Genomic DNA, 57671 nt, shown 5'->3' with positions numbered 1-57671 from the left:
GAAGGTCGTCGTGCGGGCCGCGGCCGGCGCCCGGGACGTGCCCGACGGTCCGGGCGCGCACGGCGGCACCGAGAAGGGCGACCTCTACGGGCGCGTCGCCATCTCGCTCACCGTGCTCGCCTTCGTCCTGGAGTTCGGCGGCGTGCTCGCGCGGGCCCTGTCGGTGCAGCGGGCGCCGTGGGGCAACATGTACGAGTTCAACATCACCTTCACCACGGTCGGCGTCGGCGTCTACCTGGGCCTGCTCGCCTTCGGCAAGAAGGTCCGCTGGCTCGGCCTCCCGCTGATCACCACGGTCCTGCTCGACCTCGGCCTCGCCGTCACCGTCCTGTACACGGCGAGCGACCAGCTCGTGCCCGCCCTGCACTCGTACTGGCTCTACATCCACGTCTCCACCGCGATCTTCTGCGGCGCGGTCTTCTACGTCGGCGCGGTCTCCACGGTCCTGTACCTCTTCAAGGACTCCTTCGAGAACAAGCTCGCGGGCGGCGGCACCCCCGGCCGCTTCGCCGACTCGGTCCTGGACCGGCTGCCCTCGGCCGCCTCCCTGGACAAGTTCGCCTACCGGGTCAACGCCGCCGTCTTCCCGCTGTGGACCTTCACCATCATCGCGGGCGCGATCTGGGCGGGCGACGCCTGGGGCCGCTACTGGGGCTGGGACCCCAAGGAGACCTGGTCCTTCATCACCTGGGTCGCCTACGCCGGCTACCTGCACGCCCGCGCCACCGCCGGGTGGAAGGGGCGCAGGGCCGCCTACCTGGCCCTGGCCGCCTTCGCCTGCTGGCTCTTCAACTACTACGGCGTCAACATCTTCGTCTCCGGCAAGCACTCCTACGCCGACGTGGGCCTCGGCGCCCTCGCCGCCGTCGGCTTCTGACCCGGCGCCACCGAAGGCCGGTCCCCGCCACGGGTGTGGGGGACCGGCCTTCGCCGTGCCGGGACCGGCCTCAGGCGCCCCGCGCCACCGCCTCCTGCCGGGCGACGCCGGTGACGACGTCCCGCAGCCGCTCCACGTAGAGGCGCAGGTTCTTCTGGGCGATGTCGGTGTCCGGGTAGCGGCTTGCGAACCACAGGCCCTCCGGGAGCCGGTTGACCCAGGCGCACACCTGGTCGCCGTAGGAGACGCGGAGCAGCCCGTACGCGTTCAGCGCGGTCCAGCGGTCGGCACCGGGGACGGCGCGGGCGTCGACGTAGGAGACGATCGAGTACAGGTCGGGCGAGGTGGGGCGGAAGTCGGTGCCGAGCAGCCGCAGCACCCGGTCCAGCGGCATGCGGGCCATCCGCCGGTTGGCGTGCAGCGCCTCCCGTACGGCGGCCAGCGCGCTCGGGAAGTCGCGGGCGCGCTCCACCGGCACCTCCACCGGCGCCCCGCCCACGTACCAGCCCACCGACTGCGACCAGCGCGAGCGGGTGCGGGTGTGGAAGGGCACGACCGTGCGGTACACCGGCTCGCCGCCGATCTCGTGGACCACGAGCGCGGTGGCGGCCAGGACACCGGCCAGGCTGCCGCCGTAGGGCCGGCAGTACGCCTCGAAGGCGGCGGCGTCGGCCGCGTCCACCAGCGGCTCCCGCAGCAGCCGCTGCTCCGGCAGCGGGCCCCCGGGCTCCAGCCCGAGGTCGACCGGGAAGGACGGCAGCCGCCCGTCGCAGCGCTGGATGAACTCCCGCCACCGGCCCACGATCTCGTGCCGGTCGTCGATCCGGTCCGCGTCGGCGCGCTCGGCCTCGCAGAAGTCGACGTAGCTGCCGACCGGCGGGTGCTCGACGGACCGTCCCTCGACCGCCGCCGTGTACAGCTCGTGGATCTCGGCGGGGATGCGGAAGAGGGAGTACGCGTCGACGTTGCTGTGGTCGAAGGCCATGTAGACGCCGGCGCCGTCCTCGCGCAGGACCGCCGTGTAGATGAGGTTCGGCCAGCGCAGCGCGTCCGCCACCGTGTCGAAGCGCTCCTGGAGGTGGCGTACCAGGGCGTCCGCGTCGGTGAACTCGCCGACGTCCTCCCGGTGCAGCGAGACCTCGTCCGCGTCCAGCGTGAAGCGGCGCATCTCCGCGCCGGGGCCGGACCAGCGGAAGCCGCTGCGCAGTGTCTCGTGCCGCAGCGTCCAGGCGCGCAGCGCCTCCTGGAGCGCGTCCGGGTCGATACGGCCCGGCAGGTCGAAGGCGGCGCCGAGCCAGGTCGGCACGAAGAGCCCGCCCTCACGCACCGACCGGGCCGTCCTGATGTGCGACTCCTGGATGTACGCCGGCGGCCTGGCGTCGTCCGGAAGCCCCGCGGCGGTGGCGACGGTCGCCGGGCTGAGCGTCCATTCGACCAGTCGTCCGGGCCTGATGTCGCACCGCTGGATGTCGGTCATTCGCACGGGGCGTCTCCGTTCGCAGTTGGGTCAGACCCGACCAAGGGAATGCCGTCCTGGCGAGCGCATACCTGGCGTGTCGGCCGATTTCAATGAAACGGATGGTGCCTCGAACGGCGATACGAGCCCGGGGCCGGCGGTGCCCGGCGCCGGGTCCGCCACGGTGCCGGGGTCCGTCAGGGCGCCCCGGTGCGCCCGGACGAAGCCCAGGTGTCCCGGGGGCCGCGGGTCCCGGTCAGCCCTCCCCGTCCTTGCGGGGCTCCTGGTCCTTGTCGTCGTCGAGGGACTTCAGGAACTCGGGGTTGTCGTCCGGCGCCACCCAGCGACGGCCGCCGCCACCGCCCGCGCCGCCGCCCCACGGGGCGCCCGCGCCGGCCGGGTGCCGCTTCTTGCCGGCGATGATCCAGGAGATCGAGCCGACCAGCGGGAAGAGCAGCACGAGGATCGCCCACAGCGGCTTCGGCATGTGCCGGATGTCCTCGTCCGGCGTGCTGATGCAGTCGATGAACGCGTAGACGCTCAGCGCCAGTGGCACGAGGAACATCAGCACCCGGAGCATGGGCCTCTCCAGCGAAAGAGGGGGGCGGTGGAGCCCGGGGACGCGGTGGACGCCCCCAGGTACAGGCCCAGGGTAGCCGCTCGGGGATACTGGGCCCCATGGCTTACGACGATCTTCGCTCCCTGCTCAGGGCGCTGGAGCGCGAGGGAGACCTCAAGCGCATCAAGGCCGAGGTGGACCCGTACCTGGAGGTCGGGGAGATCGTCGACCGGGTGAACAAGTCCGGCGGCCCCGCCCTCCTCTTCGAGAACGTCAAGGGCTCGGCGATGCCGCTGGCGATGAACGTCTTCGGCACCGACCGGCGCCTCCTCAAGGCCCTCGGCCTGAAGTCGTACGAGGAGATCTCCGAGAAGATCGGCGGGCTGCTCCGCCCCGAGCTGCCGCAGGGCTTCGTCGGGATGCGCGAGGCGTTCGGCAAGCTCGGCGCGATGACCCACGTACCGCCGAGGAAGGTCAAGTCCGACAGCGCGCCCGTGCAGGAGGTCGTCCTGCACGGCGACGAGGTCGACCTCGACCGGCTGCCGGCCCTGTTCACCTGGCCGGACGACGGCGGCTCCTTCTTCAACCTGGGGCTCACCCACACCAAGGACCCGGAGACGGGCATCCGCAACCTCGGCCTCTACCGGCTCCAGCGCCACGACAAGCGCACCATCGGCATGCACTGGCAGATCCACAAGGACAGCCGCAACCACTACCAGGTCGCCGCCCGGCGCGGCGAACGCCTCCCGGTCGCCATCGCCTTCGGCTGCCCGCCCGCCGTCACCTACGCCTCCACCGCCCCGCTCCCCGGCGACATCGACGAGTACCTCTTCGCCGGCTTCGTGCAGGGCAAGCGGATCGAGATGGTCGACTGCAAGACCGTGCCGCTCCAGGTCCCGGCCCAGGCCGAGGTGGTCCTCGAAGGCTGGCTGGAACCCGGCGAGATGCTCCCCGAGGGCCCCTTCGGCGACCACACCGGCTTCTACACGCCCCAGGAGCCCTTCCCGGCGCTCACCATCGACTGCGTCACCATGCGCCGGCGCCCGCTGCTCCAGTCGATCGTCGTCGGCCGCCCGCCGACGGAGGACGGCCCCCTCGGCCGCGCCACCGAACGGTTCTTCCTGCCGCTCCTCAAGATCATCGTCCCGGACATCGTCGACTACCACCTGCCCGAGGCGGGCGGCTTCCACAACTGCGCGATCATCTCGATCGACAAGAAGTACCCCAAGCACGCGCAGAAGGTCATGCACGCCGTCTGGGGCGCGCACATGATGTCCCTGACCAAGCTCATCGTCGTCGTCGACTCCGACTGCGACGTCCACGACCTGCACGAGGTCGCCTGGCGTGCCCTCGGCAACACCGACTACGCCCGCGACCTGACCGTCGTCGAAGGCCCCGTCGACCACCTCGACCACGCCTCCTACCAGCAGTTCTGGGGTGGCAAGGCGGGCATCGACGCGACCCGCAAACTCCCCGGGGAGGGGTACACGCGCGACGGCGGCTGGCCGGAGATGGTCCTCTCCGACCCCGAGACGGCCGAACGGGTCACCCGCCGCTGGAAGGAATACGGGCTGTGACGGACATGCGAGCCGACGGCGGCGCCGCGGCGGGGCCCGCCCGCCGCGGCGGGCGCGGACCGGCCGGGCACCGCCGGACGGAGGGCGGCCGGTGAGCGCTTCCGCCGCCGCGATCCCCCAGCCGGGACGCGCCCGCGCCTTCCTGCGCCTGGTGATGATCGAGCACTCGGTCTTCGCGCTCCCCTTCGCCTACATCGCCTCCCTGACCGCGATGTACGAGTGGGACCGCGCCATCCACTGGGGCCGGCTCCTCCTGGTCACCGTCGCCATGGTCGGGCTGCGCACCTTCGCCATGGCGGTCAACCGGATCATCGACCGCGAGATCGACGCCCGCAACCCCCGCACCGCCCACCGCGAACTGGTCACCGGCGCCATGTCGGTCCGGCACGCCTGGACCGGCGCCCTGATCGCCCTCGTCGTCTTCCTCGGCGCGGCGGCCCTGCTCAACCCGCTCTGCCTCGCCCTCGCCCCCGTCGCGGTGATCCCGATGGTGGTCTATCCGTACGGGAAGCGGTTCACCAACTTCCCGCAGGCCATCCTCGGGCTCGCGCAGGCGATGGGCCCGGTCGGCGGCTGGCTGGCGATCAGCGGCACCTGGTCCTGGGACGCGGTGATCCTCGGCCTCGCCGTGGGTGTCTGGATCGGCGGCTTCGACCTGATCTACGCCTGCCAGGACGTCGAGACCGACCGCGAGGTCGGCGTGAAGTCGGTGCCGGCCCGCTTCGGCGTCCCGGCCGCGATCTGGGGCGCGCGGGCCTGCCACGCCGTGACCATGGCCCTCTTCGCCTGGTACGCGGTGGCCACCGGCGCGGGCGTCTTCCTCTGGATCGGCCTGCTGATCGTCGCCGGCGCCTTCGTCTACGAGCACACCATCGTCCGCCCGCACGACCTGACCCGGCTCGACCGGGCCTTCTTCTCGACCAACGGGTTCATCGGCATCAGCCTCTTCGTCTGCGCCCTGATCGACCTCCTGGTGCGCGGGCTCACGCTCTGAGCAGGCCCGCGCCCCGATCCGCCCGGCGCACCGGAGCCCACCGACCCGGCCGTGCGGCCCGGATGCCGGGCGGCCGGATAGGCTCGCCTTCATGAAGCCAGGAGAAACGCAGCGCGTACCTTGGATCGTGGGGGTGTCGGGGGCATCCGGAACGCCGTACGCGGCGGCGGTCCTGCGGGCGCTGCTCGCGGCCGGGGAGGCCGTCGACCTGGTGGTCAGCCGGGCCTCGCGGCTCACCCTGCTCGACGAGACCGGCATCTCCTTCCGGGACGCCCACTGGCGCGAGGACCTCGGCGCCTGGCTCGCGCGCGGGGCGGACGGCAAGCCGGGCACCTTCGACGCGGGGCCCGACGCCCTCGCCGACGTGCGGTACTGGAGCGCGGGCGACCTCGCGGCCGGACCCTCCTCCGGGTCGTACCCGGCCAAGGGCATGCTCATCGTCCCCGCCTCGACGGCCTGCGTGGCGGGCGTCGCGCTCGGGCTCTCCAAGGACCTGCTCCAGCGGGCGGCGAGCGTCACCCTGAAGGAGGGCCGCACCCTGGTCGTCGCCGTACGGGAGACCCCGCTGGACGGCCGCACGCTGCGGCACATGGTCGCCCTGGACGACGCGGGCGCGACCGTCCTGCCCGCCTCGCCCGCCTTCTACGCGGGGGCGACGCACATCCAGGACCTGGTGGACTTCGTCGCCGGCCGGGCCCTGGACGCGGCCGGCGTCGGACACGGCCTCTACCGCCGCTGGCGCGGCGAGCTGGGCGGCGGCTCCCGCACCGCCTGAGGCACCGAGCGGCACCGGCGGCGCCGAGCAGGACCGGCGGCATCGAGCAGTACGAGTGGCACCGAGCAGTACCGAGCACCACCCTTTCCCCCACCCTTCGGCACTCCGCCGGATCTTCAGACCTCTTCAGTGGAAGGCTTCGATCGCATGGACGCGGTGGACAGGCAGCTCATCCAGGCCCTCAGGGAGAACGGCCGGGCCTCCTACGCGGAGCTGGGCCGCCTCGTGGGCCTGTCGGGACCCAGCGTCACCGACCGCATCAACCGGCTGGAGGCGGCCGGCGTCATCACCGGCTACCGGGCCACCGTCGACGCCGCCTCGCTCGGACTCGGCGTCACCGCCCTGATCGGCATCTCCCTCTCCGACGCCGCCGACCACGAGGACGTCGCCCAGCGGCTCAAGGCCCAGCGGGAGATCGAGGACTGCTGGTTCATCGCCGGCGAGGACTCCTTCATGCTCAAGATCCGGGCGACCGACGTGGACGGGCTGGAGCGCATCATCCGCCGGCTCTCCGGCACCAAGGGCGTCTCCCGGACGCGTACCACCATCGTCCTGTCCACCAAGTGGGAGAACCGCGTGGGCGAACTCCCGGACGAGGTCTGACCGCCGGGCGCCTTCCGCCGGAAGGCGGGGAGTACGGTTTACGGGGTCTGTCTGAGAAAGAGGTGTCGGCATGGACGTCGGGCTCAAGCGCGAGCTGGAGGAGAAGGTCAGGGAGGGTGTCCGCCTGACCCGCGAGGACGGCATCGCGCTCTACGAGTCGGACGACCTGGCCTGGCTGGGCGGGCTCGCGCACGAGGTGCGCACCCGCAAGAACGGCGACGTCGTGCACTTCAACGTCAACCGTCACCTCAACATGACGAACGTGTGCACCGCGTCCTGCGCCTACTGCTCCTTCCAGCGCAAGCCGGGCGAGAAGGACGCGTACACGATGCGCATCGAGGAGGCCGTCAAGCTGGCCAAGGCGATGGAGGCGGAGAACCTCACCGAACTCCACATCGTCAACGGCCTCCACCCCAACCTGCCCTGGCGCTACTACCCGCGCTCGCTCAGGGAGCTGAAGGCCGCGCTGCCGGGCGTGTCGATGAAGGCGTTCACGGCCACCGAGATCCACCACTTCGAGACGATCTCCGGCCTCACCGCCTCCGAGATCCTCGACGAACTGATCGACGCCGGACTGGAGTCCCTCACCGGCGGCGGCGCGGAGATCTTCGACTGGGAGGTGCGGCAGCACATCGTCGACCACCGCACCCACTGGGAGGACTGGTCGCGCATCCACCGGCTGGCGCACGAGAAGGGCCTCAAGACCCCGTGCACCATGCTCTACGGCCACATCGAGGAGCCCCGCCACCGCGTGGACCACGTGCTGCGGCTGCGTGAACTCCAGGACGAGACCGGCGGGTTCCAGGTCTTCATCCCCCTGCGCTACCAGCACGACTTCGTGGACGTGCGGGACGGCAAGGTCCGCAACCGGCTCCAGGCCCGCACCCAGATGGCCACCGGCGCCGAGGCCCTGAAGACCTTCGCCGTCTCCCGGCTCCTCTTCGACAACGTCCCGCACGTCAAGGTCTTCTGGGTCATGCACGGCGTCCAGACCGCGCAGCTCGCCCTCCAGCACGGCGCGGACGACATGGACGGCTCGGTCGTCGAGTACAAGATCACCCATGACGCCGACAACTACGGCACCCCCAGCAAGCTCACCCGCGAGGACCTGCTCGACCTGATCCGCGACGCCGGTTTCCGCCCGGTGGAGCGCAACACGCGCTACGAGATCATCCGCGAGTACGACGGCCCCGACCCCGCGCGCCGCGAGTCCCCGCAGCCGATGCGGGTGTGACGCCGGGCGGGCGCCCCCGCCCGGGGTAATGGCTAACATAGGCTGGTGCCTCTTACTTTCACCCTGGACCCCCCACTCACCCCCGAGCTGCGCGACGGCGTCCTCGACCTGTGGACCGACGTCTCCAACGCGGGCGGCTCGGTGGGCTTCGTCCCGCCGGTCGTCCGCGAGGAGATCCGCCCCGAACTGGTCAGGCACCTGGTGGCCATGGCCGAGGGGCGCACCCGCCTGCTGGTCGGCCACGACGCGGAAGGGCGGGTGGCCGCCACCGCGTTCCTCGCCCTCAACACCCACCGGCTGATGATCCACTGGCTGTGGCTCTCCACGGTGATGGTCCACCCGCGCCACCAGGGCCTCGGATACGGCCGCGACCTGATGGCCGCCGCCGCGGACGCCGCCCGCACCTGCGAGGGCGTCGAGGCGATCCGCCTGACCTGCCGGGGCGGCCTCGGCCTGGAACGCTTCTACGCCTCCTGCGGGTACAAGGAGGTCGGCCGGGTGCCCGGCGCCATCCGGGTCGCCCCCGGCGACGACCGCGACGACATCGTGATGCTGCTGACGCTGGGCTGAGGCGGCGGGGTGGGGCCTGTCCGGGCCACCGCCCCCCGGCTGCGGAGGCGGGGCCGGGACGTGCTTCACTGGACGGTGCCCCTTTGGGGGTGTTCTGGCCCCTCACCCGACGGAAGAGTGGATTGAGATGCTCCGCTACACGTTGATGCGCCTCGGAGTCTTCGTGGGCTGCCTCGTCGCCGTCTGGGGCCTCGTCTACGCCGGCGTGTTCCCGCGCGGCCTCGGCGACTCCAACGGTGTGTGGATCGTCCTGCTCGCCCTGCTGCTCTCCGCCCCGATCAGCTTCGTGGCCCTGCGCAAGGAGCGGGACCGCGCCTCCGTGCGGGTCGTGGAGAAGATGGACCGCATGAAGGCCGGACTGGACGCCAGCCGCGGCCAGGAGGACGGCGCCGACGACGCCGCGCGCGCCCAGGGCCAGACCTCGTAGCCCCGCCGTGGCCCCGCCCGGCACGTAAGAACCGCGTAAGGTTCCTCACAACCCGCTCACGCCCCGGTCTCCACACCCCTGTGGAAACCGGGGCGTTCTGCGTTTCTCTGGGTCAAATCGCCCTTCGGCCTCTCAAAGTCAGGCTTTGAGGGGCTCAAAGGGCAGGTGTTAAGGTCGTGCCCATGATGCCCGCAGCCGCGACCCCCGCCACCCCGAGCCTCGTGCTCGTGGCGCGTCTGCACGTGGACCTCTGCCGGTGCGCGTCCGCGACCTGTCGCCCCTGACGTCCCCCACCCCCACCGTCCGCCACGTCAGTACCGCGCGTCCTGTCCCCCGCGTCCCGTCCCTTACGGAGATATGTCCGTGTCCGCGAACACGCGTTCCGCCACGCCCTCGCCGGCGTCCGCCCCCCTCCCCAAGCCCCGGTTCCCCAAGGTGCCGTTCTGGGCCCAGATACTCGCCGGTCTCGTGCTCGGCGTCCTCCTCGGCTGGCTCGCCCGCAGCCAGGACCTCGCCTGGCTCGTGACCACCCTGGAGAAGGTCGGCGGCACCTTCGTCGGCCTGCTGAAGCTGGCCGTCGCCCCCCTCGTCTTCTTCGCGATCCTGGTCTCCATCACCAACCTGCGGAAGGTCAACAACGCGGCCCGCCTCGCGTCGCGCACCCTCCTCTGGTTCATGATCACCTCGCTGATCGCGGTCGCCATCGGCATCGTCATCGGTCTGGTCTCCAACCCCGGCGCCGGTACCGGCCTCACGGCCAAGGACGGCGCCAAGCCCGAGAACACCGGCTCCTGGATCGACTTCCTCACCGGCATCGTGCCGACGGACGTGATCACGCCCTTCACCGAGCTGAACGTCCTCCAGATCGTCTTCATGGCCGCCGTGGCCGGCGTCGCCGCCCTCCAGCTCGGCGACCGCGCCAAGCCGGTCCTCGCGGTCAGCGAGTCCGTCCTCGAACTCCTCCAGAAGGCCCTGTGGTGGGTCATCCGGCTCGCCCCGCTCGGCACGGTCGGCCTCATCGGCCGCGCCATCGCCACCTACGGCTGGGACCTGCTCGGCCAGTACGCGACCCTCACCGTCGACATCTACGTCGGCTGCGCGATCGTCCTCTTCGGCGTGTACCCGCTGCTGCTCGCCACCGTCGCCAAGGCCAACCCGCTCCACTTCTTCAAGGGCGCCTGGCCTGCGATCCAGCTCGGCTTCGTCTCCCGCTCCTCGGTCGGCACCATGCCGCTGACCCAGAAGGTGACCGAGCGGCTGGGCGTGCCGAAGGAGTACGCGTCCTTCGCCGTGCCGTTCGGCGCGACCACCAAGATGGACGGCTGCGCCGCGATCTACCCGGCCATCGCCGCGATCTTCGTCGCGCAGATCTTCGGCATCCAGCTCGGCGTCGGCGACTACCTGCTGATCGCCTTCGTCTCGGTGGTCGGCTCCGCCGCCACGGCCGGCCTCACCGGCGCCACCGTGATGCTGACCCTCACCCTGTCCACCCTGGGCCTGCCCATGGAGGGCGTCGGCCTCCTCCTCGCCATCGACCCCATCCTGGACATGATGCGCACGGCGACGAACGTCGCGGGCCAGGTCGTCGCGCCGGTGATCGTGGCGGCGCGGGAGAACATCCTCGACCGGGACAAGTACAACAGCGTGGCGTCCGCGCCCCTCGACGAGCCCGAACCGCGGCAGGCCGTGGCCGTCCCCGCGTAGGCCGTCCCGTAGCCGCGCCCGCGGGCAGCGCTAGCCGCTCCCGCGCAGGAGGCCCCGCCGTCCGCCCCACAGGCGACCGGCGGGGCCTTCGCGTTGCCGGGGGCGGGCGGTGTGTCGGCGGGGTGCGGGGGGCGCGCCAGCGTCGGGTGTGTCGGCGGGGGAGCGGCGTGTTGGTGGGGGTCCGGTGTGTCGGTCGGTGTGCGGTGTGTTGGTCGCGGTCCGGTGTGTCGGTCGGTGTGCGGCGTGTCGGCCGGGGTCCGGCGTGTCAGCAGATGTGCGGCGTGTCGGCGGCAGCCCGGCGTGTCGGCCCAGGGCCGGTGTGCCGGCATGGTGCGGGGCGTCGCCGCGTCCGCCCGGACGTGCCCGGCGGGGTGCACAGACCCGGCTCCGGTCCCTCTCCGAACCGGCACGATCCCGCCACGGCGGCCCCGTACCATCCGGACCACCCGGTTCCTGACCGCCGGCAGCCCCCGCTCCGCGGGGCCCGCGATGAACGCCTCGGCGTGCGAGGTACGTATGTCCTGCAGTGAAGCGTTATCGCCGCTGCACGTCCCAGGAGTCGCCCGTGTCCACCCCGCTCCCTTCCTTCGCCGCCTCGGCCTCGTTCGCCGACGTCCCGCCACCCGCCGTGGTCGAGCCGGAGACCCGGCGGCTGGACGGCACCGTACGGGAGGCGTACGTCCCGCCCCTCGCGCCGCCGGTGCGCCGGGGCTCCCTCGCCGACCTGCCCTTCGACAACGCGGTCGCGGCCCCCGACGCCGTCGTCCTCAGCCGCCGCACCCCGGACGGACAGTGGGAGGACGTGACGGCCGCGCGGTTCGCCGAAGAGGTGCTCGCGCTGGCCAAGGGCATGATCGCCGAGGGGCTGGTGCCGGGCGACCGGCTGGCCATCATGGCCCGGACGACGTACGAGTGGACGCTGCTCGACTTCGCCGCCTGGGCCGCCGGGCTGGTCACCGTGCCCGTCTACCCGACCTCCTCGGTCTTCCAGACCCGCCTGCTCCTCCAGGACTCCGGCGCGGTCGCCCTGGCCACCGAGACCACCGCCCAGGCGGCCATGCTCGGGCCCGAACTGGACCACCTTCCCGACCTGGCGCACCTGTGGGTCGTCGAGAAGGGCCACATCGGGTCGCTGACCGAGCTGGGCACCCGGGTCCCGGACGCGGAGGTCTCCGTCCGCCGGGGCATGCTCGGCCCCGACAGCCTCGCCACCCTCATCTACACCTCCGGCACCACCGGCCGCCCCAAGGGCTGCGCGCTGACCCACGGCAACTTCTTCGCCGAGGTGGACAACGCCATCGAGCTGCTCTACCCGGTCTTCCGCGCGACGACCGGCGTGGAGCCCTCCATCCTGCTCTTCCTGCCGATGTCCCACGTCTTCGGCCGCATGGTCGCCATCGCCTGCGTCCGCGCCCGGGTCCGCCTCGGCCACGCGCCGAGCCTCAAACCCGACGACCTCATACCCGACCTCGCCTCCTTCCGGCCGACCTGTCTGCTCGCCATCCCGTACATGCTGGAGAAGATCTTCCACGCGGCCCGCGCCAAGGCCGAGGCGGGCGGCCGGGCGGCGGCCTTCGACCGCGCGGTCTCCGTCGCCGTCCGCCACGCCGAGGCCGTGGAGGCCCAGCAGGCGGGCACCGGCCGCGGTCCCGGCCGCGGCCTGCGCACCTCCCGCGCCTTCCACGACCCCTTCGTCTACCGGAAGATCCGCAACGCGCTCGGCGGCCGGGTCCGGTACGCCATCTGCGGCGGCTCCCCGCTCGGCCACCACCTGGCGGCCTTCTACGGCGGCGCCGGCATCGACATCTTCGAGGGCTACGGACTCACCGAGACGACGGCCGCCGTGACCGTCACCCCGCCGCAGCGGCCCCGCCTCGGCACCGTGGGCTGGCCGCTGCCGGGCACCCGGATCAGGATCGCCGCCGACGGCGAGATCCTCGTCGCCGGCGGCCAGGTGCTGCACGGCTACTGGGACCGTCAGGCCGGCGGCGTCGTCCCGGCCGCCCCCGACGGCTTCCTGGCCACCGGCGACCTCGGCGCCCTGGACGACGAGGGGTACCTGACGATCACCGGCCGCAAGAAGGAACTCCTGATCACCGCGGGCGGCAAGAGCGTGGCCCCGGCCCCGCTGGAGAACTGGCTGCGCGCCCACCCCCTGGTCTCCCAGTGCATGGTCGTCGGCGACCGCCGCCCGTACGTCACCGCCCTGTTCACCCTCGACATGGAGGGCATCGACCACTGGCGCCGCATGAACGGCCGCCACCCGGTGCCGCCGGAGCAGCTCGTCGGCGACGAGGAGACCCGGGCGGTGCTCCAGCGCGCGGTCGACGAGGCCAACCGGATGGTCTCCCGCCCCGAGTCCATCCGGCGCTTCGCGATCCTGCCCCGGGACTTCACCGAGTGGGAGGGCCACGTGACCCCGTCGATGAAGCTCCGCCGCGAGGTCATCCTGCGGGACTTCGCGGCGGTGGTGGAGCGGCTCTACGCGGGGTAGACACTCAGTCGCGCGTGGCGATCAGACACGCCTGCGCCACCGGCTCGCCGAGGGCCTCGTCCGGCTCCCGCAGGGTCCGTACCCGCACCGTGAGCCCGGCCCCGGCGAGCAGCTCCGCCATCGGCTCGGGCCGGCGCCGCTCGAAGTCGAGGGTGACGGGGTGGCCGAAGGGCCGCTCGTGGCGGCGGGGCTCGTCGCCGCTCTGGAAGGCGAGCAGCAGGTGTCCGCCCGGCGCCAGCACCCGCCGGAACTCGCGGAACAGGTCCGGCAGCCGCTCCCACGGCGTGTGGATCGAGGAGTACCAGGACACCGCCCCGGCGAGCGCGCCGTCCGGGAGGTCCAGCTCCAGCATCGAGCCCTGCTCGAAGCGGAGGCCGGGGTTCTCGCGCCGGGCGATGGCGAGCATGGAGGACGACAGGTCCAGGCCGAAGACCGACAGGCCGAGGGAGGCGAGGTGCGCGGTGACCCGGCCGGGCCCGCACCCCAGGTCCGCGACCTGCCCGCCGGGCCCGACCATCTGCGCGTAGGCCGCCAGCATGGCCCGGTCCACGGGCTGGGCGACGTGCACGTCACGGAAGCGGTCGGCGTAGTCCTCGGCGATGGCGTCGTAGAAGGTGCGGGTGGCGGCGAGGAAGGGCGCTGCGTCGGTGGTCATGCGGGGACCGTAGCGCCGGGCACCGACAGCGGGACCCGGCGCCGCCGGGGGGCGTTCCGGCCCCGGACAGGGCAGGAGCCCCGTCGCCGGACGGCGCGGGGCTCCTTGGGTACTGCTCTCGGTCAGGCAGGGGTGACGTTCTCCGCCTGCGGGCCCTTCGGGCCCTGCGTGACGTCGAAGGACACCTGCTGGTTCTCCTCAAGGGACCGGAAGCCGGTCGCGTTGATCGCGGAGTAGTGAACGAAGACGTCGGGGCCGCCGCCTTCCTGGGCGATGAAACCGAAGCCCTTTTCGGCGTTGAACCACTTCACGGTTCCGGTAGCCATAAGCCCTCCTTGGGCTCAAAGGGTTGCCCTGCTCCAGAACCAGCACGTGTGAAGAGCAATTCCACACAACGCATATGTCCGAGAATGACGAGAGCCCGCGGTCACATGCTCCGCAGGCTCTGTACTGCAAGGGAAACCAAACTGCAACTTGCTGTGAGCCTAGCACGCAGCGACCCGGGCGCAACAGAGGTCAAGATCACTTCACCCGAATGTTTGAAGGCCGCCGCCATCCGGCTGACAGCGGGGGTCGGGACCGGGCGGAGCGGCGGGGAGGGCTAGCCTCGCGGCGTGGACAATTCTCGCACCCGGCCGCGCGTCGGCCACATCCAGTTCCTGAACTGCCTGCCCCTGTACTGGGGGCTCGCGAGAACGGGCACGCTCCTCGACTTCGAGCTGACGAAGGACACCCCGGAGAAGCTCAGCGAGCAGCTCGTGCGCGGGGACCTCGACATCGGGCCGATCACCCTGGTCGAATTCCTCAAGCACACCGACGAGCTGGTGGCCTTTCCCGACATCGCCGTCGGCTGCGACGGTCCGGTGATGTCGTGCGTGATCGTCTCGCAGGTTCCGCTGGACCGGCTCGACGGCGCCCGGGTGGCCCTCGGCTCGACCTCGCGGACCTCGGTCCGGCTCGCGCAGTTGCTGCTCGACGAGCACATCGGAGTCCGGCCGGACTACTACACGTGCCCGCCGGACCTGAGCCTGATGATGCAGGAGGCCGAGGCGGCCGTGCTCATCGGGGACGCGGCGCTGCGCGCGAACATGGTCGACGGGCCCCGCTTCGGCCTCGACGTGCACGACCTGGGCACGCTGTGGAAGGAGTGGACGGGGCTGCCGTTCGTCTTCGCGGTGTGGGCCGCCCGGCGCGACTACCTGGAGCGCGAGCCGGTCATCACCCGCAAGGTGCACGAGGCGTTCCTCGCCTCCCGCAACCTCTCCCTGGAGGAGGTCGGCAAGGTCGCCGAACAGGCCGCCCGCTGGGAGGAGTTCGACGAGGCGACGCTGGAGCAGTACTTCACCACCCTTGACTTCCGCTTCGGCGGCCCGCAGTTGGAGGCGGTCACGGAGTTCGCCCGCCGCGTCGGCCCGACCACCGGCTTCCCGGCAGACGTACGGGTGGACTTGCTCCGGCCGTGACGTCCGGCGGGGCCCGCGCGGTGGGGCCGGGTCGGGGCGGGGGATGACGGTGCGGTTTCGCCGGGACTTCGCCGGGACACGGAGCCCGGCCCCGCGGCGCCGGCTCACCCCGCCCGTCAGCCACCGGCCCGTGCCTCACTCGTTCCGCTGGTCCGCCCCCCTCGGCGGCAACCCGCGACGAGAGCGCTCGTTGATCCCTTCGTACAGGAGGGAGAGCTGATGGTCGGCTCGTCGCACGAAGCGCTGCACCGGGTGTTCCAGAAGGACCCCGCGCTGCTGACGCGGGCGTTTCAGAAGGTGCTCCACGTCGCCTTCCCGGAGCCCCGCGACTTCGCGGTGCTGAACGCGGACCTGACGGAGATCGAGCCCGTCGAGCGGCGTGTGGACACGCTGATGCGGGTGGAGACGGACGAAGGGGCGTACCTCCTCGTCATCGAAGCGCAAGGCAAGAAGGACGAGGACAAGCGCGGCAGTTGGCCGTACTACCTCTCGTACCTGTATGCGAAGTACCGCTGTGAGCCGGTGCTCGTGGTGATCACCCAGAACAGCGCAACCGCGCGCTGGGCCGCCCAGCCCATCCGGCTGGGGCTGCCGGGGTGGCATGCCATGACGGTACGGCCACTGGTGATCGGCCCGGACAACGTGCCGGTCATCGCGGGTGAGCGGGAGGCGGAGCGGGACGTCCCGCTGGCCGTTCTGTCGGCCATGACTCATGGCCGGGGACGAGGGGCCACCGCCATACTGGAGCCGCTGGCCACCGCTCTGCGAACGATCGACGCGGAGAGTGCGGCGGTCTTCGGACAGTTCGTCGACTCGTGTCTGGCCGATGCCGAGGCCAGGGAGATCTGGAGGGATCTGATGGCGGAGATGCACTATTTCTTCCGGCATCCGGTGGCCGAGAAGGTCCGGGAGGAAGGCCGGGAGGAAGGCCGGGAAGAGGGCCGGGAAGAGGGCCGGATCGAGGATCGTGGCGAGATGACGCTGCGCATCCTGGAGTGGCGCCGCATCCCCGTGCCCGAGTCCGTCCGGGAGCGGGTGCTGGCCTGCGACAGTCTGGAGCGGCTGGAGACCTGGGCGCAGCGGGCCGTGCACGCCATGCGGGCCGAGGACCTGTTCCTCGGCGAAGACGAAGAGGAGTGAGGCGCGGGCCCGCCCGGGTGTGGAGGCAGGGTGACGAGGCCGGGGCAGCGGGGTGAGTGCCGACCTCGCCGACGTGCTGGTCCTCGTCGTCGCCGGGCTCTGGGGCGCCGTGGCGGGGGCGTTGCTGCCCCGGGCCGCCTACCGCTTCTCCGTACCGTCGGACGAGCCCTGGCTCCGGCACTGCCCGGCGGGGCACGCGGTGCGGGGGTGGATGGGGCCGGCTCCCTGTGCCCCGTGCGCGCGGAGGCCGGCGCCGGACGGCACGCCGGGCGCGGGGGCCGTCGCAGCGGTGACCGGTACCGGCTCGGTGTCCCGCCCGGACCCCGGAGCGGACCCCGGAGCGGGCCCCCTCCCTCTCGCCGTGCTCACCGCGGGTGTGTGCGTCGTGCTCGCCGGGGCGACCGGGGCGCGGCCGGAGCTGGGGGTGTGGCTGGTGCTCGCGCCGGTGGGCGTGCTGCTGGCCGTGGTCGACCTGCGGGTGCGGCGGCTCCCCGACCCGCTGACCCTGCCCCTGGCCGCCGCCGCGCTCGCGCTGCTCGGCCTCGCCGCCCTCGTGCCCGGCCACGCCGGACGGTGGAGCACCGCCCTGCTGGGCGCCCTCGCGCTGGGCGCCGGTCACTACGCCCTGTACCGCCTCAACCCGGCCGGCATGGGCTTCGGCGACGTGAAGCTCGCCCTCGGCGCGGGCGCGGTCCTCGGCTGGTACGGCTGGCCGGCGGTGATGCTGGGCACCCTCGCCGGGTTCCTGCTCGGCGCGGTGTACGGCGGCGCCCTCGTCCTCGCCGGGCGGGCGAACCGCAAGACGGCGATCGCCTTCGGCCCCTTCCTGATCACCGGCACCTACCTGGGCCTGCTGTCCGCCGCCTGGAGCACGTGAGACCGGCGCCTCTTCACGCCGTGACGCCTGACGGGTGTTCGACGCTGACGGCGACGGCCCAGGCGCGGGGCGGGGGAGGGGCCTGGCGTAGGCTGGGCGGGTCCGACCGCCCGCCGGGCCGGCCGCTGCGGGCCACCCGGCGACCAGCTCCACGAACCCTGCGAAAGGGACACCGGTGACCGAGAAGGCCGACCTTCAGCCCATCCTCGACCGTGCCGCCGCCGGTGGTCGGATCACCCCCGACGAGGCGCTCGTCCTCTACCGCGACGCGCCGCTGCACGCGCTGGGCGCCGCCGCCGACGCCGTGCGCCGCCGCCGGTACGCGGGCACCGAGCACATCGCCACGTACATCATCGAGCGGAACATCAACTACACCAACGTCTGCGTCACGGCCTGCCGTTTCTGCGCCTTCTACGCGGCGCCCAAGGACGCGGCCAAGGGCTGGACCCGCGACCTCGACGACATCCTGCGCCGCTGCGCGGAGACCGTGGAGCTGGGCGGCACGCAGATCATGTTCCAGGGCGGCCACCACCCGGACTACGGCGTGGAGTACTACGAGAGGCACTTCGCGGCGATCAAGAAGGACTTCCCCGAGCTGGTCATCCACAGCCTGGGGGCGAGCGAGGTCGAGCACATGGCCCGCATCTCCAAGGTGTCGGTCGAGGAGGCCATCACCCGCATCCACGCGGCCGGGCTGGACTCCTTCGCGGGCGCCGGGGCGGAGCTGCTGCCGGAGCGTCCCCGCAAGGCGATCGCGCCGCTGAAGGAGTCCGGCGAACGCTGGCTGGAGATCATGGAGATCGCGCACGGCCTCGGCGTCGAGTCCACCTCCACCATGCTGATGGGCACCGGCGAGACCAACGCCGAGCGGATCGAGCACCTGCGGATGATCCGGGACGTGCAGGACCGCACCGGCGGCTTCCGCGCCTTCATCCCGTACACCTACCAGCCCGAGAACAACCACCTGAAGGGCCGTACGCAGGCCACCCTCTTCGAGTACCTGCGGATGATCGCCATCGCCCGGGTCTTCCTCGACAACGTGGCCCACATCCAGGGCTCCTGGCTGACCACGGGCAAGGAGGTCGGCCAGCTCTCCCTGCATTACGGCGCCGACGACCTCGGCTCGATCATGCTGGAGGAGAACGTCGTCTCCTCGGCCGGCGCCAAGCACCGCTCCAACCGGCTGGAGATCATCGACCTGATCCGCAAGGCGGGCCGGGTCCCGGCGCAGCGCTCCACCACGTACGAGCACCTCGTCGTGCACGACGACCCGGCGGACGACCCCGTCGACGAGCGGGTCGTCTCGCACATCTCGTCCACGGCGATCGAGGGCGGCACCGCCCACCCCGAACTGAAGCTGCTCACCTCCAACTGACCCGACCGTGCTGACGATCCACGCCGCGGACCTCCTCCTCACCGGGGACCGGCGCCCCTCGCTGCCCGGCGGCGCCGTGCTCGTCGACGGCCGTACGCTCGCCGCCACCGGCCCCTACGAGGAGCTGGCCGCCGCCCACCCGGCCGCACGCGCCCGGCGCTGGCCCGGCGTGCTCATGCCGGGGCTGCTCCACCCGTACGGGCCCCTGGTGCTGGAGGGCGCCTACCACCCGGACCCGCGCGAGGCGGACGAGCTGGGCACCGAGCCGCTGACGGGGGAGCGGCTCGCCGCGCTGCCGATGACGGAGACCCGCTGGGGCGCCGGTGCCCGGCGCGGGGTGCGGCTGCTGCTGGCGCACGGGGTCGTGGCGGTGGCCGGACGGCCGCGCCGGCCCGCCGTCCTGGACGCGGTGCAGCGCGCCGGGCTGACCGTCGTCGACCGGCCGGGCCGGCCGGACGGACCTGACGGCCCCGGCAGCCCCGGTCGCCCCGATGGTTTCGTCGGCTTCGACGTGCTGGCCGGCCGGGACCCGGCCGAGGTGGTCCACCGGCCGCTCCCGGCGCCCGGTACCGGCGCGGACGCCACGTTCGCGGTGTTCGACGTGCCCGACGAGGCCGCGCTCACCGTCCGCGGCGCCGCCACCTGCGTGGCCACGGTGCTCGCCGGGCGCCTCCTCCACCGCGACCGCTGACGCCCGCCCCGGCGACCCCGCCCCGGTGACCCCGCCCCAGTGACCCCGCCCCGGCAGCCCGCCGCGACACCCCCCCGCCGCCCGCCGCGGTGGCGGACCGGCCTGCCACAATGGGGGCGTGACCCGCGCTTCCCTGAACAAGCAGCCGCACGAAGTCGCCTCGATGTTCGACCACGTCGCGGAACGGTACGACCTGACCAACGACGTGCTCTCGCTCGGCCAGGACCGGGCGTGGCGCAAGGAGGTCGCCAGAGCCGTCGACGCGCGGCCCGCGCAGAAGGTCCTCGACCTCGCCGCCGGCACCGCCACCTCCTCGCTGCCCTTCGCCCGCACCGGCGCGTACGTCGTCCCGTGCGATTTCTCGCTCGGCATGCTCCAGGTCGGCAAGCGACGCCACCCCTGGCTGCCGCTGACGGCCGGCGACGCCACGCGGCTGCCCTTCCGGGACGACGTCTTCGACGCGGTCACCATCTCCTTCGGGCTGCGCAACGTGCAGGACACCGACGCGGCGCTGCGCGAGCTGTACCGGGTGACGCGGCCCGGCGGCCGGGTCGTCATCTGCGAGTTCTCGCACCCGACCTGGGCGCCGCTGCGCACGGTGTACACCGAGTACCTGATGCGCGCCCTGCCGCCGCTGGCCCGCACCGTCTGCTCCAACCCGGAGGCGTACGTCTACCTCGCCGAGTCCATCCGGGAGTGGCCCGACCAGCCGGAGCTGGCCGGGCGGCTGGTGAAGGCCGGCTGGTCCAAGGTGGCCTGGCGGAACCTGAGCGGCGGCATCGTCGCGCTGCACCGGGGTTTCAAGCAGAGCTGAGCCGGGCGGCGGCCGGGCCCCTCACAGCTCCAGCCGGTAGCAGTTCCCCCGGCGGCGGGACGTGGGGGTCGTGAAGACCTCCGTCAGGCGCATGCCGAGCCGTTCGGTGACGGCGATGGAGCGGGCGTTGTCCGCGTCGACCATCGCCACCACCACGGGCACGCCCGCCGCGCGCAGCCGCTCCAGGGTCTGCCGGGCGGCGGCGGTGACGTATCCCCGGCCCCAGTGGGCGCGTCCGAGCCGCCAGCCGATCTCGATCTCGCCGCGCGGACCCCACGCGTGCGGCCACGGCTGGGCGCCGGTGAAGCCGATGACCCGGTCCGCGTCGTCCACCATCGACCAGAGGCAGAAGCCGCGTTCGGCGTCGTGGCGGCGCTGACGGGCGGTCAGTTCCTCGTAGACGGAGAGTTCCGCGGGGCTCCCGCCCTGGAACTCCATGACGTCCGGATCGTCGAAGACGCGGTGCCAGGCGACGGCGTCCTCGTCGGTGGGGACGCGGAGCCGTACGGCGGGAACGGTTCGGTTCACGGGGCAGCCCTTCAGCCTGGTGATCGGTGACGCTGAATAGACTGCCCCTGTCCCGTGCCTGTCGGCACGCAGAATCCGAACCTTGGGGAGATCCCGCCGTGACCGAGCCCCTCTCCGACAACACCGCCGATGTGATCGTCGTGGGCGCGGGGCCGGCCGGCTCCGCCACCGCGTACCACCTGGCCAGGGCCGGCCTCGATGTCCTGCTGCTGGAGAAGACCGCGTTCCCCCGGGAGAAGGTCTGCGGCGACGGTCTGACACCGCGCGCGGTCAAACAGCTCGTCGCCATGGGCATCGACATCTCCGAGGAGGCCGGCTGGCTGCGCAACAAGGGCCTGCGCATCATCGGCGGCGGCACCCGGCTCCAGCTCGACTGGCCGGATCTGGCCTCCTACCCGGACTACGGACTCGTGCGCAGGCGCGACGACTTCGACGAACAGCTCGCCCGGCAGGCCCAGAAGGCGGGCGCCCGCCTGTACGAGCGCTGCAACGTCGGCGCCCCGGTCCTCGACGACCGCACCGGCCGCATCACCGGGGTCACCGCCAAGCTGGGCGAGGACAAGCGCGAGGTCACCTTCCGCGCGCCGCTGGTCGTGGCCGCCGACGGCAACTCCACGCGGCTCTCCCTGGCGATGGGCCTGCACCGCCGCGAGGACCGCCCGATGGGCGTCGCCGTGCGCACGTACTTCACCAGCCCGCGCCACGACGACGACTACCTGGAGTCCTGGCTGGAGCTGTGGGACCGGCGCGGCCCCCAGGACCGCCTGCTGCCCGGCTACGGCTGGATCTTCGGCATGGGCGACGGTACGAGCAACGTCGGCCTGGGCGTGCTCAACACCTCCGCGTCCTTCAAGGAGCTGGACTGGCGCGAGATCCTGAAGGCGTGGTGCGCGTCCACCCCCGCGGAGTGGGGCTACACCCCCGAGAACATGACCGGGCCGATCCGCGGCGCCGCCCTGCCCATGGCCTTCAACCGGCAGCCCCACTACACGCGCGGGCTGCTGCTGGTCGGTGACGCGGGCGGACTGGTCAACCCGTTCAACGGCGAGGGCATCGCCTACGCCATGGAGTCCGGTCAGCTCGCCGCCGAGATCATCGCCCAGGCGCAGGCGCGGACGACCCCCGCGCAGCGGGAGATGGCCCTCCAGCGCTACCCGCGCGTGCTGAAGGACACCTACGGCGGCTACTACACGCTGGGCCGCGCCTTCGTGAAGCTCATCGGCAACCCGAAGGTCATGCAGCTCGCCACGCAGCGCGGGCTCACCCACCCGCTGCTGATGAAGTTCACCCTGAAGATGCTCGCCAACCTCACCGACCCGACCGGCGGCGACGCGATGGACCGCATCATCAACGGCCTGAGCAAGGTGGCGCCGAGCGCCTGACCGGCCCGCGCCCCGCGTGCTCCGCGCCCCGCGTGCGCGCACGCCGAAGGGCCGCAGCCCCCGAGCGGCTGCGGCCCTTTCCGGTGGCGCGGGTGCCTCAGAGCACGCGCACCGCGCCGCTCGGCGGGTCGTAGGAGAGCGGCTTGAGGACGACGCCGGTGGACGGGTTCTGCGCGCCGACGAACATGCCGTCGCCGACGTAGACGCCCACGTGGTAGGCGCTGCCCGCGCCGCCCCAGTAGAGGATGTCGCCGGGCTGCAGGTTGCTGAGCGAGACCTGCGTGCCGGCCGTGGACTGGGCCTGGGAGACGCGCGGCAGGTCGACGCCGACCTGCTTGAAGGCGGCCTGCACGAGACCCGAGCAGTCCCAGGAGTTGGGGCCCGTGCTGCCGAGGACGTAGGCGTCGCCGACCTGGGCCTTGACGAAGGCGACGACCGCGGCGGCGGAGCCGGTGGCCGTGGACGTGCTGACGCTGCTGCTGCTCGCGCTGACGGCGGTGCCGGTGCCGGCGGCCGACGGGGCGGTCAGGGTGGCGCGTTCGGCGGTGCGCGAGGCGCGCTCGGCGGCGGCCTTGCGGGCGGCCTCGTCGGCCTTCTTCTTGGCCTCGGCCGCCTTCTTCTTGGCGATGACGAGGTCGGCCTTGGCGGTCTTGGCCGCCTTGGTGGCGGCGGCGTCGCGTTCGGCGCGCAGTTCGTAGTGGGCGGCGGCCTGCTGGGTGGCGTCGGCCGACTGGGCGACCTGAGCGGCCAGGCCGGCCGTCAGGGTGGGCAGTTCGAGCGTCTGCGTCACGGGTTCGGCCGCGCTGGCCGAAGCGGACGACGCGCCGGTCACTGCCAGGGTGCTGAGGACGCCACCGGCAACTCCGGCCCGCATCGCGAGGGTCGTCGGCGCGGTTCGCCGGGGCTTCCGGTGGCTGCGTATGTGAGCGGTGTGGGACATGGGTACAACCGGTATCAGGAGCTCCTCCATACCTACAAGGAACGTGTGCTGCGCCACAGTTGTTCAACGCAGCCCCCAAATCCCGGGCGTGTCGCCCTTTATTGACGCCGTAACGGACATTGCGGGCGGGCCGTAACCGGCCTGTGATCACGGTGTTTGATCGTTTCGCCCGGATTGCCCCGCGCTTACCACTGGTTGAGGCAATTGGCCAAGCCCGGTTTCCGGACGCCTCGTCAGGGTGTGGTGGAGGTCACGGAACGGTCACTCCGCCGGTCGCGTCCGTCGCGCGAACGTCCCGTACGCCCCAACTGCCGCGTACGCCCCTTCTGTCCGTCCGGTGTACATGTCCCCCTTCCGTCACTCCCTCTCCCGGCCTTCCCTGGCCCCTTCCGTCACTCCCTCGCCGGGGTCGCTCACGCGCCCGTCGCGCCCGCCCCGCTCGGCCCGCGCTCCGCTCGTGATCGCGTGCACGCGTTCACATCGCGTCCCGCATCTCCCTCGCGGGTGTGAACGCGCCTCTATCAAGAGATCCGGTCCAGGGCGAATTTGCATGCACAGGAAGCATCTTGATATGGAGACGCGCCTTCGCGCACGTCTCTGACCAGCGAAGTCGATCGAATATGTCACCTATGGTGATCGGCTGAACGCTTCCTGTGCGAAGATCACCGCTCCTCCGGCTTCATGATCCTTCGTCAGGTGGTAAAGATCACAAAGCCGGAGCGATACCCCGTGTCGCAGATCACAGAGCGGCGGGCATAGGATGCGAGGCAGTTGGGCTTGTGACCTGCTTCACATGTTCTCGATCTTCGTCGCAGCAGGCGGAGTTCGGGGGCTGCCGAGGCGGCTGTGAGCCCAGGCAACACTCCTCCGGGGCGGCACCGCCCGGCCCGGGGGGACCGCCAGCAGTCAGTGCCGACTGAGAGGAGCGAGGAGCGGTGAACGCGTATGCGCCCATCCTCGTACTGGGAGCCCTCGGGGCAGGCTTTGCGATCTTCTCCGTGGTCATGGCCACGCTGATCGGTCCGAAGCGGTACAACCGGGCCCGGCTAGAGGCCTACGAGTGCGGCATCGAGCCGACCCCCACGCCCGCCGGCGGTGGGCGCTTCCCCATCAAGTACTACCTGACGGCGATGCTCTTCATCGTCTTCGACATCGAGATCGTCTTCCTCTATCCCTGGGCCGTCACCTTCGACGCCCTGGGGATCTTCGGGCTCGTGGAGATGCTGCTCTTCGTGCTCACCGTCTTCGTCGCGTACGCGTACGTATGGCGGCGCGGCGGCCTGGAATGGGACTGAGGGGCTAGTCATGGGACTCGAAGAAAAGCTTCCGAGCGGATTCCTCCTTACCACCGTCGAGCAGGCCGCGGGCTGGGTGCGCAAGTCGTCCGTCTTCCCCGCCACCTTCGGCCTCGCCTGCTGCGCCATCGAGATGATGACCACCGGCGCCGGCCGTTACGACCTGGCGCGCTTCGGCATGGAGGTCTTCCGCGGCTCACCGCGCCAGGCCGACCTGATGATCGTCGCGGGCCGGGTCAGCCAGAAGATGGCGCCGGTGCTGCGGCAGGTCTACGACCAGATGCCGAACCCGAAGTGGGTGATCTCCATGGGGGTCTGCGCCTCCTCGGGCGGCATGTTCAACAACTACGCGATCGTCCAGGGCGTCGACCACATCGTCCCCGTCGACATCTACCTCCCCGGCTGCCCGCCCCGCCCCGAGATGCTGATGGACGCCATCCTCAAGCTCCACCAGAAGATCCAGAACACCAAGCTCGGCGTCAACGCCGAGGAGGCGGCCCGCGAGGCGGAGGAGGCGGCGCTCAAGGCACTGCCCACCATCGAGATGAAGGGGCTGCTGCGATGAGCGAGGCGAACGGCAACGGGGTCAACCCCGAGAAGGACCTCTCCGCCGGGAACCTCCCCGGCCGGCGCGGCGAGGGCGGCGAGGAGATCCGCGTCCAGCGCGGCATGTTCGGCGCCAACAACGGCGGCGACACCTCCGGGTACGGCGGGCTGGTCCGCTCGGTCCGCCTGCCGGGACCGGCGAGCAGGCCCTACGGCGGCTGGTTCGACGAGGTCGCCGACGAGTTGGAGGGCGCCCTGGAGGAACAGGGCCTGCTCCCGGAGAACGCGATCGAGAAGACGGTCGTCGACCGCGACGAACTGACCTTCCACATCGAGCGCGAGCACCTGGTCCGCGTCGCCCGCACCCTGCGCGACGACCCGGCCCTCCGCTTCGAACTGTGCACCGGCGTCAGCGGCGTCCACTACCCGAACGACACCGGCCGCGAACTGCACGCCGTCTACCACCTGCGCTCGATCACCCACAACCGGGTGATCCGGCTGGAGGTCAGCGCCCCCGACGCCGACCCCCGCATCCCGTCGCTGTTCGAGGTGTACCCGACCAACGACTGGCACGAGCGGGAGACCTACGACTTCTTCGGCATCGTCTTCGACGGTCACCCGGCCCTGACCCGGATCATGATGCCGGACGACTGGCAGGGCCACCCGCAGCGCAAGGACTACCCCCTCGGCGGCATCCCCGTCGAGTACAAGGGCGCCCAGATCCCGGCTCCGGACCAGCGGAGGTCGTACTCGTGAGCACCACCCCGTCCGCGTCGGCACGCGAGACCACCGAAGGCCCCGTCTACACCGTCACCGGCGGTGACTGGGACGAGGTCGTGCAGACCGCGGCCCGTACCGACGACGAGCGCATCGTCGTCAACATGGGCCCCCAGCACCCCTCCACCCACGGGGTGCTCCGCCTGATCCTGGAGATCGACGGCGAGACCGTCACCGAGGCCCGCTGCGGCATCGGTTACCTCCACACCGGCATCGAGAAGAATCTCGAATACCGGACCTGGACCCAGGGCACCACGTTCGTGACGCGCATGGACTACCTGACGCCGTTCTTCAACGAGACGGCGTACTGCCTGGGCGTCGAGCGGCTGCTCGGCATCGAGGACGACGTCCCGGACCGCGCCTCCGTCATCCGGGTCCTCCTCATGGAGCTGAACCGGCTCTCCTCCCACCTGGTGTGCATCGCCACCGGCGGCATGGAGCTGGGCGCCACCACGATCATGATCTACGGCTTCCGCGACCGCGAGCTGGTCCTCGACATCTTCGAGCTGATCACCGGCCTGCGGATGAACCACGCGTACGTCCGCCCCGGCGGGCTCGCCCAGGACCTGCCGCCGGGCGCCGTGGACCAGATCCGCGCCTTCGTGAAGAAGATGAAGAAGAACCTCCCCGAGTACGACAAGCTCGCCACCGGGAACCCGATCTTCAAGGCCCGTATGCAGGACGTCGGTTATCTCGACCTGGCCGGCTGCATGGCCCTCGGCGCCACCGGCCCGGTCCTGCGCTCCACCGGCCTGCCGCACGACCTGCGCAAGGCGCAGCCGTACTGCGGTTACGAGACCTACGACTTCGACGTGCCGACCGCCGACACCTGTGACTCCTACGGCCGTTTCCTGATCCGGCTGGAGGAGATGCGCCAGTCGCTGCGGATCGTCGAGCAGTGCCTGGACCGGCTGGCGCCCGGACCGGTCATGGTCGCCGACAAGAAGATCGCCTGGCCCGCCCAGCTCGCCCTGGGACCGGACGGACTGGGCAACTCCCTCGACCACATCAAGAAGATCATGGGCACCTCCATGGAGGCCCTGATCCACCACTTCAAGCTGGTCACCGAGGGCTTCCGCGTCCCGCCGGGACAGACGTACGCGGCCGTCGAGTCACCCAAGGGCGAACTCGGCGTGCACGTCGTCTCCGACGGCGGCACCCGCCCCTTCCGGGTCCACTTCCGCGACCCGTCCTTCACCAACCTTCAGTCCATGGCGGCGATGTGCGAGGGCGGCCAGGTCGCCGACGTCATCGTCGCCGTGGCGTCCCTCGACCCCGTGATGGGAGGCGTCGACCGGTGACCACCTCACCCTCGGAGCGGGGCGTCAGCCTGGGCATGCCCCAACCGCCCGCGCCCGCCTACCCGGACGACGTCCGCGCCCGGCTGGAGGCCGACGCGCGCGAGGTCGTCGCCCGCTACCCCGACTCCCGGTCCGCCCTCCTGCCGCTGCTGCACCTCGTGCAGTCCGAGGAGGGCCACGTCACCCGCGCCGGCATGCGGTTCTGCGCCGAGGTGCTCGGCCTGACCACGGCGGAGGTCACCGCCGTCGCCACCTTCTACTCCATGTACCGGCGCCGGGCCGGCGGCGACTACCAAGTCGGCGTCTGCACCAACACCCTGTGTGCGGTCATGGGCGGCGACGCCCTCTTCGAGTCCCTCCAGGAACACCTGGGCGTCGGCAACGGCGAGACCACCGAGGACGGCACGATCACGCTGGAGCACATCGAGTGCAACGCGGCCTGCGACTACGCGCCGGTCGTGATGATCAACTGGGAGTTCTTCGACAACCAGACGCCGGAGAGCATCCGGCGCGTCGTCGACGACCTGCGGGCCGGCCGCGAGGTCACGCCGACCCGGGGCGCACCCCTGTGCACCTTCAAGGAGACCTCCCGCATCCTGGCCGGCTTCCCCGACGAGCGGGACGGCGCCGTCGCCGGCGGCGGCAGCGCGGGCCCCGCCTCCCTCGCCGGACTGAAGCTGGCCAAGGGCGAGGCGCCCGCCGCGCGCGTGGTGAGCCCCCGCGACGGCGGACCCGCCGAGCCGCCGAAGGGCGCCGTGCACGACCCGTCGCCGGCGGAACACCTCGGCTCGCACGACGCGCCGCAGGAGACGTCGGCGTCCGACCCGGCCCACCCGGCCGGGCCCACCGCCGAGGAGGGGGAGTGATGACCTTGGCAGCGGAGATCAAGGACACCAGCCCGGAGAAGCTGCTCGCACCGGTGCTGTCGGCCTTCTGGGACCAGGACGAGTCCTGGACGCTCGACGTCTACCGCCGGCACGAGGGGTACGAGGGGCTGCGCAAGGCCCTGGCGATGGACCCCGACGACCTGATCGCGTACGTCAAGGACTCCGGTCTGCGCGGACGCGGCGGCGCCGGCTTCCCCACCGGGATGAAGTGGCAGTTCATCCCGCAGGGCGACGGCAAGCCCCACTACCTCGTGGTCAACGCGGACGAGTCGGAGCCGGGCACCTGCAAGGACATCCCGCTCCTGTTCGCCAACCCGCACGCCCTCATCGAGGGCATCGTCATCGCCTGCCACGCCATCCGCTCCTCGCACGCCTTCGTCTACCTGCGCGGCGAGGTCGTCCCCGTGCTGCGCCGGCTGCACGAGGCCGTGCGCGAGGCGTACGCGGCCGGCTACCTCGGCGAGGACATCCTCGGCAGCGGACTCGACCTCGACCTCACGGTGCACGCGGGCGCGGGCGCGTACATCTGCGGTGAGGAGACGGCGCTGCTCGACTCCCTCGAAGGGCGCCGCGGCCAGCCCCGGCTGCGTCCCCCCTTCCCCGCCGTCGCCGGTCTGTACGCCTGCCCCACCGTGGTGAACAACGTCGAGTCCATCGCGTCGGTTCCCTCGATCCTCCACCGGGGCAAGGACTGGTTCCGCTCGATGGGCAGCGAGAAGTCCCCGGGCTTCACGCTCTACTCGCTCAGCGGCCACGTCGCCCGCCCCGGCCAGTACGAGGCGCCGCTCGGCGTCACCCTGCGCCAGCTCCTCGACATGAGCGGCGGGATGCGCCCCGGCCACCGGCTGAAGTTCTGGACGCCGGGCGGTTCCTCGACGCCGATGTTCACCGACGAGCACCTCGACGTCCCCCTCGACTACGAGGGCGTCGGCGCCGCCGGCTCCATGCTCGGCACCAAGGCGCTCCAGTGCTTCGACGAGACGACCTGCGTGGTGCGGGCCGTCACCCGCTGGACCGAGTTCTACGCCCACGAGTCCTGCGGCAAGTGCACGCCCTGCCGCGAGGGCACGTACTGGCTGGTGCAGCTCATGCGGGACCTGGAGGCCGGCAAGGGCCGCATGAGCGACCTCGACAAGCTGTACGACATCGCCGACAACATCAACGGCAAGGCGTTCTGCGCCCTCGGCGACGGCGCCGCCGCGCCGATCTTCTCCTCGCTGAAGTACTTCCGCGAGGAGTACGAGCAGCACATCACCGGCCGGGGCTGCCCCTTCGACCCCGCCAGGTCGACGGCCTGGGCCGACCGTACGGAGGTGCACGCATGACCGTGACCACCAATACTGCCTCCGGTGGGGGGCAGGCGGCCCTCCCGCCGGAGGACCTGGTCACGCTGACCATCGACGGCATCGAGATCAGCGTGCCCAAGGGCACCCTCGTGATCCGGGCCGCCGAGCGGCTCGGCATCGAGATCCCGCGCTTTTGCGACCACCCCCTCCTCGACCCGGTCGGCGCCTGCCGCCAGTGCATCGTCGAGGTGGAGGGCCAGCGCAAGCCGATGGCCTCCTGCACCATCACCTGCACCGACGGGATGGTGGTGAGGACGCAGCTCACCTCACCGGTCGCGGAGAAGGCCCAGAAGGGTGTGATGGAGCTGCTGCTCATCAACCACCCGCTGGACTGCCCGGTCTGCGACAAGGGCGGCGAGTGCCCGCTGCAGAACCAGGCCATGTCGCACGGCCAGTCCGACTCCCGCTTCGACGGCCGCAAGCGGACCTTCGCCAAGCCCGTGCCGATCTCCACGCAGGTGCTGCTCGACCGCGAGCGGTGCGTGCTGTGCGCCCGCTGCACCCGGTTCTCCAACCAGGTCGCCGGCGACCCGATGATCGAGCTGCTGGAACGCGGCGCGCTCCAGCAGGTCGGCACCGGCGAGGGCGACCCGTTCGAGTCGTACTTCTCCGGCAACACCATCCAGATCTGCCCGGTCGGCGCGCTCACCTCCGCCGCCTACCGGTTCCGCTCCCGCCCCTTCGACCTGATCTCCTCGCCGTCCGTGTGCGAGCACTGCTCGGGCGGCTGCGCCACCCGCACCGACCACCGGCGCGGCCGGGTCATGCGGCGGCTCGCCGCCCACGACCCCGAGGTCAACGAGGAGTGGATCTGCGACAAGGGCCGCTTCGGCTTCCGGTACGCGCAGCAGCGCGACCGGCTCACCACGCCGCTGGTGCGCAACGCCGAGGGCGAACTGGAGCCCGCCTCCTGGCCGGACGCGCTGCGGATCGCCGCGCAGGGCCTGCTCGCCTCCCGGGGCCGGACCGGTGTCCTGGCCGGCGGGCGGCTCACCGTCGAGGACGCCTACGCCTACAGCAAGTTCGCGCGGGTGGCCCTCGACACCAACGACATCGACTTCCGGGCCCGCGTGCACAGCGCCGAGGAGGCCGACTTCCTCGCCGCCCACGTCGCCGGACACGGCCGGGACCTGGACGGCGGCGGGGTCACCTACGCCGCCCTGGAGAAGGCGCCGGCCGTGCTTTTGGTCGGTTTCGAGGCGGAGGAGGAGGCGCCCGGCGTCTTCCTGCGGCTGCGCAAGGCGTGGCGCCGGCACGGGCAGAAGGTGTACGCCCTGGCCACCCACGCCACCCGCGGCCTCACCAAGGCCGGCGGCACCCTGCTGCCCGCCGCGCCCGGCACCGAGACCGAGTGGCTGGACGCGCTGGCCGGCGGGGTCGGCCTGGAGGACGACGGCAGCCGGGCCGCGGAGGACCTGCGGACCGAGGGCGCGGTGATCGTCGTCGGCGAGCGGCTGGCCGGCGTGGCCGGCGGGCTCACCGCCGCCGTGCGCACCGCGGCGGCCACCGGCGCCCGACTGGTGTGGGTCCCGCGCCGGGCCGGGGAGCGCGGCGCCGTCGAGACGGGCGCCCTGCCGGGGCTGCTGCCGGGCGGACGCCCGGCCACCGACCCGCGGGCGCGGCAGGAGGTCGCCGCGGTCTGGGGCCTGGCCGAACTGCCGCACCGCCACGGCCGCGACACCGGCCAGATCGTCGAGGCCGCCGCCGCGGGCGAGTTGCAGGCGCTGCTGGTGGCGGGCGTGGAGGTCACGGACCTGCCCGATCCGGCGCGTGCCCGCGAGGCGCTCGACGAGGTCGGCTTCCTGGTCTCGCTGGAGCTGCGGCCCGGCGAGATCACCGGCCGGGCCGACGTGGTCCTGCCGGTCGCGGCGGTCGCCGAGAAGGCGGGCACCTTCCTCAACTGGGAGGGCCGGGTCCGCTCCTTCGAGGCCGCGCTCAAGCCCGAGCAGATGACCCGGCGCCTGGCGCCGACCGACGGCCGGGTGCTCCAGATGCTGGCCGACGCCATGGACGTCCACCTCGGACTGCCCGACCTCGCCACCACGCGCGGGGAGATCGACCGGCTCGGCCCCTGGGACGGCCCGCGCGCCGCCGAGTCCCGGCACACGGCGAGCGCGCTGCCGCGCCCGGCCGCCGGGGAGGCGGTGCTCGCCGGGCACCGGCTCCTGCTCGACCTGGGCCTGCTCCAGCAGGGCGACGAGGCGCTGGCCGGCACCCGGCACGCCGCCTGTGCCCGGGTGTCGTCCGCCACGGCCGCCGAGGCGGGCGTCAAGGACGGCGACCCGCTGGCCGTCACCGGACCCGCCGGGACCGTCGAACTCCCGCTCACCGTCACCGACATGCCCGACCGGGTGGTCTGGCTCCCGCTGAACTCGGCCGGCGCCGGCGTCGCCTCCGACGCCGGGGCGCTGCCCGGTTCCCTCGTCCGCATCGGCCCGGCCACGCTCGCCGGAGCGGCCCCCAAGGAGGTGGAGGCATGAGCCCGTACCTCGCCGCTGAAGACCTCTCCATGTTCGGCACCGACCCGTGGTGGCTGGTGGCCGTCAAGGCGGTCTTCTGCTTCGCCTTCCTGATGGTGACCGTGCTCTTCTCCATCGTGTGGGAGCGCAAGGTCGTCGCCTGGATGCAGCTCCGCATCGGCCCGAACCGGAACGGCCCCTGGGGCATGCTCCAGTCGCTCGCCGACGGCGTGAAGCTGATGCTCAAGGAAGACGTCATCGTCAAGCGCGCCGACAAGGTGGTGTACGTCCTCGCGCCGATCGTCGCGGCCGTACCGGCCTTCATGGCGATCGCGGTGATCCCCTTCGGGCCGCCCGGCAACGAGGTGTCGATCTTCGGTCAGCGCACCGCGATGCAACTCACCGACCTGCCGATCGCCATGCTCTACATCCTGGCGGTCGCCTCCATCGGCATCTACGGCATCGTCCTCGCCGGCTGGAGCTCCGGCTCCACCTACCCGCTGCTCGGCGGCTTGCGCTCCTGCGCGCAGATGATCTCGTACGAGATCGCCATGGGCGCCGCGTTCGCCTCGGTGTTCCTCTACTCCGGGTCGATGTCGACCTCGGAGATCGTCGCGCAGCAGACCGACCGGTGGTACGTGCTGCTGCTGCCGGTCTCCTTCGTGCTGTACATCATCACGATGGTCGGCGAGACCAACCGCGCCCCCTTCGACATGCCGGAGTCCGAGGGCGACCTCGTGGGCGGCTTCAACACCGAGTACTCGTCGATCAAGTTCGCGATGTTCATGCTCGCCGAGTACGTGAACATGGTGACGGTCTCGGCGGTCGCGGTGACGCTCTTCCTGGGCGGCTGGCGGGCGCCTTGGCCGGTCAGCACCTTCTGGGAGGGCGCGAACCACGGCTGGTGGCCGATGCTCTGGTTCGTCCTCAAGGTGCAGTTGCTGCTGTTCTTCTTCATCTGGCTGCGCGGCACCCTGCCCCGGGTCCGCTACGACCAGCTCATGAAGCTCGGCTGGAAGGTCCTCATCCCGGTCGCGCTGGTGTGGCTGATGCTCGTCGCCACCGTGCGCGCCCTGAAGAACGAGAACTACGGCTTCGCGGACATCGCCCTCTACATCGCCGGCGGCGTCCTGGTCCTGCTGCTCGTCTCCTTCGTCGTCGACCTGTACCGCGACCGGGCGGGACGGTCCGCGCCGCCCGCCGAGGAGCCGCCCGCCTTCGACCCGATGGCCGGCGGGTTCCCCGTACCGCCGCTGCCCGGCCAGCAGTTGCCGCCCGTACCGCGGCGCCGGCCGGCCCGGGAGCGCGAACTGATCGCCAGCGGCGGACCCGACGCCCGGAGCGACGGACCTCTGGGCGGACCTACGGATGGAAAGGAGGCGTCCGATGGCTGAGGAACCCAAGGAGACCGCACCCGGTTTCCTGAACCCCGTGGCCGGCTTCGGCGTGACCTTCAAGGCCATGTTCAAGAAGCGGCTCACCGAGCAGTACCCGGAGCAGCGCAAGACCACCGCTCCGCGTTTCCACGGACGGCACCAGCTCAACCGCCATCCGGACGGCCTGGAGAAGTGCATCGGCTGCGAACTGTGCGCGTGGGCCTGCCCGGCCGACGCGATCTACGTGGAGGGCGCCGACAACACCGACGAGGAACGCTACTCGCCGGGCGAGCGCTACGGCCGCGTCTACCAGATCAACTACGCCCGCTGCATCCTGTGCGGGCTCTGCATCGAGGCGTGCCCGACCCGGGCGCTGACGATGACCAACGAGTTCGAACTGGCCGACGCCACCCGCGCCGACCTCATCTACACCAAGGAGCAACTGCTCGCCGGGCTGGAGGACGGCATGGTGGACTCGCCGCACGCCATCTACCCGGGCACCGACGAACAGGACTACTACCGGGGTCTGGTGACGGAGGCGGCGCCCGGTACCGAGCGGCAGGTGGCCCACACCCAGGGCGAGGTGCCGCAGGAGGGCGAGTCCACCTTCGGCGAGGACGAACCTGCCTCGGAGAAGGTGATCCGTCCATGACCGCGCTCGCCGCCTACACGACCTCCACCGGAGAGGCCGTCCAGTTCTGGGTCCTGGGCACCGTCGCGGTGATCGGCGCCCTGTGCACCGTCCTCATGCGACGGGCGGTGCACAGCGCGCTCTGCCTCGCCGCGACCATGATCATCCTGGCGGTGTTCTACCTCGCCAACGGCGCCTACTTCCTCGGCATCGTGCAGATCGTCGTCTACACCGGCGCCGTCATGATGCTCTTCCTGTTCGTGGTGATGCTGGTCGGCGTCACCGCGGCGGACTCCCTGAAGGAGACCATCCGGGGCCAGCGCTGGCTGGCCCTGCTCTGCGGGACGGGCTTCGGCGTCCTGCTCGTCGGCGGTATCGGCAACGCCTCGATCACGCAGTTCGACGGGCTCGCCGTGGCCAACGCCAACGGCAACGTCGAGGGCATCGCCGCCCTGGTCTTCACCCGGTACGTCTTCGCCTTCGAGCTGACCGGCGCGCTGCTCATCACGGCCGCCGTCGGCGCCATGGTGCTCACCCACCGGGAGCGCACCGAGCGGGTCCGGACCCAGCGCGAGCTGTCCGAGCAGCGGCTGCGCGAGGGCAGGTACCTGCCGCCGCTGCCCGCCCCCGGCGTCTACGCCCGGCACAACGCGGTCGACATCGCCGGGCTGCTGCCCGACGGCACCCCGTCCGAGCTGACGGTGAGCAAGACGCTGCGCGAGCGCGGCCAGATCCGGGACGTGTCGATGGAGGCGCTCAACGATCTCAAGGCCCTGGAGCAGCGGTCCGAGGAGCGCCTGGAGCGCAAGGCGATCGGCCCGGCCACCTTCAAGGGGTCCGAGGAGGCATCGAAGTGAACCCCGTCAACTACCTCTATCTGGCGGCGCTGTTGTTCACGATCGGCGCCACCGGTGTACTGATCCGGCGCAACGCGATCGTGGTCTTCATGTGCGTGGAGCTGATGCTCAACGCCTGCAACCTCGCCTTCGTCGCCTTCTCCCGGCTGCACGGCAACCTCGACGGCCAGATCATCGCCTTCTTCACGATGGTGGTCGCCGCCGCGGAGGTCGTGGTGGGACTCGCGATCATCGTGTCCCTGTTCCGTTCCCGCCACTCGGCCTCGGTCGACGACGCCAGCCTGATGAAGCTGTGAGGGGTCGGTAGAACCGTGAACAACGCAGAGAATCTGATCGCGCTGCTGGTGGCGGCGCCCCTGCTCGGAGCGGTGGTCCTGCTGTGCGGGGGCCGCCGGCTGGACGCCGTCGGCCACTGGATCGGCACGGCGCTGGCCGCCGTGTCCTTCGTGATCGGACTGGTCCTCTTCTCCGACCTGCTCGGCAGCGCCGCCGCCGACCGCACCCTGACGCAGCACCTGTTCACCTGGGTCCCGGTGGAGGGGTTCCAGGCCGACGTGGCCTTCCGGCTCGACCAGTTGTCGATGACGTTCGTCCTGCTGATCACCGGCGTCGGCTCGCTCATCCACCTGTACTCGGTGGGGTACATGGAGCACGACGAGCGGCGCCGCCGCTTCTTCGGCTTCCTGAACCTCTTCCTGGCGGCGATGCTGATCCTGGTCCTCGCCGACAACTACCTGCTGCTGTACCTGGGCTGGGAGGGCGTCGGTCTCGCCTCCTACCTGCTGATCGGCTTCTGGCAGCACAAGCCCAGCGCGGCCACCGCGGCGAAGAAGGCGTTCCTGGTCAACCGGGTCGGCGACGTCGGCCTGTCGATCGCGATCATGCTGATGTTCCTGTGGTTCGGCACCTTCGCCTTCGGGCCGGTGCTCGGCGACGGGGGCCAGGCCGGTCTGGCCGGCACGGCCGGGGAGGGCAAGCTCACCGCGATCGCGCTGATGCTGCTCCTCGCCGCCTGCGGCAAGTCGGCGCAGGTGCCGCTCCAGTCCTGGCTGGGGGACGCGATGGAGGGCCCGACCCCGGTCTCGGCCCTGATCCACGCCGCGACCATGGTCACCGCGGGCGTCTACCTGATCGTCCGCTCCGGCGCCATCTTCAACGGCGCCCCGGACGCGCAGGTCGTCGTCACCGTCGTCGGCGCGGTCACGCTGCTCTTCGGTGCGATCGTCGGTTGCGCCAAGGACGACATCAAGAAGGCGCTGGCCGGCTCGACGATGTCGCAGATCGGCTACATGGTGCTCGCCGCGGGCCTCGGCCCCATCGGCTACGTCTTCGCCATCATGCACCTGGTGACGCACGGCTTCTTCAAGGCCGGGCTCTTCCTCGGCGCCGGCTCCGTCATGCACGGCATGAACGACGAGGTCGACATGCGCCGCTACGGCGGCCTCAGGAAGTACATGCCGGTCACCTTCGTCACCTTCGGCCTCGGCTACCTCGCCATCATCGGCTTCCCGGGCCTGTCCGGCTTCTTCTCCAAGGACAAGATCATCGAGGCGGCGTTCGCCAAGGGCGGCACCGAGGGCTGGATTCTCGGCGCCTGCGCCCTGCTCGGCGCGGCCCTGACCGCGTACTACATGACGCGCGTGATGCTGATGACCTTCTTCGGCGAGGAGCGCTGGCGCACCGCACCGGCGCCGTCCCCGGACTCGCCCGACGTGGAGCCGGGGGTGCGGGCCGGTGCCGAGCCGCACCCGCACGAGTCGCCGCGCATCATGACGATCCCGATGATCGTGCTGGCCGTCGGCTCGGTGGCGGGCGGTGCCTTCTTCAGCATCGGCGACCGCTTCCTGCACTGGCTGGAGCCGGTCACCGGGCACGACCACGGCAACGCGCCGATCAGCGCCCTGACGGTCACGGCGGCCACGGTGGCCGTGATGGTCGCCGGTGTCGCGGTCGCCTGGGCCCAGTACGGGCGCCGTCCGGTCCCGGCCGTCGCCCCGCGCGGCTCGCTGCTCACCCGGGCCGCCCGGCGCGACCTGTACCAGGACGACGTCAACCACGTCGTGCTGGTGCGCGGCGGTGAGCACCTGACCCGCTCGCTGGTCTACGTCGACCACACGCTGGTCGACGGGGTCGTCAACGGCACGGCGGCCTCGTTCGGCGGCCTGTCCGGGCGGCTGCGCAAGCTGCAGAACGGCTTCGCGCGCTCGTACGCGGTCTCGATGTTCGGCGGTGCGGCGGTCCTGGTCGCCGCGACCCTGCTGATGAGGGCGGTCTGATACCGATGTCCTTTCCCCTGCTGACAGCGACGGCGGCCCTTCCGGCCGTCGGGGCGATCGCCACCGCCGCCGTGCCGGCCGCGAAACGCACCGCCGCCAAATGGCTGGCGCTGCTCTTCTCGCTCGCCACGTTCGGGCTGGCCGTGGCGATCCTGGTCCGCTTCGACCCCGGCGGCGACCGGTACCAGCTCACCGAATCCCACTCCTGGATCGCCGACTTCGGCGTCCGCTACGACCTGGGCGTGGACGGCATCGCGGTGGCGCTGATCGCGCTGACCGCGCTGCTGATCCCGTTCATCATCCTGGCGGGGTGGCACGACGCCGACCCCCTGGAGACCGGCAGCCGCCGGTGGCGGCCGACCCAGGGCTACTTCGCCCTGATCCTGGCCGTCGAGGCGATGGTGATCCTCTCCTTCGAGGCCACCGACGTCTTCCTCTTCTACATCTTCTTCGAAGCCATGCTGATCCCGCTGTACTTCCTGATCGGCGGCTTCGGGGACCGGGCGCACGAGCACGGCGAGGAGACGGCCCGGACCCAGCGGTCCTACGCCGCGGTGAAGTTCCTCCTCTACAACCTGGCCGGCGGACTGATCATGCTGGCCGCGGTGATCGGCCTCTACGTGGTCGCCGGGAACTTCTCGCTCACCGAGATCGCCGCGGCGCGGGCCGACGGCTCGCTGACCATGGCGACCTCCACCGAGCGCTGGCTCTTCCTCGGTTTCTTCCTCGCCTTCGCGGTGAAGGCGCCGCTGTGGCCGCTGCACACCTGGCTGCCCAACGCCATGGGGGAGTCGACCGCGCCGGTCGCGGTGATGATCACGGCGGTGGTCGACAAGGTCGGCACCTTCGCCATGCTCCGCTTCTGCCTCCAGCTCTTCCCCGAGGCGAGCAAGTGGGCGACGCCGGTCGTCCTGGTCCTCGCGGTGATCAGCGTGATCTACGGGGCGCTGCTCGCCGTCGGCCAGCGCGACATCAAGCGGCTGATCGCGTACGCGTCCATCTCGCACTTCGGCTTCATCATCATGGGCATCTTCGCCATGACGAGCCAGGGCCAGTCCGGGGCGACGCTGTACATGGTCAACCACGGCATCTCGACCGCCGCGCTGCTGCTGGTGGCCGGCTTCCTCATCTCCCGGCGCGGCTCCCGGCTCATCGCCGACTACGGCGGGGTGCAGAAGGTCGCCCCGGTGCTGGCCGGCACCTTCCTGATCGGCTCGCTGGCGACGCTCTCCCTGCCCGGTCTCGCGCCGTTCGTCAGTGAGTTCCTGGTGCTGGTCGGCACGTTCACGCGCTATCCGGTGATCGGCATCGTCGCCACCCTCGGCATCGTCCTCGCCGCCCTGTACACCCTCGTCCTGTACCAGCGGACGATGACGGGACCGGTGCGGCCCGAGGTGTCGGCCATGCCCGACCTGAGGGTGCGTGAGGTGGCGGTGGCCGCCCCGCTGGTGGTGCTGCTGGTCTTCCTCGGCGTCTATCCCAAACCGGTCGCCGACATCGTCAACCCGGCGGTGCGGCAGACCATGTCCGACGTACACAAGCAGGACCCCCGGCCCGAGGTGGAGGCGGCCAAGTGAGCGCATCAGCCGTCCACAGCCTGTGGACAACGGCGGTCGATCCGATTGCGAAGATCGAAGCGCCGAAGATCGAATACGGGCAGCTCTCGCCCATTCTGATCGTGATCGGCGCGGCCGTGCTCGGGGTGCTGATCGAGGCGTTCGTCCCGCGCCGGCACCGCTACCACGCCCAGCTCTTCACGGCCTCGGTCGCCCTGGTCTCCGGCTTCGCCGCGATCGTCGCCCTGGCGGCGAGCGGCTACGCCACGACCCGGGCGGGCATCGCCGCGATGGGCGCCATCGCCGTCGACGGACCGGCCCTCTTCCTCCAGGGCACGATCCTGCTGGCGGCCCTGGTCGGCCTGTTCACCTTCGCCGAACGCCGCCTCGACCCCGAGGCGCACGGCAACCGCGTCGACTCCTTCGCCGCCCAGGCCGCCGCCGTGCCCGGCTCGGAGAGCGAGCAGAAGGCGGTCAAGGCCGGGTTCACCACCACCGAGGTCTTCCCGCTGCTGATGTTCGCGGTCGCCGGCATGCTGGTCTTCCCGGCCGCCAACGACCTGCTGACCCTCTTCGTGGCGCTGGAGGTCCTCTCCCTCCCGCTGTACCTGCTCTGCGCGCTGGCCCGCCGCAAGCGGCTGCTCTCGCAGGAGGCCGCCGTCAAGTACTTCCTGCTCGGCGCCTTCGCCTCGGCGTTCACCCTGTTCGGCATCGCCCTGGTCTACGGCTACGCGGGCTCCATGTCGTACGGCACCATCGCCCGGGTCGTCGACGGGACCGCGCCGAGCGTCACCCCGGCGCTCGCCGGCACCACCGCCAACGACGCCCTGCTGCTCGTCGGCGGCGCGCTGATCGTCATGGGCCTGCTCTTCAAGGTGGGCGCCGTGCCGTTCCACATGTGGACGCCCGACGTGTACCAGGGCGCCCCGACGCCGGTCACCGGCTTCATGGCGGCGGCCACCAAGGTCGCGGCCTTCGGCGCGCTGCTGCGCCTGCTCTACGTCGTCCTGCCGGGCCTGCGCTGGGACTGGCGGCCGGTGATGTGGGGCGTGGCCATCGTCACCATGCTGGCCGGCGCGATCGTGGCGATCACGCAGACCGACATCAAGCGGCTGCTGGCGTACTCCTCGATCGCGCACGCGGGCTTCATCCTCGCGGGCGTCATCGCGGCCACCCCGGAGGGCGTCTCGTCGGTCCTCTTCTACCTGGCCACGTACTCCTTCGTCACCATCGGCGCCTTCGCGGTGGTGACCCTGGTGCGCGACGCGGGCGGCGAGGCCACCCACCTGTCGAAGTGGGCGGGGCTCGGCCGCCGCTCGCCGCTGGTGGCGGGGGTCTTCGCGGTCTTCCTGCTGGCCTTCGCGGGCATCCCGCTGACCTCCGGGTTCGCGGGGAAGTTCGCCGTGTTCAAGGCGGCGGCGCAGGGCGGCGCGGTGCCGCTGGTGATCATCGGTGTGCTGTCGTCGGCGATCGCCGCGTTCTTCTACATCCGCGTGATCGTCCTGATGTTCTTCAGCGAGCCGCGGCCGGAGGGACCGACCGTCGCCGTGCCGTCGCCGCTGACCATGACGGCCATCGCGGTCGGCGTGGTGGTCACGGTGGTCCTGGGCGTGGCCCCGCAGTACTTCCTGGACCTGGCGGGCCAGGCGGGCGTCTTCGTCCGCTGACCCCGCTCCCGGCCCGCCGCCGGCCCGGCCCCTTCGCGGAGGGGCCGGGCCGGTGCCGTTTTCGGGGGCTGGGGCGTCTTCGGGGGTCCGGCGCCGTCTTCGGCAGTCTTCGGGGAGCCGGCTTACGCGCTGCCGTGCCGCGCCCTGACGGCGGTCTGGTCCAGGTCCACCGGGGAGGGCACGTCCACCTTCACGCGCTCACGGAACGCGAGTCTCCCGCGAACGCCTGAGCGGGCGGGTGTGTCCTTGACGTCGGCCGGGAGCGGCGGGCTGTGGACAAGTCGGGGGGTGTCCGCGCGGACCCCTATCGTGGAGTCGTGGCCGGGACAGGACGGCCCGGGGCGGACGCGGCAGGACGGGTGGGGGACAAGCGATGGGCGGGACGGATGTGACCGGCGAGATGGCCGAGATGGCAGGGACGAGCGGTGTGGACAGTGAGGCGCTGGCCACACTGCGCCGGGTCTTCGGGTACGAGGCGTTCCGGGGCGAGCAGGAAGCCGTCGTCGGGCACGTGATCGCCGGGGGCGACGCGGTCGTGCTCATGCCGACCGGCGGCGGCAAGTCGCTGTGCTACCAGATCCCGGCCCTGGTCCGGCCCGGCACCGGTGTCGTCGTCTCCCCGCTGATCGCCCTCATGCAGGACCAGGTGGACGCGTTGCGGGCGCTCGGCGTGCGCGCCGGGTTCATCAACTCCACGCAGGACTTCGACGAACGGCGCCTGGTGGAGGCGGAGTTCGCCGCGGGCGAGCTGGACCTGCTCTACCTGGCCCCCGAGCGGCTGCGCCTGGAGACCACCCTCGACCTGCTCTCCCGCGGCAAGGTCTCCCTCTTCGCCATCGACGAGGCGCACTGCGTCTCCCAGTGGGGCCACGACTTCCGCCCCGACTACCTGGCCCTGTCGCTGCTCGGCGAGCGCTGGCCGGACGTGCCCCGCCTGGCGCTCACCGCGACGGCCACCCACGCCACGCACCAGGAGATCACCCAGCGGCTGGGCATGCCGGACGCCCGGCACTTCGTGGCCAGCTTCGACCGGCCGAACATCCAGTACCGGATCGTGCCCAAGTCGGACCCGCGCAAGCAGCTCCTCTCCTTCCTGCGCGAGGAACACCCCGGCGACGCGGGCATCGTCTACTGCCTCTCGCGCAACTCGGTCGACAAGACCGCCGAGTTCCTCACCCGCAACGGCGTCGACGCGGTCCCGTACCACGCGGGCCTGGACGCGGGCACCCGCGCGGCCCACCAGTCCCGGTTCCTGCGGGAGGACGGCCTCGTGGTGGTGGCGACCATCGCCTTCGGCATGGGCATCGACAAGCCCGACGTGCGGTTCGTCGCCCACCTCGACCTGCCCAAGTCGGTCGAGGGCTACTACCAGGAGACCGGCCGCGCCGGCCGCGACGGACTGCCCTCCACCGCCTGGATGGCCTACGGGCTCAACGACGTCGTCCAGCAGCGCAAGCTGATCCAGTCCGGCGAGGGCGACGAGGCGTTCCGCCGCCGCGCCCAGTCCCACCTGGACGCGATGCTGGCACTGTGCGAGACGGTCCGCTGCCGGCGCGGTCAGCTCCTCGCCTACTTCGGCCAGGACCCGGACGCGGCCGGCTGCGGCAACTGCGACACCTGCCTCACCCCGCCGCAGACCTGGGACGGCACGGTGGCCGCCCAGAAGGCGCTGTCGACGGTGGTCCGGCTGAAGCGGGAGCGCGGGCAGAAGTTCGGCGCCGGGCAGATCGTCGACATCCTGCTGGGCAAGCGCACCGCCAAGGTGATCCAGTTCGACCACGACCAGCTCTCCGTCTTCGGCATCGGCGAGGAGCTGACCGAGGCCGAGTGGCGCGGTGTCGTACGGCAGTTGCTCGCCCAGGGACTGCTGGCCGTCGAGGGCGAGTACGGCACGCTGGTGCTGACCGACGACAGCGGCGCGGTGCTGCGGCGCGAGCGGGAGGTGCCGCTGCGCAAGGAGCCCGAGCGGCCCGCCGCGGCCCGTGCCACGGCAGGGCGCTCCGCCCGCAAGGGCAAGACCGTCGCGGCCGAACTGCCCGGGGAACTGGTCCCCGCCTTCGAGGCGTTGCGCGCCTGGCGCGCGGAGCAGGCCCGCGAGCAGGGCGTGCCCGCGTACGTCATCTTCCACGACGCCACGCTCCGCGAGATCGCCACCGCCTGGCCCACCTCGATCGGGCAGCTCGGCGGGATCGGCGGCGTCGGCGAGAAGAAGCTCGCCACGTACGGGGAGGGCGTGTTGCAGGTGCTGGCCGGGCTCGGCGGGCCCGGGGGCGGGGCGGGGGCGGGTGCTCCGGACGGGGCCCGGGGCGCGGGCGCGGCTTCCGAGGGGGGTGCGGACGCGGGTCCCGGGGCGGGGGCCGGTGCGGGTCCCGGTGCGGGGGTGGCGCCGGCCGGCGGGATGGACGCCTTCGACTGGACGGACGCCGAGCCCGATCCGGAGCACGACGACTGGGCGTAGGGCGCGGGCCGGTGCCGGTGCCGGGGGTGTCGGCCGGTGGGCCGGGGCGGCGGCGGGTCAGGCCAGGGCCGTCAGCCCCGGGGCGAAGGTGATCAGCAGCGGGAGGAGGGGGACCAGCGCGGCGGTCGCCGTGGTGAGCGCCCGGTGCCGGGGCTCCAGCCGGGGCGGCGGCGCCAGCAGCCGGTCGACCCGCTCGCCCAGCAGGCGGTTGCTGGAGGCGCAGGAGAGCACGCCCCGGTGCTGGTTGAGCTGGATCAGGGCGAGCGCGGTGGTGAGGTGGCCGCAGCGCCGGGAGGCGGTGTCGTCGGCGGCCAGTTCGACCAGGCGGTGCGTCTGGTCGCAAAAGTGCGCGAAGAGCGGCACGCGGGGGAAGCCGGTGGCCAGCGCCGTGGACAGGTGCAGCAGCCAGTCGTGCCGGGCGCGGGCGTGGCCCCGCTCGTGGGTGAGGACGGCGTCGAGCTGGTGGTCGGTGAGCCGCTGGAGGGCGCCGGTGGTGACGATGAGCTGCGGCGGGCTGCCCGGCATCCACCAGGCGTCCGGGTACTCGTCCTCCAGCACCAGCAGCGGCCCGCGCGCGGTGGGCAGCCCGGCGGGCAGGTCGGGGGCGCGTTCGCGCAGATGGGCGCGGGAGACGGCACGGCGCCTGCGGGCCTCGACGAGTTCCCGGAACAGCACGGCCGTCGTCCAGGCCGCCCCGCAGGCCAGGAACACGGTGAGGACGGCGGCCCAGGCGGGACCGGCGGAGAGGTTGTAGGCGGCGGTCACGGCGGGCGGCGCCGGGGCGAAGAGCTGGGCGCGGACGGTGCCGAAGACGGCGGCGGCACCGAGGGCGAGCGCCGTCAGGCAGCAGAGCAGCACGGTGGCGACCAGGCACTGCCACACCCACAGGCCGACCACCGGCTCCCGCTCGGGCCACGCGGACCGCGTCAGCAGGCGCGGCACCGGGACGGCCGCTGTCACGGCGACGACGGACAGCAGGAGCAGGCAGACGGTCATGCCACGGGCTCCGGTTCCTGGTGGGGAGGGCGGCTGGGGCGGGGGCGGGGTGCTGCGCGGTGCCGCGGGAGGCTCCCGGAGGGGCCGGGCGGACGTGCCGCGCACCGCCCGCCGCCAGTATGACGGTGACGGGCGGTACGGGGCAGGGGCCGCGCGCGACGGATCTGCGGCGGAGGGCGGGTTGTGTGCCGCGGCTGCGACTCCGACTGCGACCGCGGCTGCGACTGCGATTGGGGCTACGGCTGCGACCGCGGCTGCGACTGGGTGCGGGTGCGGGTGCGGGTGCGGGTGCGGGGCCGGGGCCGGGTGCCGGCCGGTGGGCGGGGCCGGGCGCCCCGCGCCGGGGTCCTCGAACCCGGGCGGGGGCTCCGGGAGCCGGCCCTAGCCCGCGACCACGCGGCCGGTGACCTCGCCCAGCCCGACCCGGGTGCCGTCCGGCCCCGGCGCCCACGCGGTCAGCGTCACCACGTCCCCGTCCTCCAGGAACGTCCGCTTCCCGTCGGGCAGTTCCAGCGCGTCCCGGCCGTTCCAGGTCAGCTCCAGCAGCGAACCGCGCTCCCGCTCGGCCGCGCCGCTCACCGTGCCGGAGGCGAAGAGGTCGCCGGTGCGCAGGGAGGCGCCGTTGACGGTCAGGTGGGCCAGTTGCTGGGCGGCCGTCCAGTACATGGTGGCGAAGGGCGGCTCGGAGACGACGTGGCCGTTGACGGCGACCGAGATGCGCAGGTCGTAGCCGCCCGGCTCGACGCGCTCCGCGTCCGTGTCGTCCAGGTAGGGCAGGAGCGGGTGGGTCCGCTCCGGCGGCGCCGTGCGCGCCGCGTCCAGGGCCTCCAGCGGCGTGATCCACGCCGACACCGAGGTGGCGAAGGACTTGCCGAGGAAGGGGCCGAGGGGCACGTACTCCCAGGACTGGATGTCCCGCGCCGACCAGTCGTTGAGCAGGCAGAGCCCGAAGACGTGCTCGCGGAAGTCGCCGAGCGCCACCGGCCGCCCCTGCGTGGAGGGGGTGCCCACCACGAAGCCGACCTCCGCCTCGATGTCCAGGCGGACCGACGGGCCGAAGACCGGCGCCGGGTCGGCGGGGGCCTTGCGCTGCCCCGACGGGCGCACCACGTCCGTGCCGGAGACGACGACGGTGCCCGCGCGGCCGTGGTAACCGATCGGCAGGTGCTTCCAGTTGGGCGTGAGCGAGTCGGCGGCGTCGGGGCGGAACATCCGCCCGACGTTGCGGGCGTGGTTCTCCGACGCGTAGAAGTCCACGTAGTCGGCGACCTCGAAGGGCAGGTGCAGCGTCACCGACGCCAGGGGGTGCAGCAGCGGCCGGAGCGTCTCGCGGTGGGAGGGGACCGTCACCCAGGCGGTCAGCGCGCGCCGCACGTCCGACCAGGCGGTGCGGCCCGCCGCCAGCAGCGGGTTGAGGGTGGGCCGCGCGAGCAGGGAGGCGTACGGGGAGCCGAGCGCGCGCGCCGCCGCGCCCGCGTCCAGGACGTGGTCGCCGAGCCGGACGCCCACCGTCGGCTCCTGGGCGCCGGGGATCGAGAACACGCCGTACGGAAGGTTGTGCGGGCCGAAGGGATCGCCCTCGGGGACATCGAACGGGGGCATCGGGTGCTGCCTCGCTTTCGTGCGCTGCGTGCGCCACGTGATCCGTGGCCGCGCCACACGTTACGGGGGGCGGCGCGCTCTGGGGAGGGGGAACCTTCCTGGCGGCGTACGCCCGCGCGCGTTCGGGAGGGGTGGCGCTCCGCGGCCGGGCGTGCGCGGGAAGTTGTCCACAGGCCGGGACGCAATCTTGACGGAGCGGTGCGAACGGGGCGACTCTGGGCGGGTGCCGGACGGCCTCGGGGAGGGGGCGGTCCGACGGCACACAGGGGGGCGGATGGCCACAGGGGAGGCCGGTCCGGGTGGGGTGCGCGGGGAGTCCCGGCCGGGCAGACGGCTGGAGGAGACGCTGCGCGCCCGTCTCGGCCGGGAATGCGTGTACGTACCGTCGTGCCGTTTCGGCCTGTACGCGGCACTGCGGCACTGGTGTGCGCCGGGCGGCCGGGTGCTCATGTCGCCGGTCAACGACGACGTCATCCTCTTCGTCGTCCTCGCGGCCGGACTGCGGCCCGTGCAGGCGCCGTTACGGGCCCGCGACGGCTCGATCGACGTCGACGCCGTCCCCGAGGAGACCTGGGGCACGCTCTCCGCCGTCCTCACGACGAACCTCTACGGGAACCCGGACCCGGCGCCCGCCCTGCGCGCCCGCTGCGACGCCGCCGGCATCCCGCTGCTGGAGGACGCGGCCCACGCCATCGGCAGCGAGGTGGGCGGGCGGCCCGTCGGCGCCTGGGGCGACGCCGCCGTCTTCAGCCTCTCCAAGCACGTCGGCGCCAAGGCCGGCGGCTTCCTCGCCGTCGCCGACCCGGCACGGCGTGAGGCCCTGGAGCGGGCCTGCGAGGACCTGCTCGCCCCGCCGAGCCCGCGGGCCGACCTCGCCTACGCGGTACGGCCCCACGCCGAGGCCGCCGTGCGCGCACTGGGGCTGCGCCGCGCCGCCTGGGCCACGCTGCGCCTGCTCGGGCTCACCGAGCGGGAGGGCATCCGGATGCCGCTGCGCCCCGCCGACCTGGCGCGGGCCGCGAAGGCCGCCCCGGACCTGACGGCGTACGACTCCTGGGTCCGCGTCGACCTGCACGACTACCGGCTGCGCGGCGGCCGGCTGCGCCTCGGCCGCGTCGCCCGGCACCTGGACCGGCTCGACGAGGTGCTGGAACGCTGCCGCGAGGGCACCGAACTGCTGCTGTCCACCCCCTGGGCGCCCCCCGCGGACCCCGGGCGGCGGCCGGCCGGCGGCGGAGCGCAGCCGCTGTTCCGGGTGCCGCTGCTGGTCGAGGACCGGGACGCCGCCATCAGAGCCCTGGACCGGCGCGGCCTGCCCGTCGGCTACCTCTACGACCCGCCGCTCGACGACTACGCGGGCCCCGGCTTCACCGACCCCTCGCCCGCGCCCGGGGCGGCGCGCTGGTTCGCCCGGCACGCGCTCCCCGTGGACCCGCTGCGCGCCCGTCGCGCGCTACGCGTGCTGGAGGAGTGCGGGGCACGGCCCGCCCGCGCCCCGGAAGGGCCGGGTTCGTCCGGTGGCTGAGACGCGGGTGCAGGAGACCACCGCGCCACCACCGGGCGGTGACACCACGCCGTCCGAGGGCGGGCGCGGCGCCGACTCGCTGTTCAAGAACGCCTACTTCCTCATGCTCAGCACCGGCGTCTCCGCCGTCCTCGGCCTCGGCTTCTGGCTCGTCGCCGCCCGCTACTACTCGGAGGAGGCCGTCGGCCAGGGCTCCGCCGCCATCGCCGCGATGCGGCTGCTCGCCAGCATCACGGCGACCACGATGATCGGCGCCGTGGTCCGCTTCGTGCCGCGCGCCGGCCGGGCGACCGGCCCGCTGGTGTGGCGCGCGTACGCGGCCAGTTCGGTCGTGGTCGTCCTCGCCGCCCTCGTCTTCCTGCTCACCCTCGACCTGTGGGGCGACTCCTACGCGCCCCTCGGCACGCCCGCCGCCGGCGCCCTGTTCGTCGCGGCCTGCGTCGCCTGGGCGCTGCTCACCCTCCAGGACGGGGTGCTGACCGGACTGCGCCGGGCCGAGTGGGTGCCCGCCGGGAACGCGGTCTTCTCGGTCGGCAAACTGGTCCTGCTCGTCGTCTTCGCCTCCGCGCTGCCGGTGCTCGGCATCTTCGTCTCCTGGGCCGTGGCCATCGCCTTCTCCACGCTGCCGCTCGGCTGGCTGATCTTCCGCCGGCTGATCCCGCGCCAGGCCGCCGCCGACGGCGACGTCGAACCGCCCCGGCCGGCCGAGATGGGCCGCTTCCTGGCCGGGGACTCGCTGGGCGCCCTGTTCAGCCTCGCCATGATCAACCTGCTGCCGGTGATGGTCGCGGTCCGCTTCAGCGCCGCCGAGAACGGCTACTTCTACGTGGCGTACACCGTCGGCGGCACGATGGAGTTCATGGCCATCAACATGGCCTCCTCGCTCACCGCCCACGCCTCGCACGACCCGCGCCGCCTCGCCGACGGGGTGCGCGGGGCGCTGCGCCGCATGACGCTGCTGCTGGTGCCGGTCGTCGCCTTCCTGGTGGTCTTCGCCCCGCAGATCCTCACCCCCTTCGACGCGGACTACGCCGAGCACGGGGCGGCCGTCCTCCGGCTGCTCGCCCTCGGCGCGCTGCCGCGGATCGTGGTCGAGCTGTACATCGGCGTCCTGCGGGTCCAGGGGCGCACGGGCGTGCTCGCGGCGGTGCAGGGCACGATGTGCGCCCTCGTGCTGGGCAGCGCGGTGGCCCTGTTCACCCCGGCGGGGATCGCGGGCGCCGGCTGGGCGGTGCTGCTCAGCATGACGGCCGTGGCGGTGGGATGCGTGCCGGGGCTGCGGGGGGTGCTGCGAGGTGGGGGCGGCGGGGGCCGTGGCGGTGGCGGTGGGGCTGAGGCCGGCTGGGGTGGTGGGGCCGGTGCGGGGGAGTCGGGGGGTGCGGGTGCTGGGGCCGGTGCGGGTGCGGGTGCGGGTGCTGGGGCGGTGGGGGCTGCGGTTGGGGGTGCCGGTGCCGACGGGGGTGGTGCCGGTGGCTACGGCCGTGGGGCCCGGCTGAACTCCACCGCCGGCTACGGCACGTCCTGGGCCCGGCGGGCCGCCTACGAACGGGAGCGGGCCGGCGCTTCCCCGGGCGAGGACACGGTCACGCTCTTCATCGGGCGGCCCGGGTACGAGCGCGAGGCGCTGGAGGCGGACACCCTCGCCGTGATCGTCCGGCCACGGGGGGACGGGGACGGTGCGGGCGCGGGTACGGGCGCTGACGCCGGTGTCGGTGCCGGTGTCGGTGCCGGTGTCGGTGCCGGTGGTTCGGCGGGTTCGGCGGGCTCGGCGGGCTCGGCGGGTCCGGCCGGGGCGCCGGGTCCGGCCGGTTCGGGTGGCGGCGGGGCCGGTCCCGGGCCGGGGCGGGACGCGGGTGCGGCCGTCGCCGGGGGCGGTGATGCGGCCGACGGGCGGCTGAGGGGCGTGTTGTGGGCGCTGCTCGGCGCGGGCACCGTCGTCTTCTGGGCGGCGCTGCGGGACCTGCCCCGGACCGGCGGCGCCGGAAGCACCGGAAGCACCGGGGGCGGCGCGGGCGGGCCGGACGGCCGGGAGCTGCTGCGGGAGCTGCCCTGGCCGGCGCTGCTCGCCGGGGCCCTGCTGCTCGTGGTGTTCGTGGCCGCCGTGACGCTGTGCGCCCGCCCCGAGCCCCTGCTCCCCGGCGCCGCGCTCGCCGCCGCCGTCCTCGCGCTGTACGCGGTACCGGTCGCCCTCGGCCGGACACCGGCCCCGGTGGACGGACCCGGGTACACGCGGGCGGCCGGTCTCCTCGCGGACGCGGCCGGGCTCGACGATCCGGAGGCGCTGCTGCGCTGGGGGCCGTTCGCCGCGCACCTGCTCTGCCTGGCCGCCCTGGGGCCGCTGCTCGCACGGGCGGGTCACCGGCTGCCGTGGGCGGGGCGCTGGGGGGTCCTGTACCTCGCCGCGGTCGCGGGCTGGGTGGGGCAGGCGGCGCTCGCCCCGTTCACGCCGGTGCTGTCGGCGCTGCTCGTCCTCGCGGCCCTGGCCCTGGCCCGGCTCCGTCCGGCCACGACCGGGCCCCCGTACCGCTCCAGACCGAACGGCAGCACGTCCAGCGACTGACCCGACCCAGAGCCGACCGTCAGGGGGGAACCCGCCGTGCGTCCGCCAGCAACACCCCGGGAGAGATCCGCACCGGAACCGGTGCCCGAGCCGCAGACCCCGGCGGCGCCGCCGACACCGGACACACGCGGCGAGGCGCGCTGCGACACGCGCGAAGGTGAGTTGCCGCGCCGGAGCGCCGACACGCCCCGCCGGCCCGCCGCCGAGCCGCCCGTGACGGACCTGTCCGATCTGCCGCCCGTCTCCTGGGCGAGGCGGATCGCCGCCGTCCGCCCGTTCCTCGCGCTGTCGGCCGCGCTCGCGCTGTGGGTGTACGCGGTACGGCACACGGACGTCTCCCGGCTCGACGACTTCGGCCTCGTCACCGCCCTGCACCCGGCGTTCTGGGCGGGGCTCGCCGTCCTCACCACGGGTTTCTGGTTCACCGTCCGGGGCGGGCGGCGGGGGGACGCGTGGCCGGCGGCGTACGTCCTCGGGCTGCTCGTGATGGAGCGGGCCACGCAGGCCGTGCTCTACCCGACACCGCTCTACGCGTGGGCGTGGAAGCACGACGCGGTCGTCGGCCACCTCCTGACGGCAGGCCGGCTCCAGGGCGCCGACCGGCTCGGCGACATGGCCGTGTACGACCAGTGGCCCGGCTTCTTCGCCGCCCAGGCCGCGCTGGTGCGGCTGCTGGGCGTGGAGGACGCCGCGATGTACATGGCCTGGTGGCCCCTGGCCTCCAGCGTCCTGCTGCTGCTCCCGCTGCTGCTGATCTACCGCACGTTCACCGAGGACCGGCGGCTGATCTGGACCGCCGTGTGGCTGTTCTGCGTCGCCGACTGGGTGGGCCAGGACTACTTCTCGCCGCAGTCCGTCGCCTTCGCCCTGCACCTGGGCGTCCTCGCCGTCGTGCTCCGCCGCTACGCCCGCACCGGCGGGCACCCCGCGCGCCAGGGGCAGGCGCTGTGGACGGTGCTGATCACGGTGATGGTCGCCGCGATCGTCGTCTCGCACCAGCTCACCCCGGCGATGCTGGTCGTCTCCCTGGTCGCCCTGGCCTTCACCCGCCGCCACCGCGACTGGACCCCGTCGGCCACCGCGGTCGTCGTCTTCCTGGCCTGGTGCCTCACCGCGGCGCTGCCCTTCCTGTCCGCCGCGATGCCGGAGCTGATCCGTGCCGTCGGCGACATCGGCGGCAACGTCGAGGCCGGGTACGGCACCACCCCCACCGGCACCGGAGCGCTGGTGACCTCCTGGGCGGCCCGGCTGCTGTCGGCGGCGGTGCTGCTGCTCGCGCTGGCCGGCGCGGTGCGCCAGAGGGTGCTGCGGCACCGGGCGTGGCCGCTGCTGCTGCTCGCCGCGGCCCCGCTGCCGATGTTCGCGGCGGGCAGCTACGGCAGCGAAATGATCTTCCGGGTGCTGATGTTCATGCTGCCCGGCGCCGCGTTCTTCGCCGCCGCCGCGCTGCTGCCCCGGGTGCCGACCCTGGCCACCGCAGCCACCGCAGCCACCGCAGCCACCGCAGGCACCGCCGCCGCAACCGCCGCCCCGCCCACGTCGCCCCCGCGCGGAGCCCGCCTCGCCGCCTGGGCCCCCCTCGCCGTCCTGCTCGCCGGGACCCTCGCCTTCGTGCCGAGCTACTCCGGCAAGGACCGCGTCAGCTACTTCCCGCCCCGCGAAGTCGCCCTCGTACGGCAGCTCTTCGACGAGGCGCCGGACGGCTCGCTGGTCGTGGCCGCCAACCGGAACTATCCGCTGGCCCTGGAGGCGTACTGGCGCACGGACCACTACTGGTTCCTGGACGACGACCGGCGCCACGTCGACGAGATCCTCCGCGACCCGGCCGGGGTCCTCGCCCGCGACATGGCGGCCGTGGAGCCGCCCGCCCGCGCGTACTTCCTGCTCACCCAGGGACAGATGGCCCACTCGGAGATGAACGGCCCCCTGGACGCCTCCGAGCTGCGGCGCGTCCGCGACGCCGTCGCCGCCTCCCCCCGCTTCGAACCCGTCGCGGAGAACGACGCCGGCGTCCTCTACGTCCTGAAGCCCGCGAGCCGGGAGGGGGAGCGGTGATGACACCCCAGGCACTCGTGGTCCGGATGCTGCCGCCCTTCGCCGGCTGGCTGGCGCTGGCCGCGCTCGCCCTGCCGGGCGGTTCCCCGCTGCGCGGCGCGGCCGTCGGCCTCTTCCTCGCCGCCGGACCCGGCGCCGCGCTGACCGGGCTCTGCGGTCCGGCGCTGGCGGCCCGCCCGGCCGAAGGGCCCGTGGAAGGCCGGGACGCCGGTTTCGCGCGCGGCTCGGACCGGCTGGAACGGCTCATGCTGGCCGTCCTGCTCAGCATCGCCGCCGTCCTGCTCGTCGGGACCGTACTGATCGCCGTGGGCGTCTTCAGCGGCTACCTGGTGCTGCTCACCCTGACCGTGCTGACCACGGTCACCGCGCTCTGCCCGCGCCTGCGCGCCTCGCCCGCGCGCAGGACCCTGCCGGCGGCCTCGCCGCCGACGACACGGAAGGGTTCCGCCCTGTGAGGTTCGCCCGTCCCGCGCGCCGCGCACCGCGCCGGCGCACGCTGCTCCGCCGCCTCTGGCCCCCCGCCCGCCGTACGCCGCCGGACGCGCCCGAGGCGGGACGCCGGGGCGGGCCCCCCATGCCGGGGCGGCGCCGCGTGCTGCTCACGGCGGCGGCGACCTGCGCGGTGCTCGTCGCCGTCCTGGCCCTGCGCGACGCCTCCGGACCGTCCGGCGACGCGGGGCGGTGCCGCCCCACCGCGCTCCTCGAACCGCCCTGCGGCGCCTGGTTCGGCGCCTTCGTGCCGCACGACAAGGCGAACCTGGAGGAGAAGGTCCACGCCTACGAGAAGCGCGCCGGGCGCACGCTCGACATCGTGTACACGTACCACGACATGTCCGCGGTGACCGGCCGCCGGCTGGAGGGACAGCTCCTCACCGAGCAGGAACAGCGCGTCGGCGAGGACCGGATGCTGCTGCTCTCCTGGGAGAGCAAGTGGTGGGGCGGCACCCGGGACCAGCAGCCCACCTGGCGGCAGATCGCCGACGGCGACCTGGACGCCTCCGTGATCGACGCCCAGGCGCGGCGCGTCCGCGAGTACGGGGAGCGCACCGGCCGCAAGGTGTTCCTCTCCTTCGACCTGGAGATGGACACCCGCACGCCGGAGAACGGCACCCCCGAGGAGTACGTACGCGCCTACCGGCACATCCACGACCGCTTCCGCGCCCTCGGCGTCGACAACGTGGTGTGGACGTGGGTCATCACCGGCTACCTGGACCACGCCGACCTGTTCCGGCGGATGTATCCCGGCGACGACTACGTCGACTGGATCGGCTACAACCAGTACAACTACTACCTCTGCCACAGCGCCCCGTGGCTCAGCTTCGCCCAGACGCAGCGCGCCACCCACGACTGGGTCCGCGCCCACCTCTCCCGCGACAAGCCGCTGATGCTGTCGGAGTTCGGCACCGCCGACGATCCGGACCGGCCCGGACGGCAGGCCGACTGGTACGCGCGCGTGCCGGGCGTGCTCAGGGAACTGGACGGCGTGAAGGCCGCCCTCCAGTGGAACCACCGTGACCCGGGACCCCACTGCGACCTGTCCGTCGCCGGCGACCGGGCCTGGGCCGGCCTGCGCGGCGCGGTCGCCGACCCCTACCTCAACCAGCCCCGTACGTAGCCGCCCTCAGCCCGCGAACTCGGGCCCCCGGACCAGGGCCCGGCCGCGCCGGTACCAGCGCCAGGCGAGGGTCTTCGGCCCGTCGCGGTACGGAGCGGTCCGGGCGCCGTGCCCGGCGAGCCACGCCTCGACGTCCGCGAGGGTGTGGCCGCGCCGCACGATGAGCCGGGCGATGCGGTACCGCTCGTCGCGGCCGGAGCTGAGGGCGTGCCGCACGGCGGTCGCGGTCACGTACCCGGCGCGGGCCGAGGCCGCGCGCACCCGGGGGCTGTTGTAGCCGTGCGGGTAGGCGAGGTGGTGCACCGGGTGGCCGAGGACGTCCTCCAGGACGGCCTTGCTGGTGCGCAGTTCCCAGGCGAGGTCCTTGGCGGAGAGGGTGTCCAGTTGGGCGTGGGTGACGGTGTGGCTGCCGATCTCCATGCCGGCCCGTTCCAGCGCGGGCGCCTGCTCCAGGGTCATCATCGGGGCGGGCGGCAGCAGACTGGGCCCGTCGGGGGTGAGCGCGCCGGTGGTGAGGTAGGCCGTGGCGGTCAGGGAACGCCGGGCCAGCGCCTCGGCCGTGGGGCCGGGCAGGTCCGCGAACCCGTCGTCGAAGGTGATCAGCACCGGCCGGGGCGGCAGCGGCGCCACGCCGGCCAGGTGGTCGGCGAGGGCGCCGATGGTGACGGGCGTACGGCCACTCCCGGCGATCGCGTCCAGGTGCGCGGCGAACTGCCGAGGAGTGACGGTGAACTCCGCTATCCAGGAAGGCGGTTCGTCCATCACGGCGTGGTACAGCAGGACGGGGACGCGACCGGCGCGGCCGGCGCGACCGGCGCCCCCGCCCTTCGCCCCCGGGTGCCCGCTCACCGGGCCGCCTCCCGCCGGGCCGTGCGCAGGGCGTGGCGGGCGCGCAGGTAGCCGACGGGGCCGTACAGCATGCCGCGGCGCTGCAACCGGGACAGACGCCGGGGCCAGGGATGCGTCCGGTCACCGTGCCCACCGGGGACACTGGCCGACACGCCATCGCTCGCACCGTCGCGCACCGGGGCCGACACGCCGTCCGGCAGCCCGTCCCGTGGCGGGGCCGACACGCCGTCCGACACGCCGTCCGACACGCCGAGCCCGCTCCGTACGGCGGTCAGCGAGCGGGCGTGGGCGAGTCCCCGGGGCAGCCGGGCGAGGAGGGCGGGCAGCAGCGCGGGGCGGTTCACCAGGAGCGCGGTGAGGTAGGCGGTGAGCCCGGCCCCGTAGCCGTACGCCTGTGTCTCCAGGTCCCGCCAGCCCTCCCGGTGGTGGTGCCAGACCAGCGCGGCCGGGGTGTAGCGCAGCCGGTGGCCCTGGGCGAGGACGCGGACGAAGCCGTAGAGGTCGTCGCCGCCCCGCGCGTGCGTGCCCGCGCCGGTCGCCGGGTCGAAACCGCCGACCGAGCGGAGCACCGCCGTACGGAAGGCCATGTTCGCCCCCGAGCCGAACCGCCCGGCGGTGAACGGGAACAGCGGATCGTCCCCCGGCGGACGTCCGGGGTCGTACGTGCGCGGGGCGAAGCCCTTGGCGAAGCCGCCGTGGCTCTCCAGCAGCACCTGCGCCGGGGTGCGCAGCCGGGCCGGGAGGATCAGGCCCGTGGCGCAGCCGAGGCGCGGGTCGGCGGCGAACGGCGCGGTGATCTCGGTGAGCCAGCGCGGGTCGGCGACCACGTCGTCGTCGGTGAAGGCGACCACCTCCGCGCGGACGGCGGCCAGCCCGGTGTTGTGCGCGACGGCGAGTCCCGGCACGGGCTCGCGCACGTACCGCACCCGGCCGCCGTACACGCCCTCGACGAGTTTCCGGGTGGCCTCGGACCGGGGCGCGTTGTCGACCACGACGACGTCGACGTCCGGGTGGTCCTGGGCGAGCAGGGAGTCCAGGGCACGGGCGAGTTGGTCGGCGCGCTCCCGGGTGGCGACGACGACGGTGACGGGCGGCGGCTCCGGTACGGCCGGTTCCGGCGCCCAAGGTTCCGGTACGGGCATGTGCCGGGCGAGCGCCGCCAGGGTCTCGGCCGGGTCCGCTCCCGGCGGCACCCGGCCGAGGAAGGTTCCGGCGGGCCTGCCCTCCCGCCGGACCAGGACGAACACCGGCCCCGGGCCCACCGGGGGACCGCCCGGCCCCGGTCTGAGGACCGGCCCCTCGGCCCGCAGGTCCACCTCGGCGACCTGCACCGGCCCGATGCCCTGGAACTCCGCGATCTCCCGGCGGGTCTCCCGCCGCGCACGTGCTGTACGGGACATGCGCCCGCCCCCTCCACTCGTCGCCCCACCGGCCGACGGCCCCGGCACCCCCACGGGCACCCGCCCCCGGGACCGGTCCCTCACCGCCCCCGTACCAGCCCCTCACCGGGGCCCGTGCCCCCGCCGCGGCCCCTCGCCCCCGCGCGGCCCCCTCGCCCCCGCCCCACCTGTCACGGCAGCCACCCCCGTCACGCCCGGCGCAGTCGGCCCGCTCCTCGCAGCGTGCGGGCGGCCAGCGACGCCAGCCGGGGCCGGGCGCGGACGAAGCCCTGGGCGCGGCGGGCCGGTTCGCGGCGCAGCCAGTGCAGCGCGGCGCCCGGCCCCGGACGGGTCGCCGCCCCCTCGTACACCGGCAGTTCGCCGGTCTTCAGCGAGTCCTTGTACTCGGCCGCGCCCCGCCCGAGGTCCAGCAGGCCCACACCGTGCGCCGCCGCGGCCTCCGCCATCCGCAGGTGCAGCACCAGCCCCGGCGAGAACTTCGCCCAGGCCGGGTCGTAGGCGGGGAACCAGCACGCCAGGACCGTCGAGGAACGCAGCCCGAAGTGGGCGGCGACGGGACGTTGGCCGGCGTAGAGCACGGACAGCGTGCCGGTGCACTCCGGCGCCCGGGTCTCGGCGAGCCGGGCCACCAGGAGGCTGATCCACTCCTGGGCGAACCGGTCCCGGCGCCCCGTCCTGCGGTACTGCGCCGACTTCCACTCCATGAGGGTGCGCAGCGCGGCCGGATCGCGCTCGTCGAAGACGAAGCGCGTCTCTCCGGCCTGGCGGCCGAGCCGCCGTTCCTTGGCGAGGGTGGTCTTGAGGAACTTGGGGGACTGGGCGCGCAGCACGTTCTCGTACGCCTCGTACCCCTTCTCCACGTCGATGACGTAGGTGGTGTGTTCCTCGGCGGCGTACGGCACGAACAGGTCCTGGTCGGCCGCGAGGTTGTCGAAGGCGTAGCCCGACAGGCCGCAGGCGCGCAGCAGCCGGCGGGTGTCGGGGACCAGGCCGGGACGGAGCACCGCCCCCTGGCTGTCCGAGACACCGAGCCCGATCGCCCGGCCGACTCCCAGCGCTCCCCGTTCATAGGGGAGGAAGCCGGCCGCCTCGCCGTCCTCGTAGACCACCGCGACCCGGGCGCCGGGCCGCACGCGTCCCACGGCCTCGGTGAACTCCGGTTCCATGAAGGGGCTGCGGGGCCCCGTCGACGCCGACCGCAGCGCGCGCCAGCGTTCCCTTTCCCCCTCGCCCAGCTCCCGTGGCGGGAGCACACGCAGACGTCCGCCGTTCAACCCGACCCCCCGATCAAGTCCCCCCTGGACAAAAGGAAGGTACCGCCCGCGGACCGGCGCCCGGTAGGCCGCAGAGCATGTTGTTGCCAACCGGTGCACAGGGCTTTAACTGCCTTTAGCCGATGATGCGTCAGCTTTCGGACACCTACGAACGTCCTCGTACGCATGTGATCGCGGCTGAGTCGTACGGGCGCCGTGTCCGTATTCTCTGATCATGAACCGCACCGCATACGCACTCGTCGCCACCGACCTCGACGGAACGCTGTTGCGCCGCGACGACACCGTCTCCCCCCGGTCGCTGGCCGTGCTCGCGCGGGCGGCACGGGCGGGCGCGCGGCACCTGGTGGTGACGGGGCGGCCCGCGCCGGGGGTCCGGTCCCTGCTCGACGTCCTCGGCTGCACCGGCCTCGCGGTGTGCGGACAGGGCGCGCAGGTCTACGACGCCGGGGCGCACCGGCTGCTGTGGTCGGTCACCCTGGACCGGGAACTGGCCGAGACCGCGCTCGGCAAGATAGAGGCCGAGGTGGGGGACGTGTACGCGGCCGTCGACCAGGACGGCGTCGAGGGGATGACCCTGATCGAGCCCGGCTACCGGATGCCGCACCCGACCCTGCCCGCGGTGCGGGTCGGCCGGCGCGACGACCTGTGGCACCGGCCCATCACCAAGGTCCTGCTGCGCCATCCCCGCCTCTCCGACGACGAACTGGCGGCGACGGCGCGCGCGGTGGTCGGCTCGCTGGCGACGGTCACCATGTCGGGGCCCGGCACGGTCGAACTCCAGCCGTGCGGCATCACGAAGGCGACCGGCCTGGCGCTGGCCGCCGAGCACCTCGGACTGAGCCGGCGGCGGACCATCGCCTTCGGCGACATGCCGAACGACGTCCCCATGTTCCACTGGGCGGCCCACGGCGTGGCGATGGCGGACGCCCACCCCGAACTCCGGGCGGTCGCCGACGAGGTCACGCTCACGAACGAGGACGACGGCGTCGCCGTCGTCCTCGAACGTTTTTTTGGCCGGGAGTGACGCCGGCCGGCTCCGTCGGCAGAGACCGGATCGGTGGGAACCGGATCAGTAGGGACCGAAGACGTTGTCGATGGAGCCGTACCGGTCGGCCGCGTAGTTGCAGGCGGCGGTGATGTTGGCGACCGGGTCGTACGGGTCCATGGCGGTGCCCGGCACGTGGTAGGCATTGAAGGTCGGGTCGATCACCTGGAGCAGGCCCTTGGA

The 57671-nt window shown here is 72.8% G+C and carries 51 protein-coding genes (2 of these 51 only partly in view); 39 read left to right on the top strand and 12 right to left on the bottom strand.

What is annotated here, in order from left to right:
- Positions 1 to 877 carry the 3' portion of a c-type cytochrome biogenesis protein CcsB gene (gene ccsB / locus J5Y05_RS20405; protein WP_210874455.1) on the top strand. 254 nt of this gene lie to the left of the window's left edge, so 877 of the gene's 1131 nt are visible here — the last part of the coding sequence; its start codon lies off the left edge, out of view; it ends in the stop codon at positions 875 to 877.
- Positions 878 to 947: 70 nt separating this feature from the next.
- Here ccsB and J5Y05_RS20400 read toward each other — a convergent pair whose 3' ends face one another.
- Both J5Y05_RS20400 and J5Y05_RS20395 read right to left on the bottom strand, forming a co-directional pair.
- Positions 948 to 2360, bottom strand: a complete 1413-nt coding sequence (locus J5Y05_RS20400; protein ID WP_210874454.1) for a condensation domain-containing protein — start codon at positions 2358 to 2360, stop codon at positions 948 to 950.
- Positions 2361 to 2589: 229 nt separating this feature from the next.
- Entirely contained in the window at positions 2590 to 2913 is a 324-nt protein-coding gene (locus J5Y05_RS20395) for a PLD nuclease N-terminal domain-containing protein (RefSeq protein WP_210874453.1), read from the bottom strand.
- Positions 2914 to 3011: 98 nt separating this feature from the next.
- Here J5Y05_RS20395 and J5Y05_RS20390 point away from each other — a divergent pair, with 98 nt between their 5' ends.
- From J5Y05_RS20390 to J5Y05_RS20350, 10 genes are all read left to right on the top strand, one after another.
- Positions 3012 to 4469 (top strand): menaquinone biosynthesis decarboxylase, encoded by a 1458-nt coding sequence (locus J5Y05_RS20390; protein ID WP_210874452.1) that lies wholly within the window; start codon positions 3012 to 3014, stop codon positions 4467 to 4469.
- A 91-nt stretch (positions 4470 to 4560) separates the two neighbouring features.
- On the top strand, positions 4561 to 5463 hold the full coding sequence (gene mqnP, locus J5Y05_RS20385; protein ID WP_210874451.1) for a menaquinone biosynthesis prenyltransferase MqnP: 903 nt from the start codon (positions 4561 to 4563) through the stop codon (positions 5461 to 5463).
- 91 nt (positions 5464 to 5554) lie between these two features.
- Positions 5555 to 6238 carry a UbiX family flavin prenyltransferase gene (locus J5Y05_RS20380; protein WP_210874450.1) on the top strand — a complete coding sequence of 228 codons (684 nt, stop codon included), beginning with the start codon at positions 5555 to 5557 and terminating at the stop codon, positions 6236 to 6238.
- A 147-nt stretch (positions 6239 to 6385) separates the two neighbouring features.
- The gene (locus J5Y05_RS20375; protein WP_030420579.1) at positions 6386 to 6841 is read left to right on the top strand and encodes an Lrp/AsnC family transcriptional regulator; all 456 of its coding nucleotides are present in this window, start codon (positions 6386 to 6388) and stop codon (positions 6839 to 6841) included.
- A gap of 70 nt (positions 6842 to 6911) precedes the next feature.
- Positions 6912 to 8075, top strand: coding sequence for an aminofutalosine synthase MqnE (mqnE, locus tag J5Y05_RS20370; RefSeq protein WP_210874449.1), 1164 nt, complete (start codon positions 6912 to 6914; stop codon positions 8073 to 8075).
- 45 nt (positions 8076 to 8120) lie between these two features.
- On the top strand, positions 8121 to 8645 hold the full coding sequence (locus tag J5Y05_RS20365) for a GNAT family N-acetyltransferase (RefSeq protein ID WP_210874448.1): 525 nt from the start codon (positions 8121 to 8123) through the stop codon (positions 8643 to 8645).
- 127 nt (positions 8646 to 8772) lie between these two features.
- A complete protein-coding gene (locus tag J5Y05_RS20360) occupies positions 8773 to 9072 on the top strand; it encodes a DUF4229 domain-containing protein (protein ID WP_210874447.1) in 300 nt (99 codons plus the stop codon).
- A 182-nt stretch (positions 9073 to 9254) separates the two neighbouring features.
- Complete coding sequence (locus tag J5Y05_RS32640) at positions 9255 to 9356, top strand: putative leader peptide (RefSeq protein WP_372450506.1); 102 nt, start codon at positions 9255 to 9257, stop codon at positions 9354 to 9356.
- Between the two features lie 73 nt (positions 9357 to 9429).
- The gene (locus tag J5Y05_RS20355) at positions 9430 to 10776 is read left to right on the top strand and encodes a dicarboxylate/amino acid:cation symporter (RefSeq protein WP_247614961.1); all 1347 of its coding nucleotides are present in this window, start codon (positions 9430 to 9432) and stop codon (positions 10774 to 10776) included.
- A gap of 565 nt (positions 10777 to 11341) precedes the next feature.
- Positions 11342 to 13270, top strand: a complete 1929-nt coding sequence (locus J5Y05_RS20350; RefSeq protein WP_210874446.1) for an AMP-dependent synthetase/ligase — start codon at positions 11342 to 11344, stop codon at positions 13268 to 13270.
- Positions 13271 to 13274: 4 nt separating this feature from the next.
- Here J5Y05_RS20350 and J5Y05_RS20345 read toward each other — a convergent pair whose 3' ends face one another.
- Together J5Y05_RS20345 and J5Y05_RS20340 are read right to left on the bottom strand one after the other, a co-directional pair.
- Positions 13275 to 13925 (bottom strand): class I SAM-dependent DNA methyltransferase, encoded by a 651-nt coding sequence (locus J5Y05_RS20345; RefSeq protein ID WP_210874445.1) that lies wholly within the window; start codon positions 13923 to 13925, stop codon positions 13275 to 13277.
- Positions 13926 to 14047: 122 nt separating this feature from the next.
- Positions 14048 to 14251: a cold-shock protein gene (locus tag J5Y05_RS20340; protein WP_030420571.1), complete on the bottom strand. Its 204-nt coding sequence runs from the start codon at positions 14249 to 14251 to the stop codon at positions 14048 to 14050.
- Positions 14252 to 14539: 288 nt separating this feature from the next.
- On the opposite strand from J5Y05_RS20340, the gene J5Y05_RS20335 reads away from it, so the two are divergent.
- The 6 genes from J5Y05_RS20335 to J5Y05_RS20310 all read left to right on the top strand — a co-directional run bounded on the left by J5Y05_RS20335 (position 14540) and on the right by J5Y05_RS20310 (position 20285).
- Entirely contained in the window at positions 14540 to 15388 is an 849-nt protein-coding gene (locus tag J5Y05_RS20335; RefSeq protein WP_210874444.1) for a menaquinone biosynthetic enzyme MqnA/MqnD family protein, read from the top strand.
- Positions 15389 to 15607: 219 nt separating this feature from the next.
- Entirely contained in the window at positions 15608 to 16528 is a 921-nt protein-coding gene (locus J5Y05_RS20330) for a hypothetical protein (protein WP_210874443.1), read from the top strand.
- 52 nt (positions 16529 to 16580) lie between these two features.
- Positions 16581 to 17405 (top strand): prepilin peptidase, encoded by an 825-nt coding sequence (locus tag J5Y05_RS20325; protein ID WP_307854008.1) that lies wholly within the window; start codon positions 16581 to 16583, stop codon positions 17403 to 17405.
- Positions 17406 to 17580: 175 nt separating this feature from the next.
- On the top strand, positions 17581 to 18780 hold the full coding sequence (mqnC, locus tag J5Y05_RS20320) for a cyclic dehypoxanthinyl futalosine synthase (protein WP_210874442.1): 1200 nt from the start codon (positions 17581 to 17583) through the stop codon (positions 18778 to 18780).
- A gap of 7 nt (positions 18781 to 18787) precedes the next feature.
- Positions 18788 to 19471, top strand: a complete 684-nt coding sequence (locus tag J5Y05_RS20315) for an imidazolonepropionase-like domain-containing protein (protein WP_210874441.1) — start codon at positions 18788 to 18790, stop codon at positions 19469 to 19471.
- 118 nt (positions 19472 to 19589) lie between these two features.
- Positions 19590 to 20285: a demethylmenaquinone methyltransferase gene (locus tag J5Y05_RS20310; protein ID WP_210874440.1), complete on the top strand. Its 696-nt coding sequence runs from the start codon at positions 19590 to 19592 to the stop codon at positions 20283 to 20285.
- 21 nt (positions 20286 to 20306) lie between these two features.
- Here J5Y05_RS20310 and J5Y05_RS20305 read toward each other — a convergent pair whose 3' ends face one another.
- Positions 20307 to 20813: a GNAT family N-acetyltransferase gene (locus J5Y05_RS20305; protein WP_210874439.1), complete on the bottom strand. Its 507-nt coding sequence runs from the start codon at positions 20811 to 20813 to the stop codon at positions 20307 to 20309.
- Positions 20814 to 20911: 98 nt separating this feature from the next.
- On the opposite strand from J5Y05_RS20305, the gene J5Y05_RS20300 reads away from it, so the two are divergent.
- Complete coding sequence (locus J5Y05_RS20300; RefSeq protein WP_210874438.1) at positions 20912 to 22195, top strand: geranylgeranyl reductase family protein; 1284 nt, start codon at positions 20912 to 20914, stop codon at positions 22193 to 22195.
- 97 nt (positions 22196 to 22292) lie between these two features.
- Here the strand turns inward: J5Y05_RS20300 and J5Y05_RS20295 are convergent, their stop codons facing one another.
- Positions 22293 to 23135 carry a C40 family peptidase gene (locus J5Y05_RS20295; protein WP_210874437.1) on the bottom strand — a complete coding sequence of 281 codons (843 nt, stop codon included), beginning with the start codon at positions 23133 to 23135 and terminating at the stop codon, positions 22293 to 22295.
- A 935-nt stretch (positions 23136 to 24070) separates the two neighbouring features.
- Between J5Y05_RS20295 and J5Y05_RS20290 the strand changes: the two genes are divergently transcribed.
- From J5Y05_RS20290 to recQ, 15 genes are all read left to right on the top strand, one after another.
- A complete protein-coding gene (locus J5Y05_RS20290) occupies positions 24071 to 24430 on the top strand; it encodes an NADH-quinone oxidoreductase subunit A (protein WP_030420561.1) in 360 nt (119 codons plus the stop codon).
- A gap of 10 nt (positions 24431 to 24440) precedes the next feature.
- Complete coding sequence (locus J5Y05_RS20285; RefSeq protein WP_210874436.1) at positions 24441 to 24995, top strand: NuoB/complex I 20 kDa subunit family protein; 555 nt, start codon at positions 24441 to 24443, stop codon at positions 24993 to 24995.
- Positions 24992 to 25732 carry an NADH-quinone oxidoreductase subunit C gene (locus J5Y05_RS20280; RefSeq protein WP_210874435.1) on the top strand — a complete coding sequence of 247 codons (741 nt, stop codon included), beginning with the start codon at positions 24992 to 24994 and terminating at the stop codon, positions 25730 to 25732. The genes J5Y05_RS20285 and J5Y05_RS20280 overlap by 4 nt, the downstream gene beginning before the upstream one ends.
- The gene (locus tag J5Y05_RS20275; protein ID WP_210874434.1) at positions 25729 to 27054 is read left to right on the top strand and encodes an NADH-quinone oxidoreductase subunit D; all 1326 of its coding nucleotides are present in this window, start codon (positions 25729 to 25731) and stop codon (positions 27052 to 27054) included. Before J5Y05_RS20280 ends, J5Y05_RS20275 begins: the two co-directional genes overlap by 4 nt.
- Positions 27051 to 27920, top strand: a complete 870-nt coding sequence (gene nuoE, locus J5Y05_RS20270) for an NADH-quinone oxidoreductase subunit NuoE (protein ID WP_210874433.1) — start codon at positions 27051 to 27053, stop codon at positions 27918 to 27920. Before J5Y05_RS20275 ends, nuoE begins: the two co-directional genes overlap by 4 nt.
- The gene (gene nuoF / locus J5Y05_RS20265; RefSeq protein ID WP_210874432.1) at positions 27917 to 29266 is read left to right on the top strand and encodes an NADH-quinone oxidoreductase subunit NuoF; all 1350 of its coding nucleotides are present in this window, start codon (positions 27917 to 27919) and stop codon (positions 29264 to 29266) included. The genes nuoE and nuoF overlap by 4 nt, the downstream gene beginning before the upstream one ends.
- The gene (locus tag J5Y05_RS20260; protein WP_210874431.1) at positions 29263 to 31767 is read left to right on the top strand and encodes an NADH-quinone oxidoreductase subunit G; all 2505 of its coding nucleotides are present in this window, start codon (positions 29263 to 29265) and stop codon (positions 31765 to 31767) included. The genes nuoF and J5Y05_RS20260 overlap by 4 nt, the downstream gene beginning before the upstream one ends.
- Positions 31764 to 33140: an NADH-quinone oxidoreductase subunit NuoH gene (gene nuoH / locus J5Y05_RS20255; RefSeq protein ID WP_210874430.1), complete on the top strand. Its 1377-nt coding sequence runs from the start codon at positions 31764 to 31766 to the stop codon at positions 33138 to 33140. The genes J5Y05_RS20260 and nuoH overlap by 4 nt, the downstream gene beginning before the upstream one ends.
- A complete protein-coding gene (gene nuoI / locus J5Y05_RS20250) occupies positions 33133 to 33774 on the top strand; it encodes an NADH-quinone oxidoreductase subunit NuoI (RefSeq protein ID WP_210874429.1) in 642 nt (213 codons plus the stop codon). Before nuoH ends, nuoI begins: the two co-directional genes overlap by 8 nt.
- The gene (locus tag J5Y05_RS20245) at positions 33771 to 34610 is read left to right on the top strand and encodes an NADH-quinone oxidoreductase subunit J (RefSeq protein WP_210874428.1); all 840 of its coding nucleotides are present in this window, start codon (positions 33771 to 33773) and stop codon (positions 34608 to 34610) included. The genes nuoI and J5Y05_RS20245 overlap by 4 nt, the downstream gene beginning before the upstream one ends.
- Complete coding sequence (nuoK, locus tag J5Y05_RS20240; RefSeq protein ID WP_006133113.1) at positions 34607 to 34906, top strand: NADH-quinone oxidoreductase subunit NuoK; 300 nt, start codon at positions 34607 to 34609, stop codon at positions 34904 to 34906. The genes J5Y05_RS20245 and nuoK overlap by 4 nt, the downstream gene beginning before the upstream one ends.
- 15 nt (positions 34907 to 34921) lie before the next feature.
- Entirely contained in the window at positions 34922 to 36886 is a 1965-nt protein-coding gene (nuoL, locus tag J5Y05_RS20235; RefSeq protein WP_210874427.1) for an NADH-quinone oxidoreductase subunit L, read from the top strand.
- 5 nt (positions 36887 to 36891) lie between these two features.
- The gene (locus tag J5Y05_RS20230; protein WP_210874426.1) at positions 36892 to 38463 is read left to right on the top strand and encodes an NADH-quinone oxidoreductase subunit M; all 1572 of its coding nucleotides are present in this window, start codon (positions 36892 to 36894) and stop codon (positions 38461 to 38463) included.
- The gene (nuoN, locus tag J5Y05_RS20225; RefSeq protein WP_210874425.1) at positions 38460 to 40109 is read left to right on the top strand and encodes an NADH-quinone oxidoreductase subunit NuoN; all 1650 of its coding nucleotides are present in this window, start codon (positions 38460 to 38462) and stop codon (positions 40107 to 40109) included. The genes J5Y05_RS20230 and nuoN overlap by 4 nt, the downstream gene beginning before the upstream one ends.
- A 373-nt stretch (positions 40110 to 40482) precedes the next feature.
- Positions 40483 to 42567, top strand: coding sequence for a DNA helicase RecQ (gene recQ / locus J5Y05_RS20220; protein WP_210874424.1), 2085 nt, complete (start codon positions 40483 to 40485; stop codon positions 42565 to 42567).
- A 57-nt stretch (positions 42568 to 42624) separates the two neighbouring features.
- Here recQ and J5Y05_RS20215 read toward each other — a convergent pair whose 3' ends face one another.
- On the bottom strand, positions 42625 to 43563 hold the full coding sequence (locus J5Y05_RS20215; protein WP_210874423.1) for a M56 family metallopeptidase: 939 nt from the start codon (positions 43561 to 43563) through the stop codon (positions 42625 to 42627).
- Positions 43564 to 43944: 381 nt separating this feature from the next.
- Positions 43945 to 45165: a fumarylacetoacetase gene (gene fahA / locus J5Y05_RS20210; RefSeq protein ID WP_210874422.1), complete on the bottom strand. Its 1221-nt coding sequence runs from the start codon at positions 45163 to 45165 to the stop codon at positions 43945 to 43947.
- 274 nt (positions 45166 to 45439) lie between these two features.
- Here fahA and J5Y05_RS20205 point away from each other — a divergent pair, with 274 nt between their 5' ends.
- From J5Y05_RS20205 to J5Y05_RS20180, 5 genes are all read left to right on the top strand, one after another.
- Entirely contained in the window at positions 45440 to 46690 is a 1251-nt protein-coding gene (locus J5Y05_RS20205; protein WP_210874421.1) for a DegT/DnrJ/EryC1/StrS family aminotransferase, read from the top strand.
- A complete protein-coding gene (locus J5Y05_RS32295; protein ID WP_307854006.1) occupies positions 46683 to 49250 on the top strand; it encodes a lipopolysaccharide biosynthesis protein in 2568 nt (855 codons plus the stop codon). Before J5Y05_RS20205 ends, J5Y05_RS32295 begins: the two co-directional genes overlap by 8 nt.
- Before the next feature lie 162 nt (positions 49251 to 49412).
- Positions 49413 to 51305 carry a glycosyltransferase gene (locus J5Y05_RS20190; RefSeq protein ID WP_247614959.1) on the top strand — a complete coding sequence of 631 codons (1893 nt, stop codon included), beginning with the start codon at positions 49413 to 49415 and terminating at the stop codon, positions 51303 to 51305.
- Positions 51305 to 51760, top strand: a complete 456-nt coding sequence (locus J5Y05_RS20185; RefSeq protein WP_210874420.1) for a hypothetical protein — start codon at positions 51305 to 51307, stop codon at positions 51758 to 51760. Before J5Y05_RS20190 ends, J5Y05_RS20185 begins: the two co-directional genes overlap by 1 nt.
- A gap of 137 nt (positions 51761 to 51897) precedes the next feature.
- Complete coding sequence (locus J5Y05_RS20180) at positions 51898 to 52920, top strand: glycoside hydrolase family 26 protein (protein WP_307854005.1); 1023 nt, start codon at positions 51898 to 51900, stop codon at positions 52918 to 52920.
- A gap of 6 nt (positions 52921 to 52926) precedes the next feature.
- On the opposite strand, the gene J5Y05_RS20175 is transcribed toward J5Y05_RS20180, so the two are convergent.
- From J5Y05_RS20175 to J5Y05_RS20165, 3 genes are all read right to left on the bottom strand, one after another.
- The gene (locus tag J5Y05_RS20175; RefSeq protein ID WP_210874418.1) at positions 52927 to 53682 is read right to left on the bottom strand and encodes a polysaccharide deacetylase family protein; all 756 of its coding nucleotides are present in this window, start codon (positions 53680 to 53682) and stop codon (positions 52927 to 52929) included.
- 83 nt (positions 53683 to 53765) lie between these two features.
- Positions 53766 to 55169, bottom strand: coding sequence for a glycosyltransferase family 2 protein (locus J5Y05_RS20170; RefSeq protein ID WP_210874417.1), 1404 nt, complete (start codon positions 55167 to 55169; stop codon positions 53766 to 53768).
- A gap of 188 nt (positions 55170 to 55357) precedes the next feature.
- Positions 55358 to 56422 (bottom strand): GNAT family N-acetyltransferase, encoded by a 1065-nt coding sequence (locus J5Y05_RS20165; protein ID WP_210874416.1) that lies wholly within the window; start codon positions 56420 to 56422, stop codon positions 55358 to 55360.
- A gap of 235 nt (positions 56423 to 56657) precedes the next feature.
- Between J5Y05_RS20165 and J5Y05_RS20160 the strand changes: the two genes are divergently transcribed.
- Positions 56658 to 57467: an HAD family hydrolase gene (locus J5Y05_RS20160; RefSeq protein ID WP_210874415.1), complete on the top strand. Its 810-nt coding sequence runs from the start codon at positions 56658 to 56660 to the stop codon at positions 57465 to 57467.
- Positions 57468 to 57512: 45 nt separating this feature from the next.
- On the opposite strand, the gene J5Y05_RS20155 is transcribed toward J5Y05_RS20160, so the two are convergent.
- On the bottom strand, positions 57513 to 57671 hold the 3' portion of the coding sequence (locus J5Y05_RS20155; protein WP_210874414.1) for a transglycosylase SLT domain-containing protein. It continues 354 nt past the right edge of the window; only the last 159 of its 513 coding nucleotides appear in the window; the start codon falls outside the window, past its right edge — the gene reads right to left on this strand; it ends in the stop codon at positions 57513 to 57515.

Origin of the sequence: Streptomyces tagetis, assembly GCF_018069565.1 — a bacterium.
GTDB classification, from domain to species: Bacteria; Actinomycetota; Actinomycetes; order Streptomycetales; family Streptomycetaceae; genus Streptomyces; species Streptomyces tagetis.
Note: the sequence above shows the minus strand (reverse complement) of the source record. Positions and strands in the feature narration are given on the sequence as shown.

What these genes read in the sequence shown, in the direction of transcription:
- J5Y05_RS20395 (WP_210874453.1), bottom strand. Translation starts at nt 2,913, where the DNA reads ATGCTCCGGGTGCTGATGTTCCTCGTGCCACTGGCGCTGAGCGTCTAC.
- J5Y05_RS20390 (WP_210874452.1), top strand. Translation starts at nt 3,012, where the DNA reads ATGGCTTACGACGATCTTCGCTCCCTGCTCAGGGCGCTGGAGCGCGAG.
- J5Y05_RS20380 (WP_210874450.1), top strand. Translation starts at nt 5,555, where the DNA reads ATGAAGCCAGGAGAAACGCAGCGCGTACCTTGGATCGTGGGGGTGTCG.
- J5Y05_RS20375 (WP_030420579.1), top strand. Translation starts at nt 6,386, where the DNA reads ATGGACGCGGTGGACAGGCAGCTCATCCAGGCCCTCAGGGAGAACGGC.
- mqnE (WP_210874449.1), top strand. Translation starts at nt 6,912, where the DNA reads ATGGACGTCGGGCTCAAGCGCGAGCTGGAGGAGAAGGTCAGGGAGGGT.
- J5Y05_RS20360 (WP_210874447.1), top strand. Translation starts at nt 8,773, where the DNA reads ATGCTCCGCTACACGTTGATGCGCCTCGGAGTCTTCGTGGGCTGCCTC.
- J5Y05_RS32640 (WP_372450506.1), top strand. Translation starts at nt 9,255, where the DNA reads ATGATGCCCGCAGCCGCGACCCCCGCCACCCCGAGCCTCGTGCTCGTG.
- J5Y05_RS20355 (WP_247614961.1), top strand. Translation starts at nt 9,430, where the DNA reads ATGTCCGTGTCCGCGAACACGCGTTCCGCCACGCCCTCGCCGGCGTCC.
- J5Y05_RS20345 (WP_210874445.1), bottom strand. Translation starts at nt 13,925, where the DNA reads ATGACCACCGACGCAGCGCCCTTCCTCGCCGCCACCCGCACCTTCTAC.
- J5Y05_RS20340 (WP_030420571.1), bottom strand. Translation starts at nt 14,251, where the DNA reads ATGGCTACCGGAACCGTGAAGTGGTTCAACGCCGAAAAGGGCTTCGGT.
- J5Y05_RS20330 (WP_210874443.1), top strand. Translation starts at nt 15,608, where the DNA reads ATGGTCGGCTCGTCGCACGAAGCGCTGCACCGGGTGTTCCAGAAGGAC.
- J5Y05_RS20295 (WP_210874437.1), bottom strand. Translation starts at nt 23,135, where the DNA reads ATGTCCCACACCGCTCACATACGCAGCCACCGGAAGCCCCGGCGAACC.
- J5Y05_RS20285 (WP_210874436.1), top strand. Translation starts at nt 24,441, where the DNA reads ATGGGACTCGAAGAAAAGCTTCCGAGCGGATTCCTCCTTACCACCGTC.
- J5Y05_RS20280 (WP_210874435.1), top strand. Translation starts at nt 24,992, where the DNA reads ATGAGCGAGGCGAACGGCAACGGGGTCAACCCCGAGAAGGACCTCTCC.
- J5Y05_RS20260 (WP_210874431.1), top strand. Translation starts at nt 29,263, where the DNA reads ATGACCGTGACCACCAATACTGCCTCCGGTGGGGGGCAGGCGGCCCTC.
- nuoH (WP_210874430.1), top strand. Translation starts at nt 31,764, where the DNA reads ATGAGCCCGTACCTCGCCGCTGAAGACCTCTCCATGTTCGGCACCGAC.
- nuoI (WP_210874429.1), top strand. Translation starts at nt 33,133, where the DNA reads ATGGCTGAGGAACCCAAGGAGACCGCACCCGGTTTCCTGAACCCCGTG.
- J5Y05_RS20245 (WP_210874428.1), top strand. Translation starts at nt 33,771, where the DNA reads ATGACCGCGCTCGCCGCCTACACGACCTCCACCGGAGAGGCCGTCCAG.
- J5Y05_RS20230 (WP_210874426.1), top strand. Translation starts at nt 36,892, where the DNA reads ATGTCCTTTCCCCTGCTGACAGCGACGGCGGCCCTTCCGGCCGTCGGG.
- recQ (WP_210874424.1), top strand. Translation starts at nt 40,483, where the DNA reads ATGGGCGGGACGGATGTGACCGGCGAGATGGCCGAGATGGCAGGGACG.
- J5Y05_RS20215 (WP_210874423.1), bottom strand. Translation starts at nt 43,563, where the DNA reads ATGACCGTCTGCCTGCTCCTGCTGTCCGTCGTCGCCGTGACAGCGGCC.
- fahA (WP_210874422.1), bottom strand. Translation starts at nt 45,165, where the DNA reads ATGCCCCCGTTCGATGTCCCCGAGGGCGATCCCTTCGGCCCGCACAAC.
- J5Y05_RS20205 (WP_210874421.1), top strand. Translation starts at nt 45,440, where the DNA reads ATGGCCACAGGGGAGGCCGGTCCGGGTGGGGTGCGCGGGGAGTCCCGG.
- J5Y05_RS20185 (WP_210874420.1), top strand. Translation starts at nt 51,305, where the DNA reads ATGACACCCCAGGCACTCGTGGTCCGGATGCTGCCGCCCTTCGCCGGC.
- J5Y05_RS20175 (WP_210874418.1), bottom strand. Translation starts at nt 53,682, where the DNA reads ATGGACGAACCGCCTTCCTGGATAGCGGAGTTCACCGTCACTCCTCGG.
- J5Y05_RS20170 (WP_210874417.1), bottom strand. Translation starts at nt 55,169, where the DNA reads ATGTCCCGTACAGCACGTGCGCGGCGGGAGACCCGCCGGGAGATCGCG.
- J5Y05_RS20160 (WP_210874415.1), top strand. Translation starts at nt 56,658, where the DNA reads ATGAACCGCACCGCATACGCACTCGTCGCCACCGACCTCGACGGAACG.